This window comes from Pseudomaricurvus sp. ABR4_320, from assembly GCF_056159445.1.
On the sequence record NZ_JBSWVF010000014.1, the window covers coordinates 57672 to 115342 of the forward strand.

Genomic DNA, 57671 nt, shown 5'->3' on the forward strand with positions numbered 1-57671 from the left:
ATCGACAAAAGCGGGCATGGCTGAACTTCCTATGTCTTAGGTTGAGTGGGCAATTGTTACACCAATCCCCAAGGTGTTACTTGATGATAATAAAGGTGACATGCAGGAGGCTCAAGTGGTTGTTTTGGACGGGTATACGGCATTCACTGCAATGAAAATACGACGGTCGCCGACTGATAGCCTGTTCCTTGAGGGGTGAACAGTGATTAATATGATGACATATCAAATTGGCAATCTGAGGCGTTTGTGACGCAAATTGGCTGTAAAAATTAACGGGTCAGTTTTTTTATTCTCGTGTATTTAGGGGGGGGTAATAGACGGGGACAGAAAAAACAAAAGGCTTCGGATGACAGAATTTTTCGCGCAGCACCTCATGCTCTAGGATTGGCGAGTAAATTGAGCTAACGTTCTTTCGCATCAACGCGGAGCAGGGAGGCAAAAAAACAACAGAGAGAATTTTATAAAAAAAGAAATCAGTTCAGTTGCTTAAACAGTGCTACGTCGCCATCTAACATGACCATTGGAGGGTTCATTATGACGTTTCATTTTTCAACTGCAGTTCGTCGTTTTTTCTTTTTACTGGCCGCATTCCTCACCCCGTTAGTGTTACTTCCACTTATCTCTCACGCAGCAATTGACGATATCGACAGTAGCTTTACGGCAAACGGAGAAAGTTGTGAAGATATTGTATGGACGTGGGAAATATTAGATCAATACCCCAATATTGGTGATGCCTGTCAGGAGGTGGAAACGCGCAATGGCAGCACCTATGTGAAGTTTACCGGAAAGATTCGTTCGGTAAATACGTCAGGATCGCAAGCCAGAATATTGTTTGCAGGCAGTGACCATTCTGTAAATGTTGATATCCCAGAAAATACCAATGTTAGTATTGATGGGCGCTCCCGTCGCTTTCGCGATCTGTCCGCCGGTGACGAAATAACCGTTTATCTGCCGGCGAGTCGTTTTGCTCTTCATCTCTATGAGCCAGATTCTGAAGATTTTAGTGAGGCTAATATTCTTCCTGAAACCTTGGCTATGTTGCCAGATACGGCAAGTAAAAACGGTTGGTATATCATCGCTGGTGTCCTGCTTTTGATTGCGGGCCCAATCGTTTCTGTGGTCAGTCGTCGTCTAGAAGCCCGTCGTCGAGCATCATGCTAAACCGACATTTCGCCAGAGGGCTGTCGGTGAGCCTGGTAGGGTTACTGATATTGGCGGCTCACAGTTGGGGCCAATATCAGAACTCGACCCTGAGTCAGCAGTTGGTGGCGAACTTCGAGCGGCTGGACAGTCGGCGACAAGAGACTGTTTTACGTGAGGATTTAGCGCCCAAAGTAGCTGATGTCGTCTATTCGATCGAGAGTCCGAATCAGGCTGACTGGTCCCAGGTTCGCATTGATCATTATAAGCAATTGACGGAACCTGAAACTCAAGGCGTTGCCGGGGGAGATGAGACTCTTACGGCAAAAGGCGTTCTGACCATTGATCATTCTGGTACAAAAATCCCCATTTTTATGGGAGCGGATGAGCCTCAAATCACTCTGGGTGCAGGCCTGGTGACAGGGACAGCGTTGCCAGAGGAGAGGGGCAATACGGTTTTAGCCGCTCATCGTGACGGATACTTTCGGGCATTGAAGGACGTAACCGTCGGCGATGAAGTGAAGATTCAAATGCAAAATCGGCTGTTCCGATATCGGATTACTGAAACTTTCATTGTTGAGCCTGATCATGTGGATGTCTTGGCGCCGACGGAGGAAGCGACGCTCACGCTAGTCACTTGTTACCCGTTTTATTTTGCTGGGCACGCTCCTCAACGTTTTATCGTTCGAGCAGAGTTGGTGTCCTCTTGAGGCTGGTTTTTAGAGCGTGAGATTGCAAACAATGTGGGAATTTCTAATTTTCTGACACCCTATCTTCCACGGTATCAATGGGTAAAAATTTCACTGTGGCAGAATAAATATCGCCTTTTATCTGCGAGGTTACTGTCCAACCGAGTCGATCGGCGATGCGTCCTATGATGATGGTTCCATAGCCGAACCCTTGATTGTCGGCCTCTGTGTCAATGCTGTTGACCACGTCAATCTGATTTTCGCGCAAGGTGACACAAGGCGTTCCCATACCATGGTCAATGGCATTGCGAACCAAATTGAACAGTAATACGTGCAGCATAACGCCTGGGGCATTTACCTCCGTATCGGCTTCAACCATCAGCGTGATATCCCGTGTTTTACGAAGGTTGCCTTCTTTAACCCGTGTAAGGATGTCCTCAACCTGACGGCGCAGCGACTGTGTTTGAAACCGTTGTTCTTCTATCGTGTTTTTACCGAGCAACAGAAACAGCTCGGTCAGCAAGGTCATATCGTCGCAGGCAGCATCGAGTCTCAGCGTTGCGCGTTGGGCGGGCCCGGCTTCGAACTCCATTTTTTTTAACAAATCTATCGATCCGCGCATGACCGTCAAAGGTGTTCGAATTTCGTGGGAGGCGAAACGGCTAAACTCCTGCTCCCGTTGAAAATAAGAGCGAATTTCCTGTTTACTGTGCAGCAAGGCGGCTTCAATTTGTCGTAACTCTTCGTAGGGTGCGTCCACAGAAAAATCCGGAGCAGTTGGTTTCATTTGTCGAATTTTTACCAGTACTTGTTTAAAAGGGTGGGCGATGCGACCGACTAAAAACAAAACTGACAGAGCTGTCGCGGCACACGTTAACAAAGCCATAAGAAAGCTGGTCCAGTGCAACTTACTTTCGTATTGATCGAGATAATCATCGGCATCGTCTTTAAAAACCAGATAAAACAAGCCGGTGCCACTGGGGTGTCGGACGACGCGAAAGTGTTTGTCTTCTGCGCCTAGATGGTGTTCAAAAAAGCCTGGAGTCTGGTATTCCTGTAACCATGCTGGCGGGTTTTTCTCGCTCCAATAGCTGTCAAATTCGTAGGGATTGGGAAGCCGGACGGTGTCGGGATTCTTGCGATACTGTCGGTAATATTGATTGACTTCAGCGTCCAGCCAGTGACGCAAACTGATGATTTCCATTTGATCTTCTGCCCGGGAAACGAACAGAACCAACAGCATTCCGGCACAAAACCCCAACAGTAATGCACCCTTGAGTAAGGTGGAGCGAAACTCCTTTTGTTCACTCGCAGACAAGTTGTAACCCTCGACCGTGAATGGTTTTTACACAGTCTTCCACACCGGCTTTTGCCAGTGTGCTGCGAATGGCGTAAAGATGACTGCGCAATGCGTCACTGGGGGGGAGTTCGTCACCCCATACAGTCTCGAGAATCTCTTCTCGGGTAACGATGCCAGGTGATCGTTGCATCAGTAAGGTCAGTATGCGTAGTTGAAGGCCTGTCAGTTTGACGTTGGCGCCTGCGACACTCAGCGCTTCACGTTCAATATCCAGGCTTAAGGGGCCGACGGTTAACGTTTGATTTTCACCGCGCAGCCCACGTTTCGTCAGCGCTTTAAGGCGAAGTAGCAGCTCCTCCATCGCGAAGGGTTTTACCAGGTAGTCGTCGCCACCCACCCCGTAGGCGCGGGCTTTATCATCCAAAGCATCGCGGGCGGTCAGAAACAATATTGGTGTATTGCAATGCAATTCTGTGCGAATTTTTTCTACGGCGTCGATGCCGTCCATCACGGGCATCATGATATCCATCACCAGAGCATCGAAGTGGGTTTCCTGAACACGGGCGATGGCTTCGCGTCCGTTGTAGGCAAAATCTACCTGGATGCCTTCCAATTCTAAAAAGTCGGCGACGGTTTCCATCACCTTAACGCTGTCTTCTACGATAAGTACTTTCACTGCAATCTCATGTTCTCTTTGTCAACCTCACTTCACGTTTGCTTCACAGGGGCCTCGGTAATCTAGCCCCATTGTGAATTAACGAGTCCAACGAGGTCCCTATGCAACTACAAAAAACACTGCTTTGTACAGCCCTGGCAGCCACCTTAAGTGCCTGCGGCGGCTCCGGAGGTGGTTCAGACCGCTCCGCCGAGTCGGATAATTCTGGCTCTGGAAGCAGTGGTGATCTGGTTACGGGGTCTGCCTCTGATTTACCCGATACGTTAATCGGGAAGATTTCCCAGGTCGATGAGGCCTCTATCCAGGTCAGTGGCTACAGCCTGGGGCTGTCGGCGGCCCGAGTGTTCTATCAGGGTGAAGCGATTGCAAGCTCCGCGTTGGTCGAAGGCATGCCGGTCATCATAACGAAGGAAGATGATCAAACTCTGAACATCGCGATCGACCCGGACATCGCCGGCGAGGTAACGGCACTGACTGAGAATACCATCAGCCTTGGGGAGGTCACTCTGTCGCAGTCCGGTCTGAATAGTGCTGTTGGCGTTGGCGACTATGTGTTTCTCGTGTTGGAAGACGCTGCCGACGGCAGTGATCGGGTTGCTGTTGCCGCGAAAGCAGAGGCCGGCAGCAACCCCTTATGGATGGAAATTGAAGGGTATGTCGCCAATTTGGATACCAGTGTATCCACTTTTACGGTGAATGGGATTTCGGTCGATTACAGTGGTGCGGTGCTGGAAGACGGTACCTTCTATGAGGGCCAATACGTCGAAGTTTTTGGAAGTCTGGCGAATGGGATTTTCGATGCGACCGAGGTTGATATTGAGTCGATACCGGGCGCTGGGGAAACAGAAATTTCCGGCACCATTTCCTGGGTCAATGAGGCGGGCAGTGTCTTCGAACTGAACGGTCTCTACCTCTATCAAATTGCTGACTCGACACGCTTTGAAGATGGCACTGAGGCTGATATCGCGACGGGCCGTTCCGTGGAAGTATCGCTTGTCGACAGTATTGTGACGCACATTGAATTTGAGGCGCAGGCTGATGACGCTGGTTCCTCGATCAATGCTGACGGTGTTTCGCCGCAATTTGCATTGGCGGGAACCATGACCGCTTCAGGATCTGTGTTGAATTTTAATGGCTTCGACTTTCTGTTGGATGCCCAAACACGTTACGAAGACGGCCTTTCAATCAACACGTTAAACGGCGTTGCCATTGAAATTGAAGGGGTTCAACGGGACAGCAGTTACATCGTTCGAGAAGTCGAATTGATGGAACTCGATAACGCGTTGGATTTGGAAGGCGAAGTCATCACGGGCAGCCTTTGGGGCTACGGTGCCTCGGATGGCAGCCTCAATGGGATGAATGGTCAATGGGTCGATGTCGACTGTCAATTTGATGGAACGCAGATCAGCCTTTGTCGCCTTGACGATTGATCGCATTTTTTTCACGGCCGCTCTAAAACGGGGAGGGTAGGCCTTTTACCAAAATCATCCCCGATCAAATAGAGGAAACGAATGATGGAATTTTCAAATGTGAATCGTAAACGTCTGTGTACTGGTGGTTTACTGGCCGCTCTGTTGATCACAATGGAATTGGCTGCCGCGGGTGACGTTAATGCCGAGTATGTTGGGCCGAGTGACAACCGCATGTATACGTCAGTTGCCGATGTGCTGCAGGATCCCTCGGATGACGTGCCCATTGCGTTGGAGGGTAAACTGGTAAAACGAGTGACCAATGACACTTATCTGTTCAGCGACTCTACCGGAGAAATCCACGTGGAAATTGATACCGATGATATGCCTCGTGAGACCATCGATCAGCATACGCTGGTAAAAATTATTGGTGAGGTGGATACTCAGTTGATGGGAGCACCGGAGATCGAAGTTGATCGAGTTTCTATCGTGACGTCACAACCGCTAACCAGCGCTCACTAAAGAAGCGGTATTGAGTGGTTGAAAAACACCTTAAAAAAAGGGAAGACGGTTAACGCTGTCTTCCCTTTTTGCGTGTGCGAAATTAGCTTTCCAAAAGCTCGCGCACATATTGCGCCAGCGCGTCATCCTGACCGTTTTCGAAGAAGCAGGCCTGGAAGCGAGGTCCGCCAACCGCGGTTTTCACCAGGCTCTGATCGAGAGCCTTCAAGCCTTCAAGATAGTCTTTCGCTAAGCTCGCTTTCACGGTGTTGAGGATGCCAGCGTTCTCCATCTGTGATGCCTGGCGCTCTTTCGGATATCCCTGCCCGCGAACACCCGTGAAGGCTTTTTCAAAGATGTAACGAATGTTTAGCTCTGCGCCCCAGCCGTAGCCTTTTGCAAAGGGGAGGGAAAGGGCGTTGCCGTCGTTGACCTGAGCGAACAGATAGGCGTCGGAAGGCTCGATACAGTAGCCACAGGTAACGCCTGGGTGAGCATTCAAGGACATCATTGCGCCTTGTCCTGTGCCGCAGCCAGCCACGATAAAGTCGACCGCTTTGCTGTTGATCAGCAAGCCTGCCATGATGCCCAAGTGGATGTAGGTCAAACGGTGATCATTATCGCCGTCCATACCGACGTTAAAAACGCTGTGGCCCATTTCGCCAGCCACTTCTTCCAGCTGTTGTAGCACAATGGGGTTCTTTCCCGCTTGGCTAAATTCGTTCATCAAGGCGATTTTCATGGGGTTCTCCTGTGTAGTCGGATGGGTGCGCAGCGTGTTCTGGCGAAAGTGATCCCGAACAACGAGTCGATCACGATACAGCCGTAGTGCTGCGCACAAATTCTAACGCTATGGTACTCCGCGTGTCGGCGGGCTGTCCACCGGTGGCAGTCTTGTGGTTCAAATACGGGCCAAATGGCTCAGTCAAGCTGTACACAGCTTACCGATAAAAGGGGGCATACGTTGAGCAAGGGGGAATTGATCAGCGCGTTTAACATGAACTGCTTGCCGGACAAAGCCCTAGTGCTTGGTCAAAATAATATACTGGGGTATAGTATATTTTGCTGTTACAGACAGTAGAACTCCGTGCATCTCGTTTAAGAAGCTCGCTATGAATACGCCACGCCACAGCCACAATTATCAGCAGCCATCTACCAAGAATGTCCGTCGTGTGCGGCTTGTCTTTGTCGTCACACTGATTACGATGGTTATCGAAATCGCTGTCGGCACCTGGGCTGGCTCCATGGCGCTGTTGGCGGATGGTTGGCATATGGGGACTCACGCAGCAGCATTCGCCCTGGCAATGTTTACTTACTACTACGCCAGTCAGCACGCGACCGATAAGACATTCAGTTTTGGTACCGGCAAAGTCCAGTACCTGGGGGGATTTGCCAGTGCCGTCGCGTTGTTGGTGGTTGCCCTGTTAATGGCGGTGGAGTCGATGGGGCGTTTGTTTCACCCTGAAACCATTCGCTTTAACGAGGCGATACTGGTTGCCGTTATCGGTCTTGCCGTCAACGTTTTTTCTGTCTTTATTCTTCACGACGATCATCATCATCACCACGACCACGACCACGACCACGACCACGACCACGACCACGACCACGCAGACCACAATTTAAAGGCGGCGTATTTTCATGTTTTGGCAGACGCATTGACCTCCATCCTCGCGATTGCCGCCCTGATACTGGGGCGCTATCTCGGCTGGATATGGCTGGATGCGGTGATGGGAATGGTTGGCGCTGCGATTATTACACATTGGGCTGTACAGTTAATTAAGGAGAGCAGTCGGGTGTTGCTGGACCGCTCTTCATTGGACTCCGATGCCATTACGCGTGAGCTTGAGGAGCGGCTAGGGGTCGATGTTTACGATTTACATGTATGGACAGTGGCGCAAAACCATCAGGCTGCCATTGTAGCGGTGGTAACGGACTCGCCGTTCGATGAGCAAGCGCTGCGATTGCTGCTCGACAGCCGAATTCCAAATCTCTCCCATCTCACGGTTGAAGTGATGGCAGGCGAGTCTTACGTCCTTGAGACATAATTTGCCGATCGCTTGTGTTGAATTTTCAAGCTTTGGCAGTTTATCCACGCTTGTCATAATAGTGTCACCCTGTCTCCTTTAAGGTAGCGACCATTTAGATCCATCAGCGCGGGTTGGAATGGTAAAACTGCTGTCATCAATTATTGCGTTACTCTCGCGATTTTTTGGACTTTTGCGACGCAACCCCAGCTGTCCTCTGCCGCTGAACCGGCCCGTAACCATCGACATCGACAATCTGCATCTTCGAGGCGAAGTCGATTCCCGGTATCTGTCTTTTTCTATTGATATTTCTGTCTTGGTTGGTGGTTTTTGGTGGGAGGGGTCCATGGACGTTAGGCGAGGTCTCGGTGCCTTGCGAATTCCTCCTCTCAACCTTGATGCGCCAAAGCTGGAAAACCTGGTCCGTTCACTGGGGCCAGCCTATTTGCGTATTGGTGGATCCGAAGCCGACAAAATTCATTATTTCGAAGCGCCATTAGGCGAAAAAGACCCGCTGCTGCTTACCCGAGAACAGTGGGATCGACTGCACGATTTTTTACGGCGTTGCGACCTCAAGCTGATGTTCACCTGCAAATATGGACTGTTTAAACGCCATGAGCATGGTCGCTGGCAGGGGGATGAACTGATCGCTCTGTTGGAATATTCTCGTGCTCAGGGCTATGACATCGATGTGTTTGAGCTCGGCAATGAACTTAATGCCTATTGGGCGTTTCACGGATTGCGTTCACAACCGCGGGCGGTCAATCTGGCGCGGGATTATGATCGTTTTAGCGCGTTGGTACACAGTTACTTCCCTAAAGCCCGTATTTGTGGCCCCGGCAGTGCGTTTTGGCCCAGGTTAGGCGAAACCCTGCGACCGATCAGCAACATTACGCCGAAATTTCTCAGCTCATTAAAAACGCGCCTTGATATTGTCGACTGGCATTATTATCCCTTTCAAAGTGAGCGCAGTCCGGTGCGAACGAGGTCTGCGCATCTTCACCATTTGCTAGCGCCAAAATCGTTTGAGGACTACCGGAAATTTTGTCAGCAGCTCAATCGTCTTAGAGCTAAGTATCAGCCTCAGGCGGTACTCTGGACTGGAGAAACAGGATCGGCACAATGTGGAGGCCAACCGGATTTGTCAGACCGGTGGGCATCGAGCTTTTGGTGGGCAGATCAATTGGGTCAGGGTGCTGTCAGCGGCCAGAAAGTGGTGGTACGGCAATCGCTGATAGGTGGTGATTATGGAATGATCGCCCGTCTTACCTTAAAGCCGAGGCCCGATTTTTGGGTGAGTTGGCTATGGTCACAGGTCATGGGGACCAAGGTGTATGGCGCAGTGTCTGATCATCCTTCAATCAGAGCGTATTTGCATTCGGGGCGCTCTGGCGGCTTTGTGTTGTTACTGATTAACCTGAATGATGAAATTGTGCCTATCAATTTACGCTGTCTCATTCCGTCCCACTTGTTGAGGGGCTATGAGATGTCTGCCAAAAAGCTCACCAGTCGTCGGGTGCGCATCAACGGAGAGAAAGCCCGCTTTAAAGGTGGCAAGGTAACCCTCGACAGCTTTCCTGAAAAGGTATTTGACGGCGTCATCCCACCTTACAGCATCGGCTTTTGGCGCTTAGAGCAACAAAAATTACTGCCCGTACCAAGCGGTGAATAACCCGTCTGACGCGACGGAGAGGGTGATTTAAGTGCCAAGTTTCTGTCGATCAACCTTTCAATGACGTTTTCTCACACTGATCGTCTACACTGATCAGAGTAGTGCACTTTCCGGAAAAGGATTTGCAGATGTCACTGTTTGGTAATCTGTCCATCAGCACCAAGATACTTTTAATACCAGGGATTTCGGTTATAGGATTTCTGGTGTTTTTTTTTGTCGTGTCGGCAACCGGTGCCCGTAATACCGATTTGCTTGAGCGCGTTCAGCAAAAATATTTTCCGCTGTTGGAGCTGGCCAACACCAACAGTGTTTTGTTAGATCGCATGGAGGAGGCTCTGTCGCGTGCTGTCAGTACGGGTGAGCTGGAGGACGTTGATCTGGCCGAGCAGTTGGCTGCAAACATTCGTGAAAATCTCGAGCAGCAGCGAGAGCTAGGCCCAGAACAGTCCTCACAATTGTTAACCAGCGAGGCGGATTTACGCCGCTATACCGAGCTTTCTTTTGCGCTGACACGCAATATGATTTCCGGCGATATTGATTTCGATCAGATATTGGTTACTGCGGAAAAAAAGAAGCAGGCACTGGAGAGCTTGTCTAACTCGCTAAAGTCATTGAAGTCCAGCAGTCACGAAGACCTGACCCAGCAAATTACGCAAGCGAAAACGGCTCAAACCCGGTTGATTACTACCGGGGTTTTGGTGGGGCTGTGTACATTGGGATTGCTGATTGTTATCTCTTTGTTGGTCAGTGGTGCAATCAGCCGCCATGTTCGTCAAATTTCAGGGTCGTTACAGGCCATGGCGGAAGGTGATGGTGATCTCAGCAGGCGTCTTCCGGAAGGTGATAAGGACGAGCTCGGTGAGTTGGCTAAATGGTTTAATCTCTTTGTGGACAAGCTGCATGGCACCATCCGTGAAGTGGTTAATGTCATTGAGCCGCTGAATCGTGTCACTCAAAACCTTGGCGACGTTTCTTCTGAAACGGCGTCGATTGCCTCGGGACAGCGCCAATCCTCGGACACTGCCCTGGCGAAAATGCAAGATATGCTGGCGCGGGCGGAAGAAGTGTCTGCCAGTGCCCAGGCGGCGGCCGATGCGGCTACAAAAGCCGATCATTCTGCACAGCAGGGAAATGACATCGTTCAGGGAACGGTTACCGCGATCGATGAGTTGGCTGGAGAGGTTGAGCGTGCCGCAGAGGTTATAACGGGGTTGGAATCGGATACGGAAAATGTTGCCGGTATTCTCGACGTTATCAGAGGGGTCGCTGAACAAACCAACCTCCTGGCTTTGAATGCTGCGATTGAAGCGGCCAGAGCGGGAGAGCAGGGTAGAGGCTTTGCGGTGGTAGCCGATGAAGTCCGTACTTTGGCATCGAGAACCCAGGAATCTACGCGGGAAATTCAACGAATGATCGAGCAGCTGCAGAGTGCTGCTCAGTCTGCGGTTAGCGTCATGACCCAGGGCAAAGAAAAGGCGAAAAGCAGCAACGAAAAAGCGTTGGCAACCGGCGCTGCATTGGAGGCGATTACCGGCAGTGTGGCATCGATAACATCCATGAATCAAACCATCGAAAATGCGATTGGCCAACAGTTGTCGGCGGCATCAGATATTGAATCCAGCGTGCAGGAAATGAGTAGTGCCTGCCAAAGTGCACAAACGAGTGCTGAGAAGGTGACAAGCATATCTGTGTCTTTGAAACAACTTGCGAATCAGCTTACTTGCGCTGCATCACATTTCAAACTTTAGGTGGCATCTATTTCCAAGACGATGGCAGTTAAGGCCGCTATAGTTACGGTTATCAGAGAGTCCTTTTAAATACAGTGCAAATGTCTTTCGTGTTCTATCCGTTTTCATGCCAGGCCGGCGTTAGGAGCCATTGGGTTGCAAGATTACTTGTCGCTCTGGCTGTCCTCTGTGTATCAGTTTCGTTCGTTCATGCTGAGGAAGATGACCGACTCCCGTTCACCAGTGTTGCGGATTATGAGGAATATCGTAGTCCCTACATGTTTGTGGCCCTGCACGCATCAAGTCCAAAAAAAGACGCCTATTATTTTACTTCTGGTAAGGAAGATTTCAAACTTGAGATCCTGATCACAGGAGACCGGGTATCTTATCGCCGTTTAAGAATGTTGTTTCTTGAAGGTTTATCCATCAATAACGATTCAGCGACTTTTCTGTCGATGAAAAAAGACCTAGAGACCTTTTTTTCGACGTTTGACGGTTCCATTTATCCTGGAGACAGAATCATTCTGGAACACCAAGTCGATCAGAATAGTCGGTTGTTGCTAAACAACACCAGGAAGCTTGTCTTTCAAAAGGAGAATTTTGCACCTTTCTTGTTGAGTGCGCTGATTGGCGATGTTCCGCTGACGACGCCTTTTAAGGCGGCCTTGTTAGATTTTTCCGAAACGAAGAAAGCGCGCAAAGCCTGGAATCGCTTTGCGGGCGTCGATAGTGTACGTCCGGTGGTCGCAAGCGTGCCGACTCCGAAATCCAATACCACAAAACCTGAACCCAAAACGCAAACACCGGTCGATGTGCCACCAGAGCATGCTCTCGTCGATCAGAATGCTGGCGATGAGGTAACATCCGCTGCGGTTAATAAACCCCCACAGAAGACTCCGTTGAAGCCTGACGCTGCAGTGGCAAACAAAACTGATGCCACTGATGAGTTAAGTACCGATACGATAACGCCTCCGCGGCAGGCAACAGCTACTGAATCGAAGCCTGATAATTCCGTCAATACGTCTCAATCCATAGAGGATGGCGACAGTCGTGTACCTACCGATGCGGCCGTGGCTGAAGTCGTAAAACCTGAGCAGAATCGCGATGTGGCCGCGACGACTGCTCAGCAAGACTCAACGTTATCTGACAAAAGCGAGGAAACCCCCGTTGTTGCCTCTGAGGTGACCTCTGAAACTCAAAATGCTGAGACGGAATTTGACGCCATTGATGTCTTAGCGTTTTCTGAAACCGCTTTGGAAGCTCGTAATGCGTATTTTAATCAGCTTGAAAAGTCGATTAATAAGTACAAAACGGTGCCATTTCAGGCGTACCAAAAACGTTGGGAGGATCATCTGAGTTTGTCGGTGTCTGTCAGCCGGGATGGACGGTTACTCGATGTTCATTTTATCAAGGAGTCGAAGTACAAGCTCTTTAATAAGCAAGCCCAGACTGCCGTAGAGAAAGCGGCGCCATTTCCGCCATTTCCTCGTGAGCTTCCTGGAAAATCCCAAACGTTTCGTATTCAGCTCGATTATCGATTGGCCCGATAAGTTTCTAACAAATAACGTGTCTTTGTTGATTTCACCGAAAAAATCATGCGGTGAATATTGGCTTCTGTCCGCGCAAGCAGGGCCATCTATCTTTAATTTTATTCCTATTTCTCTTCGATCATTTATTGCTGATGTTACGTCAGCGCCCTGTCAAAGGCTTTCCTTGAATAAAAGATCACAATTTTCTGCGAACACAATATATTCAACTATAATTTTTTTAGAATTTATCATTCTCTGAAAAAAGCTAACGAGAGCATGCTGGCATGAAGAAAATATTACTTCCGCTCATGGTGTCTGGGGGCGTTGTGTTTGCTGCGGGGCAAACCTACGCCGCCGATATTTCTATTAATGGATTTGCCTCAATTGTCGGTGGTATGACCCTAAATGAAGGGGATGCTTACGATGGACCAGCCACCTATGTCGCTGATATCACCGGCGAGGGCACCTACGACGAAGATCTCAGTTTCAAACCGGATTCCATCTATGGTCTGCAGGTGCGTTCTGATTTGGGCGATGGTTTGTCGGTCGTTGGAATGGTGACTGGTGTCGGTGGCGAAGATTTCCAAGCGGAAATCAGCTGGGCGTACATCTCTTATGATCTGAACGACAATTGGAATGCGAAGCTGGGGCGGCAGAGAATTCCTCTGTTTTACTACTCCGACTTTTTGGATGTCGGCTATGCCTACCATTGGATCCGTGTGCCTCATCTTTCTCAAGCCGCCGGTGGTGATACCCTCGACGGAATCAATCTGACCTGGCAGACATCTCTGGGAGATTGGGAGTCTCAACTCCAGGTCTATGGTGGCAGTGGTGATGAGTATCTCGGCGAGGCGGGTTCCGATACGCACTTTCGCGACATTCTCGGTGTTGCTTATCAAGTGTCGAACGACTGGTTAACGCTGCGGGCAAGTTACGCCGGTCTCGACTTCTATTTTGATGATCCTGCGGCGAGCTCATTTTCAGACGAAAATGGCAACCTGACCTCAAAAGACGATCCGAATCATTACACATTTTTGGGATTCGCTGCCAACGCCAGTTTCGATGACTGGTTTGTCATGGGGGAAATAGTCTATGCAGAATCCGATGACGTCATTGGCTATGGTTTCGACGTGCTCGGCTTTTCGGAGGAAACCAGCTGGTATGTATCCACCGGTTATCGAATTGGCGATTTCACGCCTCACATCACCTATACCTCGGCGTTTACTGATCGCGAAACTCAAAGTGTGCCCAATGGCATGGAATCTGGTTACGAGGCGGTCACTCTAGGTTTGCGTTGGGATTTTCACCCAAGCGCCGCTTTTAAAGTTGAGTATTTAACCCAGACCGATGAAAGCGACAGTGAATATACCGATGGCCCGTTAATTTATTATGGTGGTGCCGGACACGGGGATTCCTATGATGTCGATGTCGTCTCCTTTGGCGTTGATGTCGTATTCTGAGTGGAGCAGGAGAAAGCCATGAAAAAACTGATTCGAAAAACAGTTCTGCTCGGTTCGGTAATGATCGCAACGGGTGTTTACAGTCTCGCGAGTCACGCCGATGGTGTGGTGGTTGTGCATCCCAGTAACAGTGCGGCGCTGGATAAAAAACAGATAAGTCGTATTTATCTCGGTAAGGCGAAATCTTTTTCAACGGGTAGTGATGTGAAAGCGTTCGATCTCACTGAGGATTCTCCTTTGTATGAGGAGTTCGTCGATAAGGTGGTCGGCAAAAGCCCTCGGCAGGCAAAGTCGTATTGGGCTCAGCAAATTTTTACCGGTAAAGGCACGCCGCCAGAAAGATTGGATTCAGAACAAGCGGTCAAGGATGCGGTTGCCGCTGATAAGGATGCAATCGGGTATATTGATTCCTCTATGGTCGATAGTAGCGTAAAAGTCGTTCATCGATTCTAGCTATTATGCCGCTGGTGACTTTTTTCGCCAGCGGCTTTTCTCAGAATGTTCTTTTCTGTTTTATTCCCTTTCTGCTTACGTTCTTGCTGCTGACTCGAAATTGTTGCTCAAATACGTTACGTTAACATCGCCATTTTGTGTTGAGCGGACGATCTTCCTGTAAACACCGAAAATAACGTCAACGAATCCTGGAGCTAACCTATGATCGAGGGGCAGTGTTTGTGTGGCTCAGTTCGCTATCAGTATGCTGGCGAGATCGGTCCAATTGTGTGCTGTCACTGTCAACAATGTCGCCAAGCCCAGGGTTCGGCGTTTGCAGCGATTGCGTCCGTCAATCGACCGGAATTTGTCTGGACGACGGATACGAGTGCGATCCATGAATACGAGTCCAGCCCAGGCAAGTGGCGAGGGTTCTGTAGTCATTGTGGAAGTCCACTCTACAGTCGATTGGATAAACTGCCGGAATTGTTACGACTCCGCCTGGGAAGTGTCACAACTCCATTATCCAAAACCATTTCCCACCATATCTTTGCGGCTTCAAAAGCAACTTGGTACACGATCGACGATCATCGGCCGAAATATCGAGCGCTCGAGACGGGTGACAAATTATAACGGCCATCGACACTGACGACGGTTTTTCGCATAATAGTGCTGATCATCCTGGCTGATATCGATAATACTCCAGGCGCAAACACCCGCTAGAGCGGTTATCCAAAGGAGTTTCCAATTGTCTTCCGCACCACGAATATTGCTGACTCGACAGTGGCCAGAAAGCGTTGAGCAGGTTTTGCAAAAGTCTTTCGATGTTACATTAAACACGTCGGATAAGCCGATGTCCTCGGCGGAGCTGAATCGAGCATTTGATCACTACGACATTATTTGTCCGACGGTTTCCGACAAAATCGATGCCGAGATTATTGGAAATGAAATGCGCAGAACCCGACTTTTGGTCAATTTTGGTGTGGGGGTTGATCACATCGATGTGGACCACTGTGCGAACGTGGGTATCTCTGTGACGAACACGCCGGGTGTCTTAACCGATGCCACGGCTGATTTGGCGTTGACACTCATATTAATGGCTGCGCGACGTGCTGGCGAGGGCGAAAGAGAAGTGCGCAGTCAGCGCTGGACTGGATGGCGGCCTACACACCTGTTGGGTGCTTCTCTGGCAGATAAAACGCTAGGGTTGGTGGGTTTCGGTCGAATCGGGCTCGAGATCGCGCGACGGGCGCATCACGGCTTTCGTATGAACATTCGTTATTTTTCTCGCAGTGCCATTGAGCCCGAGCTTGCCGAAGAGTTGCGGGCGGAGCGGGTTGAACATCTGGATGATTTGCTCGCGTGCGCGGATGTTATTTCACTGAATGTACCCGGCGGTCCTGCAACTCATCACATGGTTGGTGCCAATGAGTTGGCGAAAGTAAAACCTGGAGCCATTCTCGTCAATACCGCCAGGGGTACAGTGATCGATCACGATGCATTGGCCAATAGCCTTATCAACGGGCCTCTTTTTGCGGCTGGCTTGGATGTTTTTCCCGAGGAGCCAAAGGTTCCTCAAGCCTTGCTGGCGTTGGAGAACGTCGTGCTGCTGCCTCATCTTGGCAGTGCCACCAAAGAGACTCGTGAAGCCATGGGGATGCGTGCCGTCGCAAACATTCAGGCCTTTACAGAGGGCAGCAAGCTGCCAGATGCCCTGTAGGGCATCGCTGCCAGACTCTCAGCATCATGAGATTTATCGGTTCTCGTCGTTAAAACACGTCTATTCCAGGCGCTTTGCCCAAAGAGCGCCTTGCCGTCCCACTTTAACCATAAAGCCGCCCAAGGACGCTTTGAGCAGTTGAATATGATCGCCTATGTGGGGAGGTCGAAAGCTGGAGCGCGTTTCTGTCGTGCGCCATACGGCTCCATCCTCCAGGGTAATAAGCCAATAGCCGGGTCCGATTTCCTGGATGCTCGAAACCACTACAGTTAACGACGTTCTTTCCTGATGGTTTGCTGATTGTTGCCGTTGCTCGTAAAGACTAAAGCCAAACGCGGGTTTTTCAATGGCTTCGATGTTGGAGGATTCTGGGGGAGACGTGGGTGCTTCCGCAATATCACGTGTTGTCTTGGTGGTGCTTTGGGTGTGGACCACCGGGTTTGTATCCGCTGCAAGTTCTTCAAAGCATCGCAGTCGTTTTTGATTGTTTTCGATCTCTGCGCATGCCTGTAATTGAGTCGATATGGCTTCCGTCCCATTTGCGGCAACGGCGAAGAGAGGGGCGCTTACAGCGCACATCTTCAGAAACGAGTGTGCTTTCATCTTATCGTCTCCTGTTCATTTTTGAGGTGCCAAGAGGGAGGCGGTTTTTGATGTTTTTTCTGCTGCGGCACTGGCGGCTTCCTGGAGAATATAACCACGCACGGCTTCCGCTTGTTCAGTGGTGAGGTAGGGAGCAAAACTGATCATACCCTGATCCGTTTTCGCGCCGTCGATAACCACTGCTTGCCAGGCGGCTGCGCTTGTGGTGATCGGGGAGCGTTTTAAATCCGGCGTATTGGGGCCTGTGTGACAGATCGAGCAAAACTCGAAATACTGGGACTGTCCTTCAGCAAGTTGCTGTTCGTTAAAGGTCTCTTCGGTTGTTACGTAGGGCGATAAATGGGTTTCTGCCAATGGCGGTAGAGCCGCATTACCATCCAGCTTAAACGCCAGCATAATGCCATTGGGGGCGGGTCGCCGCATAAAATCCGATTGCGTCGCCATGCCCATGGAGCCGCCGTAGCCGCCGAGTACGGCCACATACTGCTCACCATTAACCCGGTAAGTTACCGGGCCCGCCATGATTCCGCGGTGGGATTGAAACTTCCAGAGTTCCCTGCCGGTATCAGCGTTGTAGGCGCGAAAGTAGCCATAGGGCCCACCCTGAAAAACCAAGTTGCCTGCTGTTGCCAGTGTGCCGCCATTCCACGGCCAGGGTTGCTCGACTTTCCATGCGGGTTTTTGCGCAACCGGATCCCAGGCGATCAGCATGCCCCGATTCATTTTTACGAGTGACTGGCGTCGTTCTGCGGGCGTGTCTCCCGGCACAGAGCCGGGCGGCGGGGCGATAAAGTTTACCCCGGTATTCCAGCGGCCAATGTGACGATCATAGTTAGCATCATCGCCATAGGCGAGGGGAACCATCATGGCGGGGATGTACACCAGCTGTTTGTCGGGATGGTAGCTCATGGGAAACCAGGCGTGGGCGCCGATCCCGGATGGATAGATTAGGTAGGGTTTATCGGCATAGCGCGCTTCTGGCTTTTCTATTGGTCGACCTGTGGTTAGATCGATTCGTTCAGCCCAGTTTTGGGGGGCGTAGGCCTCGGCAGAAATCAGTGTTCCATCTGCGCGATCGATGACGTAGAAAAATCCATTTTTCGGTGCCTGCATTGCGACTTTTCGTTGTTGGCCGGCAATGGTTAGCTCGGCGAGGGTTATCTGCTGCGTCGCGGTAAAATCCCAGGTTTCTCCGGGGTTAACTTGGTAGTGCCAGCGGTAGTGACCGGTGTCCGGATCGAGTGAAAGGATCGATGACAAAAACAGATTATCACCTTTGCCATCGGAGCGAGCGCGATGATTCCAGGGGGAACCATTGCCGACACCAACCAGGAGTTGATCAAAATCCGGGTCGTAGACGATGGAGTCCCAAACCGTGCCGCCGCCGCCCATTTCCCACCAGTTGCCGTGCCAGGTCGCGCCTGCAAATTTGGCAAAGGCCTCATCGGAGGCGGCGCCATCGGGTCCATCTGCGGGGTTACCAGGGACGGTATAGAAACGCCAGACCAATTCTCCGTTCTCTGTGTCATAGGCGGAAAGATAGCCGCGCACGCCCATTTCAGCGCCACTGTTGCCGATTACGACTTTATCCTTAAAGACACGTGGCGCACCGGTAATCGTGTAAGGTTTCTGCTGGTCGATGGTCAGCGTCGACCAGACTTCTTTTCCTGTTGCGGCATCGAGAGCAATCAATCGGCCATCTAAAGTACCGACAAACACCTTGCCTTTCCAAACGGCGACACCGCGATTGACCACGTCGCAACAGGCGTGGGCGGCTTTTGCGCCGATCACCTGGGGATCGTAGCGCCATAGTAAAGCTCCCGTGACCGCGTTTATCGCCATGACTTTTGACCAAGCCGTACTGATATACATGATGCCGTCGACAACGATAGGCGTCGCCTCTTGGCCTCGATTGGTATCGAGTTCTACAGACCAAGCCAACCCCAGTTGCTCGATATTACCCGCGTTGATTTCCGTCAGTTTACTGAAGCGCTGTTCACTGTAGGTCCTGCCATAACTCAGCCAATTATCATCGTCCCCATCCGCTGCAAGCAGTCGTTGATTATCGATTTGACCGGCAGTTTTTGCGGGCGGTGATGGGGTCGACAGAGGCTTGGCGTTTGCATCTAATGTCGAAAATACCAGCGCTGCGGCGAATACGTTAGCCAGTACGCGTAACATCATCATCTCCGAAACCGTTTATTCTTGTTGTTGGCCGCTCCCGAGAGCGGCGAGGTCTATGGTTAAAATCGAAACGAGACGCCCGCGTAGTAACGGCGACCAATCAAGTCATAGAAAAAGGAATTGATTGGTGTGGTGCCGACGTTGGTCGCCAGCCCACTGGTGTCTTGATTGTATTCCGTCAGTGGAGGCTCTTCGTCCAAAAGATTGTCTACACCCAACCTGACCACGGCGGAGTCCCCAAAGGCCCAACTGAGATTAAGGTTAAACAGATCGTAGGAAGGAACGCCTTTGAAGGGCGTGCTGTTGTCAGAAGGGTAGGTAATGGATTTAGCCGAGGGCAGATGTTGCCACTGCAGCGATACCGCAGCCGGGCCAAAGGAATAGCCAAAGGTGCTCAGCATCTTCCATTCGAAAGCGCCAGGGTTTAGCCCGTTTTCGCCAACTCCGTTGCTGCCCGAGGGGCCCAGTGTGCCGGCGTATTCAACCAGAGATGCTGTCGGTAAGGCCGCTGATTTAAGAGTAATTAGATAGTTGACCAGAGCGTTGTAGCTAAAGGTTCCAGGGCCCACATCAAAGGCCCAATCAAACTGAAGATCTATGCCTTCCGTTTTAAAGCGGCCACTGTTGAGGTAGGTTACCTGGACATTACCCAGTGCGCCGTCTCCCGCAACACGACCGATTTGTTGACAGGCTTCCGCATTGGCAGCGGCTGTGGGATCTGTAAGAATCGCGGCGTTGTACGACGGATCGAAACACTGAAGTTGGACGCTGTCGAGGGTTTGAGGACCGATAGCGTCTTCAACTTCAATGCTGTAATAGTCGATGGTCGCGCGCATACGTGCAAAAATGCCATCGTCAAACGGTGAGTCGATCACCATGCCAATCGTCCAGGTCTCTGCCTCTTCGTTATCGACCTCGGGATTGCCAATCAGCGTTGGGAACGCAAAGGCCGCGCCTTGAGCCGCATAAAACGCCGGATCAGAGTAGAATACATCGGATGTGCCAGCAAGCTGACGATCCATTAATATTTCGCAAACGGCCTGTACATTTGCAGCGTTGGCATTGGCGCCAGGATTGGCGGAATAGGAGAGTGCGTTGGTGAGTCGGCAAACGTCTCCGCCACCTGCGGCGGTGAAGCTCTGTGCCGGTGCGAGATAGAGCTCTGCAATGTTTGGTGTCCGAATTGCCTTGTTAAAACCGCCGCGAACTCGCAGTTTTTCGTTAATACCCCAATCCAACATCGCTTTCCAGGTAAAGGTCTCTCCGGTCGTGCTGTAATCTGAATGTCTCGCGCCAATGTTCAGATCAAAATTATCGATAAGCGGCAGGTCACTGATCAGCGGAATTAACAGTTCTGCATAGACTTCGTCGACTTTAATGTCGCCGCCAGAGTCTCCACTGGGATAGATGCCAATAGCCTGATCCATAAATGACGAGCCCTGAGAGGTGAGCGTGTCATTGAGGAATTCATAGGTGTTTTCTCTGTGGGTCGCACCAATGGCTGCCCGCACTTCCCCTGGGCCCCACTCGAAGAGCTTGCCTTGAGCATTAAACTCATAAACCTCCTGTTGCATCGTCGAGCGTGTTTTTAAATCCGCTCTGATGGCATCGAGGCAGTCTTGAGAAACATTGCCTTTATTAAACGGGTCGAATCCGCTGGTGCAGGTTGCACTGGCAGCACCAAAGCCACCAAACAGTGGATTCCCTTGCTGGGAGAATCCGGCCCCCCAATCGGGCGCCGCCAGAATGGTGCGAAAGCGCTCTAAGGATGCCGTTCCTGTGACCGTTGACGACGTCGAGGATTCTCCTCGAGAGGCATAGAGCTCCCAAGTCCAATCAATATCTTCAAAAGCGCCTTCCAGTCCAAAGATCATATTGTAGGTGCTGACTTCGGTGCTGGCTTCGCGATTGGATTGATTCAAGTAGTAGGTCAATTGCCAATCACAGGACGCGCCAGATCCGGCTGCACCGGGGGGCGCTGTCGGGTCGCAATGCAAGGTATCGACATATAAATTCTGAAACGTATCGGCATCGATACCAGCGGGAATTTCTCGGCTGGCCAGGACATCGGCTAATTCATCGGGTACTGTGCGACCATCGGCCGGGATCAGCGCTGACCACCCGTTTACAGACGGTGACGGCTGTTGCACGGTTTGGGTTTTGACACTGGTATAATCTGCGCGAAAGAAAGCACCCAGACTTTCATTGATGTCGTAATTGCCATTGAGATAAAAGTTGTCTCTTTCCAGTGGAAGAATGACCAACTCTTCTGTCCAGTTTTGCTTTAAAGCTCCATCGACAGTCTGCACCCACTTGGTCCCGGAGGTGTCGCCATTAAAGCGATAGGCGCCACCAGGCACGCTTTGAAAAAAACCAGTAAACGCGGTGCCGTCTTCGTTAAAGTACAGCCTGCTGCCCGCAGGAACAGCACCCGGCGTAAAAATGGCGTCCATAGATGCCTGGGTTGGATTTACGTTGCCGTAGGGTTGGTAGGCTGAAAAATCGGGGAAAAATTCTGTTCCGGCGAAACGAGGATCCTCCCAGGCATCGACAAACCAGGGGCGGTCAATACGGCTTGCGGCGCTGCGATCGGTACGGGCGATGCCAATGGTGATGTTGCCGCGATCATCGTCAAAATTCGTCCCCATAAGTGCGCTTAACGAATATTCTTCGCCGTCACCGTGCTCAGTCGTTCCCGACTGTCCGTCGATCTGCAATCCTTCAAAATCGTCTTTTAAAATGAAATTGACGACGCCGCCAACGGCGTCTGCGCCATAGGTGGCGGACGCACCACCGGTGATCACTTCCACACGTTCTATCGCTGCAGCCGGTATGGTGTTGATGTCGACAACGCCCAGGGCATTGGCAGGCGTTGCACGGCGCCCGTTAATGAGGACCAGGTTGCGATTGGTGCCGAGGTTACGCAATGAAATGGTAGCCGCACCCGGTGTACTGGTCGCAGTGACTTGAGTATCGCCGCCGAGAGAGGGGGTTTGGACCGGGGTAAATCCCGGCAATTTGTTGAGATTGGATTCCATCGCTGCGGTCGATGATTTTTCAAAGAGTTCCTTATCAACTGTTACTATTGGACTCTCTGCATCATAGTCCCGCCTTTGAATGCGAGTTCCCGTGACGACCACTTCTTCAAGTACTTCATCAGTATCTTGATTTGATTGAGCCTGGGCACTAGATAGTGGCCAGCACAGGTAAAGTGCGCTGGCACAGGTTAGGGCGACGCGGTTTAACAGCAGATTATGGGTTAGAAACATCGATAAACCTCCATATTTTTTATTGTTATTTTTTGCAGGGCAACAAGAAGAATCCGCTTCCTGAAAACCAAAACTCTATGGGTTCTATGGCAATGGTGACGCTGATTATCGTGTTAGCGACCACTGCTCGACATCGATTGGATCAGTTTACCTATCTTTCTACATTTATCAATCGAGATTTTTCGTGGCGCCATTTTTATCTATTGGGTTTCGCTTGAGTGCTAAAAAATTCGCAATTATTCCATTTTTAATAAAAGCGAATTAAAAAAATCCCGCTGCACAAATGTTCCTTGAGCAGCGGTTCAGCTTTCTAAAAACGCACGCTTAATCCAGCGTAATACCGGCGCCCGACAAGGTCATAAAAATAGGCGTTGAGAGGGCTACCACCGACGCTATTTGCCAGTCCACTGGTGGCGGTGTTGTATTCTGTCAATGGGGGTTCTTCGTCCATCAAGTTGTCGATGCCCAGGCGCAAAAATACGCTTTCGCCAAAACCCCAATTCATCGATAGATTAAACAAATCGTAAGAAGGCGCGCCTTTGAATGTGGTTTCAGGATCTTGCGGATAAGTGATGGATTTTACTGAAGGTAAATGCTGCCACTGCAAGGAGATGCCACCGGAGCCAAACAAATAGCTAAAGGTGTTTAGCATTTTCCATTCGAAGGCGCCAGGATTGAGCCCATTTTCTGCGATAGCATTACTGCCCGATGGGCCTAAGGTTCCCGCATAGTCTACCAGTGGTGCCGTGGGCAGGGCGGCGGATTTTAAGGCGATTAAATAGTTGACCAGCGAGTTAAATTGAAAGGTGCCGGGACCAACGTCAAACGACCAGTCAAGCTGCAAGTCAACCCCTTCGGTTTCAAAGCGGCCGCTGTTGAGATAGGTGACTTCGACATTTCCCAGTGCGCCATCACCGGCGGTTCGCCCAATTTGCTGACAGGCATCCTGAGCAGCTGCTGCGGAAGGGTTGTTTGCGATCAGTGGATTATAAGAAGGATCAAAACATTGCAATTGCACGGTATCGAGGGTTTGTGGACCAATGGCATTGTCGACTTCGATACGATAGTAGTCGATGGTTGCCCTAAGTTGACTTAACCATCCGGTTTCTATCGGAGAGTCGATGACGAAACCTAGGGTCCAGGTTTCGGCTTCTTCTTCCTGAACATCGGGATTCCCGATAAGTGTTGGAAAGGCGAATGCCGGTCCTTGTGCTAAGTAGTAATCTTCGTCGGAATAAAACACATCCGATGACCCCGCCAGCTGGCGGTCCATCAGTATCTCGCAGACGGCTCTGACGTTCGCGGCGTTCGCATTGACTGAAGGATTGGCTGAATAATCGAGAGCGTTCGTGACCCGACAGACATCGCCACCGCCGGCAGCCGTAAAGCTCTGCGCGGGGGCCAGATAGAGCTCTGCGATGTTGGGCGTTCGAATGGCTTTGTTGTATCCGCCTCTTACACGTAAATGCGAGTCGACCTGCCAGTCGAGCATCGCTTTCCAGGTAAAGGTCTCACCGGTGGTGTTGTAGTCTGAGTAGCGACCACCTAGGTTGAGATCCAAGTCGTCAATAAGGGGCAGTTCTGATGCTACCGGTATTAAGAGTTCTGCGTAGAACTCTTCGACACGGATATCACCGCTGGAGTCGCCGCTCGGATAGATTCCGATAGCCTGATCCTGAAAGGACGAACCTTGAGAGGTCAGAGTATCATTGATAAACGTGTAGTCGTTGATTCTTTTCGATGCGCCGATGGCTGCTCTGACGTCTCCGGCAGGCAGAGGAAACAGGCCGCCTTGAGCGTTGATTTCCCATACTTCCTGGGTCATGGTGGCCCGGGTTTTTAAGTTGGCAGCGATCGCATCGAGGCAATCCTGTGAGACGTTGTCTTTGTTAAATGGATCCATGCCGCTGGTACAGCTGGCACTGGCGGCACCAAATCCACCGAACAGCGGGTTTCCTTGTTGAGTGAATCCCGCGCCCCAATCGGGGGCTGCGATCAGTGCGCGGAATCGCTCTAGTGATGCGGTACCTGTGACCAAGGAGGATGTTGACGACTCTCCGCGTGATCCGTATAGCTCCCAAGTCCAATCCGTAGCGGCGATTTCGCCTTCCACGCCATATACCATGTTATAGGTATTCACCTCGGTATCCGCCTGTCTATTCGCCTGGTTAAGGTAGTAAGTAAGCTGCCAATCACAGGTGGCTCCAGAACCTGCAGCTCCCGGTGTGGAGTTGGGGTCACAATTGAGTTCGTCGACGTAGAAATCTTGAAATTCTGCCGCATTGATGTCGGCGGGAATCTCTCGGCTGTCCAGTATGGTTTGTAGCTCTGTGGGAAGATTACGGCCGTCAGCAGGTACTAAAGCCGCCCAACCATTCACTGAGGGGGAAGGTTGCTGCATGGTGGTGGTTTTTACACTGGTATAGTCGGCTCGCATAAAGGCTGATAGAGAATCCGTAATTTCGTAATTGCCATTGAGGTAAAAATTGTCGCGTTCGAGGGGCAGTACTGCGAGCTCTTCGATGAAATTTTGCTTAAGAGCACCATCGACCGTTTGTACCCACTTGGGACCGCTGAGGTCGCCGTTAAAGCGATAGGCGCCATCGTTGATACTCCTGCGAAATCCTGTAAACGCCGTGCCATCGGTATTGAAATAAATGCGGGTTCCAGCTGCAACTTGCCCATTCGTGAAAATGGAATCCATGGCGTCTTGAGTCGGATTGACGGGCCCATAGGGCTGAAATGCAGAAAAATCCGGGAAAAATTCCGTCGCAGCGAAGCGAGGATCTTCCCATGCGTCGACAAACCAGTCACGGTCAATACTGTCGGCACGATTGCGATCGGTTCGAGCAATACCAATGGTGATATTCCCGCGATCATTGTCGAAATTGGTGCCCATAAGCGCACTTAAGGATACCTCTTTGCCGCCTCCGTGTTCGGTAACACCCTGACGAAGGTCGACCTGCATACCTTCAAAATCGTCTTTGAGTATAAAATTGACCACGCCTCCTACCGCGTCAGCGCCATAGGTTGCTGATGCGCCACCGGTAATGATTTCTACCCGCTCGATCGCGGCGGCGGGAATGGTATTGATATCGACGACGCCTAACGCATTTGCCGGTGTCGCGCGACGTCCGTCGATAAGCACCAGATTTCGATTGGTGCCGAGATTGCGTAATGAAACGGTTGCGGCTCCCGGGGTGCTGGTTGCGGTTACTTGTGTGTCACTGCCCAGTGATGGTGTTTGTACCGGTGTAAACCCAGGCAATTTGTTGAGACTGTTTTCTATGGCTGCGGTGGAGGAATTGTCGAGAAAATCTCTATCAGCGGTGACGATGGGACTTTCTGCCTGATAGTCGCGCCGCTGTATACGAGAGCCGGTTACGACAACTTCCTCTATAACAGTATCATCATTCTGGGGTGTCGTTTGACCGATGGCCGTGGGTGTATGGAGAATTTCAAACAGAAAAATACCGGTAGATAGGCAAGCCGGAAGGGTCTTGGATGACATGGAATACCTCTCATTTATTATTGTATGTTTTCGCTCGATCATCGGTTGTTACTACTGTGTCATTTGCAAGGAATCCACGGAGTAACTAACCGGCTGTAAATACATTCCTATAGGCTCGATGCAGCATCCCTGCTACACAATGTTCAGCGATTACTGGACAGTGTTGCTGGTTGAGTTGCTGAAGAAAAGCGAGCGTCTTTCGTAAAAGAGTCTATCGTATTCAGTTTGATTTCTGACGTGAGGACTGAGGTTTTAAGGAATCTGGCATTTCTTTCCAGAGTTGTGCATAGGGGTCATCGTCGTCATTATCACCCGGCAAGCTTTCTCTCACGGTTGTACGGCGCATGTCTCTGGCTTCATTGGCGGTGTCGAATTCACCGCCTTTGTGCATGGAGCAAAGGTTATCCCATATTACGAGGTCACCGGGCTGGTATTTAATATTAAAAATGTATTGAGGTTGAGTGGCGAACTCAATGAGCTCCCGGATGAGGGCTCGTCCTTCCTCTTGGGGAAGGCCGATAATGTCTTTTGTATGCGCAGCAACAAACAGGGCTTTTCTACCGGAACCCTTATGCACATGAACGATAGGGTGGACGGCCTTTAACCCGGCGTTAATTTTTTCATCGCTGATATCGGCACCACCGACTTTGCGGGACCACCACAGAGAGTTTTCTGCTTGAAGATTTTCGATACGTTTTTTCATGGAATTCGGTAGATCTTCATAGGCGCTGCGGGTATCGGCGAACCAGGTTTCGCCACCTTGGGATGGACAGCGGTGAGCCAGCAACAGCGAATAGGCATTTCGTCTTTGCATATAAGAACCGTCGGTATGCCAAAGTCGATTGCCTTTGGCGTAGGTATCCGCCGCTGGATCGCGATTAATGTTCCCGTCCAAATCGAGATTGCCTGCGTCAAACAATTCCGGAAATGCTAACCGCGTTCTCATGCCCGGGCGCCTTGGTGCCAGTTCCAAGTGTCCGAAATATCGACTGAACTCTATGTGAGATTTATCGGTCAGACCGGTATTTCGAAAGACGCCTATGCCCCAGGTATTCATGGCTTTTAGAATGTCCTGTCGGTCTTGATCTGAGAGAGGGGCGGCGATATTGATGCCAGAAATTTCAGCGCCAAAGCGCGGCAGTATCGGTACGACGTTTAACATGATGGATGGCCTCAGTTGTCATTATTATGGTGAGATAAAAATAACTCTACCATGGTAGGTAAATGGTTAGAACCTAAAATTCAGCTCTTTTTTAATATCAATTGATCGCATTGACCAGAGCTTCTACCTTCACGTATGGTTCATTCACTGTCTATCGGTTTGAGAGTCTCTATATGGTAAAAAAAAACGTCTCAACAGAAAAAAGCTCTGCAGCAAAAAAATCACCTTCACAAAAAAACGTTACTGAAAAAGCGGTAAATTTTCGCCGTGACAACACGCCAAGCGGCGGTGAATTTGAACAATGGTGGATTAATTATAAGGATTTTTACCCCTTGGGCAGCCGTCTTGATGTCGAATTTCGAATGTCTCGGTTGCTTGTTCTGGCCAGCCGCAGCTGGGTGAATCGTATCGATAATATTCTGCGCAAAGAAACCGGTCAGACTCGTGCGCGTTGGCAGGCAATGTTTGCCCTGAGCTTTGCTGAACAACCGGCCACCATGAGTGACCTGGCAAAACGACTGCGCGTTCAATGGCCAACCTTGGTTCGCGTTATCGACGGAATGGTGGAAGAAGGTTTGGTGCATCGTCGGGACAATCCTCAGGATGGCCGCTCTAAACTGGTACATCTCACATCTAAAGGCGACAAAGTCATGGCAAAAATTCAACCTATTCTGGATAAGGAGCGGGCGGCTATGTTGGCCGAATTATCCGAAGAGGAACTCCGTGTGTGCTCCTCTGTATTACAGAAAATATTTGATCGTCTTAAAGACGATTCCTAAGCCGTTCAACGCTTAAATACCCGAATCTCTCCACGGTCAGCGTCGATGTCGACGCGGTCTCCAGTTTCAATGATCGCAAAGGGATCGGCATCCAGGTCGGTTATTGTCGGCACATGGGTGACCACGGCACCCAGCGCGGCTTTGGTGGTCATTTCTGTAAAGATCATTGCGGCGGGTGCTTTTCCGGCCAGCCTTGCGGTATGAAACATCGCCGACCAGCCGGAGGAACCTTTCGCGCCTCTAAAGACCAGTATCCTGTCGGTAAAACACTGGCCAACCAATTCGTGGCGAGTTTCAATGATGGTGCCGGCCATGGGGTTTATGCCTCCCCACCCGGAAATGGTGTCGCGTGTCACCAGTGCCAGTCCCGTTGCCTGGCCTTTTACAATGCCTCTACCGTGAAAGACCATCACTTGTTGCGATCTGGCCAGCGTCATAAAAGCTCTCCTTGCCATTGTCCTGTAATAGCCGCTTGAATGCAGTCAGACGTACGGCCGTACCAAGCTTCAACCCCCATAAAGGCAGGCAGGTAATGGGTTTGTTTTGCACTGTCTAACGCAACGGTACGTGTACCCGGTGGAATGATTTGGCTGATCGATGAACAGGTATCGGTCATGATGATGCCTCCGGCCATGCGAACCATCGTGATGTATCCCAACTCGTCCGCTTTTTGCTTGACGGCTCTTGATGTAAATATCCAGAGTGCTGTCGACTCTTTCACTCTACGGCCTTCCAGCATTCTGGCAATATCTTTGAGCTGCTCCAGCGCGGCGTGGGGGCAGCCAAGCATGACGAAATCCACATCAGTGCAATGCCCTTTACGGTTCAGGTTGTCGTAAGTGTCGCGTCGTTCGGCCGCGCCATAGTGAATAACCTGTAGTGGTTTGCGCCCGCCAAAGGCGGCGTGTTGTGTCGGTGCCTCTGGCGTGATACCAATCATATGGTACATTTCAACGCCGCCGGACGAGGCGGCTGCAGCACCAAAGTGTTTGTGATCGATCAGTTGGGGCCGATTGATGTCACCCTGGATAACGGGAATTCTTTCTTGAACCTGCCCACCGACAAAGTAACCTAACAATCCCCAATCAAATAACGAATGTGTGGGATGTTCGACGTGAATCAAGATGTCGCCCTGGCGCTGGTCCTCCCGGTGAAACCCCCAATCGGGAATACGATGCACAATCATGGCAGCACTGGTGGATTCCCGACCTTCAGTATTGGTGCGTCCTCCGAGTACGGAATTGCAAAAAACCACTGCGGAACTTTCCATCCAGGCACAGTGTTCGCCAAATTCAGGGCGGTTGCCGGCGAGATAGGGGGTACAGGTTTTTAGTGGTCGAATGTTGTGGGATGTGTAGGCATTTTCATCGGACTGAAAATTGTTGAAAGCGTCTGCTGCAAAGCCTTGCTCCCGCCAGAGCACGGGATCCATGCCGCCCTGAAGGTGGCAGGCGTTTCCTGTCATTGGTGGGATATCGAACACTGTGTCGGCGTCGAGATCAAACCGACAGAAAACGGCGCGATAGTCTCCGCCATCTGCGTGAAATTGTTGTTTCAGCCAGGGAGAAGAGGAGCCGGGTACGCCGGCCACGTTTTCACAGGGGACAAAGCGGTCTGCATCCAGGGCCTCAGCGTAGCGGATCAACAAGTCCATGGCCGCTTCTGCTGCTGCGCCGTGTTTGCCTGAGGCCATGTCTTGTTCTTCAGCTGTTAGCTTCAACATAATCCTCTCCGTTCGCTAAACGCGGCTTGCGAATCACGGCGCCGATGGTGAGGGCGGCTAGCGCCAACAGGGCAGGGCAGATGGCGAGCAACGCGTAAATTCGCTCGACGTCGGCTTCACTGGCTAAAAATAAGCCGCCTAAGATGGGACCGGCAATACCGCCAAATTTGGCGATCGACGTTGCCCAGCCAGCGCCGTTTGCACGGATGGCACTGGGATAATAGATGCCGGCAATGGAATGAATACCAAAGTGAGCGCCGGATACCAGGGTTGAGGCAATCAGGGAGAACAACAGGAACGCCATCGGTTGTAGTGGCGCCAGCCCGGTGTATAGCAATAACGGCACCGCCAGAATGGGAAAAAATGCGACGGCAAAGGGTCCGTATCGATCCGTAAAGCGCATTAATGCCAGACCTGCGATGGCGCCTGCGACACTGGCGATGGAGGAAGTCCAGGCTGCGGTCTGGCGATCGATGCTTACTTCTTCGAGTACAATAGGGCCCCAGTTCGCCATGAGATAGATAGACAGTGTGCTGGCTATATAGCCTATCCATAACAGGGGGGTGATTAACGCGAGCCGCCCCTGAAACAATTGATTTGCAGTAAAATTTTTCTCGATGACCGGTTCGTCTCCCAGAATAAACACCGGAGGGCGTGGCAATGCAACACTCGGGTCCAGGTGAAACAGCGTTTTTTCCACGAGTTCCGGCTGTCGTTTCTTGGCGACCAAAAACCGAATTGATTCCGGCAGAGTGAATAACAATAATATCGCGCACAGTAAGGTGCCCACGCCGCCAAACAGGAATACAGCTTGCCAGCCAAAACCCGGCGCCAGTACATTCGTTAGTGGGCCAGCGACGCCGGCTCCTAGTGCATAACCCATCATTATCAGAGTAACGACTGTGGATCGCAGGCGCTTGGGTGCGTATTCGATGTTTAACGCCCATGCCAGAGGTAACATACCGCCGATGGCGAATCCGTCCAGAAATCTCAGTGTTAGCAACTGCAGGTAGGATTGTGCGAGTGCGGTAGCTGCGGTGAGGATGCCGAACCCAAAGGCCGAGACAATAATGGTTTTACGACGCCCGATGAGATCGCCCAGGTAGGCGAAAAAGAAGCCGCCGAGCATCATGCCAAAGATACCCGCTGAAAAAACATTACCCAGTTGCGGATTCGTTAAACTCAGGTCTTCGACCATGTAGGGTGCGGTAAATGAAATCATCATCATGTCGAGGCCGTCAAAAAACGTGATCAGCCAGGAAATAATAATTAGCCGCACGCCAAAGCGGTTTATTTTTCGGTTTTCCAGAAACTCAGCGACATCAAACTGTCGATTGGTGGTGGGTTCCATCTGTCTCGTCCTTGCAGGTTGTTATTGTTTTGGAGACTCATCTTCCAAATTGTGCCGAATGCGATCTCTCAGTTGCTGGTAGTCGACGTCGCGCACATTGCCGCCGTTGGCGAGGTCAAGGGTATGGGCCGCAGCGGCGCCCATGGCAATACAGGTTCCCATTACTCGCACACTCGACAAGGCGGTAGAATCCGCGTCGATGCAACGTCCGATTGCCAGCAGATTGTCGGCACCGGCGACGATCAGCGACCGTAAAGGGACGGTATGGATATGATCTGGACCAAATACTTCCCACACATAACCCTCGCGGTTGTGATGTTGCTCGAGAGGCCAGGCGCAGCGAGCGATGGCATCGTCAAACCAGCGAGCTGAACGCACATCTTCGGTAGTGAGGTGATAGTCGCCAACGATCCAGCGGGTTTGTCGTATACCCGGCAGTCCGTAGGCGCGAATGCGCGCCTTGCCGAAGGCGTCGGGAAATTCATTGCGCAAAAAGTGCAAGGTGCGGTCTGCCTGCTCTTTGCCATCGATTTGCTTGGCGGCGGCGTCGAACGGATCCAGCGGTGTTTCGATGTGGGTCATATTGACCATGGCGACGTTACGCCCGGGAAAGCTGGCGGTAAAACCATCCCGTCGCATCATGCCGTAGTGTTGACCGCGATCATAAATTCGTTTGGCCATGGCATCCCAATCGGGCATGGCGTCCCCATTGAAATCTTCAATAATCAACATCTGCGATCCGTAGATCTGTCCATTGCCATGAACTCTGCAATCGCAGCCAGCCTGCCAGGTGAGGGCTGCATCTCCTGTTGCGTCGATAAACCCATCTGCTGAAATCCGTAAATCGCCATAGCGAGTTGCGATTTCCAGTGATGATATTCGCCGACCGTCGCGATTGACCTGGCGAATGATGGCGCCGGACAGGGGTGTGACACCGCTTTTAATAAGGGTTTTTTCCATCCAGCGACCCAGGGCAACTTCGTTGTACATCACGACGTTCATAACTCCGCCGGGTTTGATGTGGGCATCGCCCGCGGCGCTGAGTTCGGAGATCAGCTCATCGGCGATACCGTGCACCAGTTGGCGGCCGTTAGGGTTGGCAGAATACAGCCCGCAAAACATGCCGATGATCGAGTTGACAGCCTGTCCGCCTAAGCTCGGCAGTCCATCGACAAGGACGACGCGGCGGCCGGCGCGAGCGGCTTCTATAGCTGCACTCATTCCGGAAGCGCCAGAACCAACGATGCAAATATCAAAGTGTTGGTGCGTTATCGTGCTGGCGTGACGTCGGGATACTACGCGTGTTTCTGGATCGAACGGGCGGTCGAGTGCCATAGATGCGTCCTGTGCAGTGGCCCGTACTACACAAGAGAGGAGCCGGGCTTTCGTTATTGGTTTTTGTGCTGCCAGGAAATACTAACGCCGAAAAACGTTAGAATGCTATCGTTATTTTGTGTTTTTAGCGACGTTTTTGGAACCCTGTGTTTCAAAATTATCGAGTCGCTCAATCATCTGGCTCATCACTCGTTGGGTGATTTCGATGTCCTGCAGGGAAATGTCCCGAAAGAGCGTCAGGCGGAGCCCATCGGTTAATTGCTTTATTTCATCCACCACCGCGTGGCCTGCAACGGTTAAATGATTGTTGATTTGGCGTTTGTCATTCGCATCGGGAACGCGTTCAATCAAGCCTTCTGTTTCCAATGTGTCGATCATTCTCACCAGGGTCGGCGCTTCAATGGACAGAAGCTTTGCCAGCTGACGCTGACTGATTTCACCTCCGGCAAATGCAATGACAAATAATGCCTCCCAGCGGGCCTGACTTTGGCCGATGGTGCGCAATTCCCCATTGGCCACTTTTCGCCACTTGCGACCCGCCAGAACCACGGCGCGGGTGAGCTGAAAGTAAATTTCATCGATCGAGCCGGGGGCATAATACTGTTGCTGATAGGGTAGGGCGTAGGCGGAGTCAAAACGGCCATCTTTCTCCGCGTGTGGCGATTCGGGTGCAGAGCCTGGGGCATTTTTCTCGAAATTCGGCATGGGGGCGTTTCTCTTCAACACTCATAATAGGTGTCGGATGGGCGGGATAGTGTTAGCATCCTATCATTTTCCGCAATGACCCGCTGCGTCTGGTAACCTTTTTTAACCCGATTCATTGAGCCATGAGGTTATTTGCTCTCTTATCATGGCGATGCGTTTCGGTCTGGGCCTGATTCGGTATTCGACAAGGTATATGGATTCTGCGACCGGTGTCGTGAGCGAGTGCTTTATTCAGTGTTGATCGGAAAGTGCATTGACGGCGTGTTGAGGGAGGACAGTAAACACCAAGCCGAAACTTACCGGCTCCAGTATCAGGTTAAATTATCCGGGACAAAGGCGAATCGTCTGTTTATTGCTCATCCAATTCCAGCACGGAAATATCCTGCTCGATGGCATTGGAAATGTGCGCGTGCATGGCGGCTTTAGCTCTCATCGGGTCGCGCAGGCGCAGTGCATTGAGAATCTTGCGGTGTTCCTCAACGTAAGGGTGCACGCCCAGGTCGCGAACGCGTTGATGGAAGGTGGAGCTGAGCACCGAATCGTTACGCAGTTGCCACAGCCATTTTACGTAGGCGCCAATGGCGCTGTTATCGGTAGCGGCGGCGATCGTGCAGTGGAACCGTTGATCGGCGTCTTCCTGCTCTTTTTCGGAGGCTGAAGAATCTTCCATAACGCGCACGGCGCCATCGAGTATACGCAATTGTTCTTTGGTGATCCTCGCGGCGGCGAGGCAGACAGCTTCCGATTCGATCAGGAGGCGCGCTTCAAGAACTTCGAAGGGGCCAGGTACGTCGTCCAAAGTGGTATGACCAATATCGCCACCGATGGGTAATGCGTAGATGCCGGACCCCGTTCTAATTTCAACCAGACCTGCAATCTCCAGCGCGATCATGGCTTCTCGAATGGTGGGGCGGCTGACTTCAAAGCGTGTTGCAAGATCCCGTTCAGACGGCAGGCGTTCGCCGGCGCGAATATTTCCAGCTCGAATTTGATGTTCCAATTGGGTGGCGACTTCAATGTAGAGTCTGCGAACTTTGACGGCTTCAACTTTCATGGGGGCCTGGGGACATGTCGTGTTTGTTAGGCGTTCAGAATACAATTGGTGGTAAATTAGTCAAGCCAATTGCCCGTGAGCCGGGGGCTTCTAACTGTCCCGAGATTGACTTCCTCGATGCTCCAAATATACTGACCCCCAGTATACTTCTCGAGTTGTTCTCTATGCCCCATACCATTAAAGATCGTGACAAGCTGCTTGCCCGGGTTAGACGCATTCGCGGTCAGGCCGACGGTTTGGAAAAGCTGCTGCTGCAAGAGGGCGAGTGCATCAAAGTGTTGCAGCAGATTGCGGCGGTGCGAGGGGCTGTCAATGGACTCATGGGGGTTGTATTGGAAGGGCATATAAGAGAACATCTTGGCGCACACGATGTCTCACCAGAGGAGCGCGAAGCCGACCTCGATGAGGTGATTAACGTATTGCGCTCCTATCTTAAATAACTGATGTTTCCCACAACCGGCCAATGATGTATTTCTCACTGCAATTCACCGCCTTAAAACGGACTGCGTGTCTGTTGGTACTGGTGTCGTTGGTGCAGTTCTTCTTTGCCGCGTTTGAGTCTGCCGCTGGTGCAGATGTCATCGATCAAGATTCCCACCACACATCCCCCCATGTCGAGAGTGTCGATTTTCCACTGGCATCAATCACCGGGGACTCTGAAGACCATTCAGATGATGCCTGCGATCACTGTTGTCTCTGTCATGGGCACTGTCATCATTCGGCCATAACCGAAGATTTTTCTCTGACACTGGCGCGACCCAGTATCCCTGGGACACCGTCCGCTGTTAACCAACCTTCCTACCGATCCTATCGTATCGACCGTCCACCCATCGCCTGATCCGCCGTCAAATCGCTTGGGAGGTGTTTTATTCTCCAGGGGCATTATGAAACGGTCGGGCTGACGTTCTAAGACGCAGTGCCTCCGTGATGTCTTTGACGCTTTTGCGCCTCCTGATTCTCATTGTTTGATTCAGGATTCATATCATGTTCATGGTTTTTCGAAGGCAGGCGGTCCGCTGGGGTATCGCCAAAGTGTCTTCTGTCGTGTTGGTGGCCTTGCTGTGCAGTTCGCCCACCAAGGCTCAAAACAGTTTAACGCTGCAACAGGCTACCCAACGGGTGCTGGAGCAGAATCCCGACCTGCAGGTTTTTCAGTGGCGTTTACAGGCGCTCTCCGCGCAAAAGCGTTCTGCAGATCTGCGCCCCGCCTATCAGCTTGGCATGGAGGTGGAGAACCTCGCAGGAGGAGGGGATTATCAGGATTTCGACAGTGCTGAAGTCACCTTATCTTTGTCTTCCCTTGTCGAGCTGGGGGGTAAACGCAATGCCCGCGTCAGCGTTGCTGAATCTCGCTATGGGCGCGCTCAAATTCAGCGGCAGGCTCAGGCACTGGATCTGTTAGCTGGGGTGACCCAGCGATTTATTGCCGTTCTCTCGCTGCAGGAAAAGCTCAGGGTTGCTAAAGATGCGACCACGCTTGCCGCCGACACCTTGACATTAATCCAAGCCCGCGTGGATCGGGGCGCGTCGCCAAGGGCGGAAGCGCTCAGGGCGAATGTGGCGTTAATGACCGCCCAGCAACGACAGGCACAGCTGCAAAGTCGTCTGCGAGTCGGTTATGTGCAGTTGGCCAGCTTATGGATGGACACAGCGCCAGATTTTGATGTTTTGAATGGGGATCTGTTCGCTCTGCCACCGACTGACCCATTCGATGCGCTTCTTGCGCGGGTTGACGCCTCGCCCGCCATGGGTCTGCTGACCAGCGAAGCGCGTGTGCGCGATGCTGAGGTGGCGCTGGCTCGCAGCCAGGCCTACAGCGATATTCAGTGGAGCCTTGGTGTGCGTTACTTTGAAGACTCTGGCGACGGAGCTTTCACCGTGGGATTGTCTGCACCACTGGCATCGGCCCGGCGCAATCGCGGCAATCTGGATGCGGCCCTGGCAGAGCGGAATGCCGTTGACGTCGAACGCCAAGCAAAGACGGCTAACATCAGAGCTCGCCTCTTTGAGGCTTGGGAACTGCGTCAACAACAATCGGCTGCTGCCGAGGAGACTCAGACACGCATTTTGCCGATGTTGCGGGATGCACTTAGGGAAACGCAAAAAGCGTACGAACGGGGCAGCTACGGTTACCTGGAATGGGTGGCCGCTCAAGAAGCCTTACTCAACGCCCGTTTGGCGGGGATCGATCAAGCCGCATCGGCATTGCTGAACCAGGCATTGATTGAGCAGCTCACGGCTGAACCTCTCACTGCCGAATCTCATAGATCAAACCCGCACACCCAAGACGCCGAGCTGACTCGTTAGTCTGCTGTCGCATCGATTTTTTAGGAATACGAATTATGAGTACTGTTTACCCAAGACTTTTTTCCCGGTTGCGATTGCCTCTGATGATCATGGCGCTGGGTGTCGGCGCTGCCGGTAATCTTTTCGCCGCTGTCGAGCATGATGAACACGAGGATCATGATCATCACGACGAACAAGAGGCGCATTCAAACCATCACGAACACGGCGATCATGATGACGAGGAAGGAACGCACGTCAGCATCAGCCCGGAGATGGCTGAACAATCCGGCATTACACTGTCGACCGTTGAGTCCGGTACGATTGAGAGGCACATCCGTGTGTTTGGTCGATTGGTGTCGCCGCCTTCTCAGCAGGCGGCTGTCGCGGCCAGATTCCCAGGGCTCATTAAAGAGGTGCGCCACCGAATCGGCGACCGGGTTGCGAAAGGTGACCGGTTAGCGACCATCGAATCCAACGAGAGCCTGCAAGATTACACGGTGCTTGCACCGATTTCCGGCGTTATTCAAGCTCAGTCCGGAAATGTGGGAGAGATGACCGGCCCGCAGCCGTTATTCCGCCTGGTGGATGATCGCAACTTTTGGGCTGAACTGAAAATATTTCCAAGCCAGCGTTTTGAAGTGGCGCCGGGTCAGTCGGTACACATTGTCCACAATCGTCATGAACATGACAGTCAACTGCAGACGGTCGCTCCCGCGGGAGAGGGGCAACCCTATGTGATCGCCCGTGTTGAGTTGGTCAACCGTGATGGCGACATGGCGCCAGGGGATTTGGTGAGCGCCGAAATCGACGCCGAAATTCTAGCGGTGAACCTTGTGGTCGACAATCGTGCCCTACAGGATCTGGACGGCACGACGGTGGTGTTCGTAAAGGAGGGCGATCAGTTTGAAGCTCGGCCTGTTGTGTTGGGGCGAACGGATGGGCGACATACGGAAATTACCGCGGGTGTTAACGCCGGTGAGCAATACGTTGTGTCTCAGAGTTACCTGATCAAAGCCGACATCGAAAAATCCGGCGCAGCCCACGAGCACTGAGGAGAGAAACGTGATTGATTCAATATTGCGCCTCTCTATCGAGCGGCGTTGGCTCATCCTGTGTCTGGTGTTTTTCATTGTGGCTCTCGGACTGTGGAGCTATCAGCGCCTGCCTATTGATGCCGTGCCAGACATTACCAACATTCAAGTTCAGATTAATACTGAGGCAGCGGGATATTCACCTCTGGAAGTGGAGCAGCGCATCACCTTTCCGGTAGAAACAGCGCTCTATGGCTTGCCGGAGTTGGATTACACGCGCTCGCTGTCGCGCTATGGGTTATCCCAGGTCACGGTGGTCTTTCAGGAAGGGACAGACATTTACCATGCCCGCAATCTGATCGACGAGCGACTCTCCGTTATTAAAAGTGCTTTACCTGCGGGGCTGGAGCCGCAAATGGGGCCAGTCGCAACCGGACTGGGTGAGATTTTTACCTACACCGTACAAGCCGAACCAGATGCCGTTCAGGATGATGGACAGCCGTACACAGCGACCGCACTGCGAGAAATTCAGGACTGGATCATCAAGCCTCAGTTGGCACAGGTCAAAGGTGTGGTGGAGATCAATACCATTGGCGGGTTTGATAAACAGTATCACGTATTACCGGATCCTCAGCGGTTGTTAGAGCTGCAGCTCACCATGGCCGATATCGTGAAGGCGCTGCAAACCAACAATAACAATCGGGGCGCTGGGTTTATCGAGCGAGAAGGGCAGCAATTGCTGGTGCGTTCTCCTGGGCAGCTTGAAACCATTGATGACATTGAAAACCTGGTGGTCGCTCGCCATGGCAGTGAGCCGGTATTGGTGAGAGATGTTGCCGAGGTCGCGATCGGCAAAGAATTGCGGACCGGCGCTGCCACCCGCGATGGGCGGGAAACCGTCATGGGCACGGCGATGATGTTGGTGGGCGAAAACTCTCGCACCGTCGCCCGACAAGTGGCCTCTAAACTTGAGCAGATTCAAAGCTCTCTACCGAAGGGCGTGGTTGTCGAGTCTGTGTATGATCGCACCAGCCTGGTCGATAAAACCATCCACACCGTGCAGAAAAATCTGTTAGAAGGGGCTCTGCTGGTCATTGTCGTGCTGTTTTTAATGTTGGGTAATTTACGTGCCGCATTGATCACCGCCGCTGTGATTCCTTTCGCCATGTTAATGACGATTACCGGTATGGTGAAAACCGGTGTATCTGCCAATCTGATGAGTCTCGGCGCGTTGGATTTTGGTTTGATCGTCGATGGAGCGGTCATTATTGTGGAAAACTGTATCCGTCGGCTTGCCGTCACCCAAAAAACGGAAGGCCGATTGCTGCCGCTTACAGAGCGTTTAACCTTGGTGTATCAAGCGACGGCTGAAGTCATTCGACCGAGTCTGTTTGGTGTGGCCATTATCACTTTTGTGTATCTCCCCATCTTTGCGCTGACGGGCGTGGAAGGCAAAATGTTTCACCCCATGGCGGCGACCGTGGTTATGGCCCTGCTCTCTGCCATGGTGCTGTCTTTGACGTTGGTGCCCGCTGCCGTGGCGATATTCCTATCGGGCGAAGTTCGGGAAGAGGAGGGTAAGATCGTTCACGTGGCTGGCTCGATGTTGCAGCCACTTTTGATCTTAGCGTTAAGATTCCGCCTTTGGGTTATCGGCTGCGCGACCTTATTGGTTGTGGCTTGCGCATGGCTGGCAACAAGCCTGGGCTCGGAATTCATCCCTCAATTGGATGAGAGGGATATTGCTCTCCATGCGCTACGCATTCCCGGTACCGGGCTGGAGCAATCGGTCAAAATGCAGGAACAGCTTGAGGCGCGACTTATGTCGTTTCCCGAAGTCGATAAAGTCTTTGCAAAAATCGGCACACCGGAAGTGGCAACGGATCCCATGCCGCCTAATGTTGCCGATAACTTTGTCATTCTAAAGCCTAAGTCTGAGTGGCCGGATCCCGAACGCAGTAAAGAAGATTTGGTGGCTGCCATAGAGGCATCGTTACAAGAATTGCCCGGGAACAATTACGAATTTACCCAGCCCATTCAAATGCGTTTCAATGAATTGATCTCTGGGGTTCGCGCCGATCTTGGTATCAAGGTATTTGGCGACGATCTCGACCAGTTGGTTAAAAGCGCCCAGGAGATACTGGCCGTCCTACAAGGGGTTCCTGGTGTTGCAGATGCGCGCATGGAGCAAGTGACAGGCTTACCCATGCTGTCGATTTTGCCAAAGCGATTGGCGTTGGCGCGCTATGGTTTAACCATCGATGACGTTCAGGATCTGTTAGCGACCGGTATTGGCGGCACAGAGGCTGGGTTAATTTACGATGGCGATAGGCGCTTTGATCTGGTGGTGCGCTTACCTGAGGAGATTCGCAAGGACGTCGACAGTTTGCGCTTTCTGCCGGTGTCTTTGCCGGATGGCGGTTATGTGCCCCTCAGCGAAATTGCCGATATCCAACTCAAACCAGAACCCGCTCAAATCAGCCGCGAAAACGGTAAACGTCGCATTGTGGTGACCGCTAACGTTCGCGATCGGGATCTCGGTAGTTTTGTGGCCGATGTACAGGCGCGTGTCGCCCGTGATGTGTCATTACCGGCTGGCTATTGGGTGACTTACAGTGGCACCTTTGAGCAATTGCAGGCGGCAAGCCAGCGCCTGGCGATTATTGTGCCCGCGACATTGCTGATCATCGTCGGTCTTTTGGTGTTGGCGTTCGGCTCGTTTAAAGATGCGCTGATCATCTTTACCGGGGTGCCCTTGGCGTTAACCGGCGGTGTGCTCGCACTCTGGTTGCGCGATCTGCCGCTTTCTATCTCGGCGGGGGTGGGGTTTATCGCCCTGTCGGGTGTCGCGGTACTCAATGGACTGGTTATGATCACCTTTATCAAAGATCTCTGGCGTGATACCGCGGATCTAAATCAAGCGGTAATCCGTGGCGCCATGACACGTCTGAGACCGGTGCTGATGACGGCTCTGGTGGCGAGTCTGGGTTTCGTGCCAATGGCGTTGAATACCGGTACTGGTGCCGAGGTACAGCGACCTTTAGCGACCGTAGTGATCGGCGGTATCCTATCGTCAACTCTGCTTACCTTGGTGGTTTTGCCGGCGCTTTATCACTGGGTGCATGGGCGCAAAACCCGCCCGATATTAGAATAACAATTCGTGTTGTTAGATTAACAATGCATCGTAATTCGTGATACTTGGTATCACGAATTACGGCTTTTTCTATCTGGGTTTACCTGCTTATTATGTCTCAACGACGGGGGATTACCTCTGGAGTGATCGCACTCAATAAAAATAATGATAAGGAGATTCGGGTGAAAAAATCGCCGTTCATGGCACTCAGTGCAACGCTTACTTCGCTTCTGGCACAGCCATCTATCGCTGCTGATTCGTCTACGACCTTGAGTTTGGAGGAGGTCGCTGTAACGGCTCAGCGCAGAGAACAAAGCCTTCAAGATGTGGGTTTGGCCGTTACCGCATTAACCGGAGACAATCTATTCGAAGCCGGTGTTACCAATCCTCAGGATATGAGCCTTTTGATTCCGGCACTGGAAGTTGGTGGCGGCGGTGGCGCCAATACCACGTTTTTTGTTCGTGGGGTTGGTAATTTTACCGTCAATGGTTACAGCGATCCGGCGACGGCGTTTAACTATGACGATGTCTATATCGCTCGGCCAACGTCAGCACAGAATATGTTTTTTGATGTTGAACGTATTGAGCTGTTAAAAGGTCCTCAGGGGACGCTTTATGGTCGTAATGCGACGGCGGGTGCTGTGAACTTGCTCCCCGTTAAACCTCGCCTAGGGGAAACAGAGGTGGCCTTGTCTGCGAGCCTCGGAAACTATAAAAAGCGCAATCTTCAGGGAGCACTCAACCTTCCCATTGGTGATTCAACCGCTGTCCGCCTCTCTGGACAATCCGCCGAACATGACGCCTACTTAAGTGACGGCACATCCGATGAAGAGCTGCGCGCGCTACGAGTGCAATGGTTAACGGAAGTGAACGATCAGTTTCAGTTTAGAATCAGCGCAGACTACTCCGAAACACGAGGGCAGGGTATTGGCGCAAACTACGATGGACGATTCATCCTTAACACTCAAACGGGAGATTACGATTACCAGAGTGCTGATCTTGGACAGGATGTTGGTATGTTTGATGAATCGTCCCAATCCTATCGACAAGATCTTTTCTTCGGTCTGTCGGGTCGAACAGCTGACCCGTTAGAAAACGAAATCTATATGGATAATGACTATCAAGGTATTCAAGGTGAATTTACCTATACGAGCGATCTGGGAACCTGGACATTAATCCCCGCATATCGCAAATCGACACTGGATAACCTCTTTGCATCGCCGGCATTCTACGGATTTATTCAAGAGCAGGATGAACAAACGAGCCTTGAAGTGCGGCTCGCAACAGAGCGTTTGGCTAACGTTGATGTGATCGTTGGTGGGCATTATTTTGATGAGACTGTTGACGGGAATTATACGTTCAGTCAGCAGGCATTGGCGTCCTATCAGGATTTTGAAACCCAGACCGAATCCTATGCGTTGTTCGTGGATTCAACGGCGCATCTTTCAGAAGGTTTCCGTGTGATCGGCGGATTGCGGTATACCGTTGACGACAAGTCAATGGCTGGCCAGGCAGATGTGTATTTCGTTCAGTGCGGAAATTTTACGCAATATTGTCCCAGCTGTCCTAATGCCAGTTTACTGCCATTGACGGATTCGCCCAATGAGCTGGTATCGCCAGCTTTTTCGTTACCAACAGTACCTGGCTCGACGGGCGCGACGCAGGTCGGTGATTCTGCTGCGCTGCTTGTTTGGGCGCCCACCCCAAATAACGCTTCGACAAACAGCGAGGAGGTGACCTGGCGAGTCGGAATTGAATATGACCTGAGTGCTGACGCCTTGTTCTATGGAAGTTATGCCACGGGTTATCGATCGGGTGGCTTTTCTCTCGCCTATGGTTACGAGACGTTTGAACCTGAATATCTGAACGCCTACACGTTGGGTATAAAAAGCGCACTGTTTGATCGTCGCTGGCAATTAAATGTCGAGGCGTTTTATTGGGACTACAAGGATCAACAAATTTCCCACAATGGCGTTGACGGCAGGGGTAACCAGGGCTTATTCGTTGAAAACACTGGTGAGTCAGTCAATCAAGGGGTAGAGATAGAAACCGCATTTGTGTTGACAGAAACATTAAAAGTTCATGGCACGGTTCAGTATCTTGATGCAGAGTACACCTCTTTTTCCTACACAGAACCCGCCGGGGCGACGCCGCCTCTCACCGGTTGTGCGTCTGTTCTGAGTGGCGCCGTCTATCAAATCGACTGTTCTGGAATGGACGCTTATCAGGCACCAGAATGGGTGTTTAACCTGGGGGTGGAAAAAGTAATTCCAGTTGGAAATCTAGAATTGGTTGCCCGCGTGGATACCCAGTACAAAGATGAGCGCATCATCGGCTTTGAATACCTCGACTATCAAACGGCGCCATCCTTCTGGCGCACCAATGCAAGCATCGCGATGGCTGATACCCAGGGCAATTGGACGCTAACGGCTTGGGTTAACAATCTTGAAGACGATTTGCAGCCGAACACTGCACCGGTGAATACGGGATTGGCTATTGGCGATTTAGTGTATGAAGCGCCCAGAACCTATGGTATGCGATTGGATATGGCGTTTTAAACGGCTTGAGTATCCTGCATCGCCAATAGGGCGTCAATGTTCAAACGACGTTGGGCAGAGTATCATTGGATCTCATTTTGGAAACCGTACTAGACGATGACATTTCATTTTCGGTGCGATTGTCCAATAGAAATTTGGTCAAATCAGTCGTAGATTTAGTGAATGAAAAACGTAGAAAAAGTATCGTTAAATGGCTCAGAGCTTAGATTATCGCAACTCGTTCAGGGCTATTGGCGCTTAATGGATTGGGGGATCAATGAGCAAGAATGTCTGCGTTATGTAAAACAACATTTAGAGTTGGGAATATCAACGGTAGATCACGCAAATATCTATGGCGCCTTTGAATGTGAAGCAATGTTTGGTCGTGCCCTAAAACTCGACCCGTCCCTGAGGGAACAGCTTCAGATCATCTCTAAGTGTGGCATTGTGTTGCCTGAGGCTGGGCGGGTCGGGTATTACGACCTGAGCAAAGCAAAAATAATCCGTTCCGTAGAGGCGTCTCTGCAGCGATTACAGATTGAGCAATTAGACCTGCTGTTGTTGCATCGCCCTGATTATCTCCTGCAGGCAAACGAGGTGGCAGCAGCCTTCGATCAATTGCACGCCGATGGCAAGGTTGCGAACTTCGGGGTATCAAATTTTGAAGCTTATCAGCTCGATTTACTCCATTCATCGGTCAATGTGCCATTGGTGACGAATCAGATCGAACTGAATCCCGTGAATCTGGAGAACATAAAAAGCGGTTTATTGGAAAGGATGCAGCAACTCGGAATCAAGCCAATGGCATGGTCCTGTCTGGCTGGAGGCCAGCTATTCAGTGGCGTCAGTGAGCAGCACCAGAGACTTCGTCAGTGCCTGGAAGAGGTTGCCGGTGAAATTGGAGCCGGTACCATCGATCAAGTCATCTATGCGTGGATTCTTAAACTGCCATCAAATCCAATCCTTATACTGGGTACCAAAGCCATCGAGCGCGTAATAACGGCAATCTCTGCGTTGGAATTTGATCTGACCCATGAGCAGTGGTATCGCATATTTGTTGCGTCACAAGGGTATCGAGTTCCCTAAATGGCGTTAAGGTGAATCTTGTCGGGCCTCTTTATTGAGGCCTGTTTTCTCTTTAAATGCAAAATGCAATCTTCTAAAGCGTTCTGTTCGGCCTCTTCATCAAACCCAGAAATTTAAACCAGCACTGAACGGCGATGCGGTGAACAATCGTGTTGTTTCGTTGGTAGGTTTCGTAAAATAATATTCACGTTTTTAAGGATTGGCGATTTGGTTCTACCAAATTTGCCGGTTGCCCAATGTACAGTAAGTTCTTCATTGTCAAAACTGGTCTAATCATCTCGTCGTAAGAAATTCCCGCGAAATTTCTGTGGGGCAGTCATTTTTTAGCCACCGTAAACCTACGCGTAGACGGTAGGTTCTCTTTGACCTCCTGCTTCAGCCTGAACTGCTCCAACCGATGTTGATCTTGCTTAGCGAGGTCCACGATAAACAGTGGCCTTACCAAAATGCTGGGTGTTCGACATTTCCCTCGTGTGAGGGACTCAATCAGTGGGGCTGCTATTGACAATGGAGGCCGAATTCCCGATTATTGGTCAGGCCAATTTAGAGGCTTGCTTACAAGTACCATGCTTGACGTCTACAGGCAGGGTCAAACACCAAGAAGAGGAAATTACCCTTGCGGCGACTGTGTGATTCCATCCTGGATCAAATCAATCCGGAATTTATTCAGCCCTCGTACGACCGGAGCGCCTTGGCGACCGGTATGGTTCATCTCGGCGTGGGCGCTTTTCATCGAGCCCACCAAGCACTGTACCAGCATCGCTTGATGAATTTGGGGGGCGGGTATGAGTGGGCGATTACTGGCGTTAGTCTTCGCTCTGCGACAGCCAGTCGGCAGCTGAATCCTCAAGACGGGCTCTATTGTGTGACGGAAAGGAGCAGTGGCCGTGTCTCACGCCGCGATCTGGTCGGATCCATACGGCAGGTTTTGAATGCTATCGAACATCAGGAGCAGATCTTTGAGGTGTTGGTGGCGGAAACGACGCGGGTCATCAGCCTGACGGTCACCGAGAAGGGCTATTACTACGCGTTCAGTTCCAGAAGTCTGGATCTGCATCATCCGGATGTTCAAGACGATCTCTCTGGTTTCCCCGCACAGCAAAAGACCCTGCCAGGAATACTGGTGGCGATGCTAGCGGCTCGTCGTAAGAGCCATGGGCACGGGGTCAGCTTGTTGAGTTGTGACAACCTGCCGGCAAATGGCGAAATATTGCGACAGGTGGTTTTGGAATATGCGCAACACGTTGACGGAGATCTCGCTGAGTGGATCGAAAAATCAACCAGTTTTCCCTGCAGTATGGTGGATCGTATCGTGCCCGCAACGGCCACCGAGGACCTGCACCAGCTCGCAGAGGCGTTGCAGGCTGAGGATCAGGCGGGAATATTTACAGAGACTTTCAGCCAATGGGTAGTTGAAGATGACTTCGTAAGAGGCCGTCCCGCCTGGGAAACCGTCGGTGTTCTCATGGTGCCGGATGTGCACCCCTATGAGCAGGCCAAGCTTCGTTTGCTGAATGGCAGCCATTCTCTGATGGCTTACATTGGGCAGTTGTGCGGCTATACCTATGTTCATGAAGCGATTAACGATTCCGTTATCGCCGCTCTAGTGACGCGCTTTATGAAGGAGGTCGAGCCGGGATTGTCCGTTCCCGATGATTTCGATCTCGACGGTTATGAGGCCGAGCTGCGTGAGCGGTTTTCAAATTCATCTCTCTGTCATGAGTTGGCGCAAATTGCTCAGGACGGCTCGTTAAAAATTCCTCAGCGCTGGTTGGCGAGTGTATCGCTCAGCGATTGTAAAAAGGTTCAATGCCATGCTCTGGCGCTGGCGGGGTGGATTCGTTACCTGAAGCCCGACGCCAACAATGGCCGAGAATTTGATCTTAAAGACCCGAATGGGGAGGCATTTCGCCAATCGATTATCGATAACGCTTCGCCTGTTTTTGCCGTACTGGATCAACTGGGTTTTGGCGAGCTGGCCGAAAAGCGACCCGATTTTATTGAGCAGACAACGCAGTTTCTCGAGCAATTTCAACACGAGAAAATCACAGAGATACTTGCCAGGGAACTGTCACTCGCTTGATGGAGAAACGCGCATGTCAAATACGGTAGATGTGCTGAGTGCTGGGGAGGTGATGGTTGAGTTTCATCGTCACAAACAGTCCTGGCAGCAGTCTTTTGGTGGAGATACCTATAACACCGCTGTCTATCTGTCGCGTGCTGGGTTGCGCAGCGGGTATATGACGTGTATCGGTGACGACCGCTTCTCTGTTGAAATGGTGTCGATTTGCGAGCGTGAAAATATCGTCACTGATTGGATTTTCTTCAGACCTCGTTCTGCCATTGGCTTTTATTACATTTATACCGACGTGCACGGTAGGTCTTCTTTCAAATATTGGCGCAGTAAAAGTCCCGCACGCCAGCTATTTGTGCAGCCATCAGCGCTGCCGCCATGCCGATGTTTTTATTTCTCGGGCATTACGCTGGCGGTTATCTATGCCAACGGCTTCGATAATTTTTTGACGTTTTTGGCGAACATGAAGCGTCAGTGTATTACTGTGTTTTTTGACCCCAATCTTCGCGCAAAACTTTGGCAATCACTGGCCGATGCCCGCCACAGTATTTTAAGAGTATTGCCCTACTGTGATGTTATTTTCACCAATGCCGAAGACGACCTATGTCTATGGGGGTTATCAAAACCGACAGAGAGCTGGCAATTCTATACGCGCTTTTCGACGATGTCAGAATTGGTCATACGTGACCGGAATTTTAGCAGCCATGGCTTTCGGCAGTCTTCAAGGAGCGGCGTCGATGATCACTATCGTCCACTTAATGCCCAAGGTATCACAGACTCAACCGGAAGCACCGATGCCTTTAATGCCGCGGACATCTCGGCAAAATTGAAAGGGCGTGCTTTGGATGTCTGCGTCGCTGAGGCGCAGGCATTGGCAAGCCAAGTCGCACAGACGCCTGGTGCCATTGTTCCGCCATCGAAACACTAAGAGGATTATCTCAATGCAGGAAACTTGGCGCTGGTTCGGACCAGACGATGTGATTTCTTTGAAAAAAATTCGCCAGACCGGCGCTTCCGGTATTGTGACGGCGCTGCACGATATTCCCACAGGGGAAGTGTGGCCACTGGCGCGTATACAAGCCTGTAAGGCCGATATCGAAGGTCACGGTATGTCCTGGTCTGTGGTCGAAAGTGTGCCGCTGCACAACGACATTAAAACCCGAACCGGGGATTACAAGCGGTATATTCGCAACTACCAGGATACCTTGCGGCATCTCGGTGAGGCGGGCGTCAACGTGGTTTGCTACAACTTCATGCCCGTGGTTGACTGGACGCGGACTTCATTGACCTACACCTTGCCGGATGCTTCTGAAGCTCTGCGCTTTGAAATGGCAGAATTTGTCGCTTATGACCTGTTTGTTCTGCAGCGGCGGGGTGCCGAAGACAGTTATACTAAGGAACAACAGCAAACGGCTCAAAAGATGTTTGATGCTATGTCGTCAGAAGACATTGAGCGTCTTGAGCACAATATTATTGCCGGGTTACCTGGCGGCGAGGGGTCTTATTCCCGCGATGCGATTCGCGAAACCATCGAAGACTTCAACCAAATTGGCACCGAAGCCTATCGGGAAAATCTCTTTGCGTTTTTGAGGGATATCGTACCCATTGCCGAAGCGGCGGGTATCCGTCTGTGCATACACCCGGATGATCCTCCGTTTTCGCTGTTTGGGTTGCCTCGGGTCGTTTCCACCGCCGATGATGCCCGCGCTATTTTGGCGGCAGTTCCAAGCCCTGCAAACGGATTGACTCTGTGTGCCGGATCCTACGGCGCGAGGGGGGATAATGATTTGGTCGCGATGGTAAAAGCGTTTGGGCCTGCGATCTTTTTTGTTCATCTGCGCAATGTTAAACGTGAAGACGATGGCTCATTTTATGAGTCGGGTCACCTGGATGGCGATAACGATATGATCGGTTTGATCTCTGTTCTGTTGGATGAAGAGCAGCGTCGTGGCGGTGCAGATGCGATTCCCATGCGCCCGGACCATGGTCACACCCTTGAAGATGAAATCGGCCAGCCGGGACTAAAACCCGGATACTCCTACGGGGGCCGTATGAAGTCTCTGGCTGAATTGCGAGGAGCGATTCATGTGCTGGAGCGTTTGCGGCATTAATCCGTCATGTCATTGATATAGCCTGCTGAAATTTTGGAGTCCATTTCTCTGAAAAGTACGCCTACGTTTTGCTCGAATTGCCTTCTGGCATCCCATTCGACTATGTTTATAGCGTTGTTCGCTGTCGGATGGGACCATGCTGGAGAGAAACAAAACACCGTACCTGTTGGCACTGGTTTTCACGCTGTTGATGATGCCAGTTGTCGTTTGCGCAGAGATGATCAGTCCGTTTACCAGTGATGGCTGCAGTGCCTTTCCCGACGGGAATTTCGACGACAATACCAAGTGGGCCGAGTGCTGTATTCGCCATGACTTTGCCTACTGGCAAGGTGGGACACTAAAACAACGGCTGGCTGCAGATGAAGATCTTCGTGCTTGTGTTTCTGAGCTGGGGGAGGGGCCACTGTCGCAGTTAATGTTTCTGGGTGTTCGCGTTGGCGGTTCTCCGATCTTTCCGACCTTTTATCGCTGGGGCTATGGTTGGCCGTATTTGCGTGGCTATCAGCCGATTTCAGCGGCGGAGCGCGATAAGGTCCGCCAGCGGTTGTTGGAAATGCGAACAATCCTGGATGACTTTCTCGACGGCCTCGAACCTTCACCGTGATCTCTAGAAAGCCCTTGTTTGAGTGACGTTTACCGTGTTTATCTCATCCTAGAAATAACAGTAACTTTTCTCAGGAGTGCTGGGTTATAGTCAGTGCTCTTCGCTTTTCTTTGGCTGCCACAGTAAAGGTTTTTGGTTATGGATAAGGATTCGATTGACGCCTTTCATCAGTATCTCGAAGCCGCTGATGTTCCCGAAAACCTCTTTAGTCCCGAGTTGATCGAGTTTCTCGATATTCTCAAACCGCTTATTCGCGAGCCCTCGGTGGTCGGTAACGAAGAGTCCTTTTTTCGGGTGCTTAGGCGAGAGCTGGAAGAGCTGGACATCACAGTCGGCTATTTTGATGGTGTTTTGGTCGCTCAGGGGACTCGACCGGATGATCTGTACTTATCAGCCCACATCGATCGCCACGGCTTACTGTGTACAGGACCAAACGAGTTTCAGTATGCGGCTTTTATCGCTGCCAATCAGGGCGAAAACATGGTGGACTCCATGTCTGCCCACATGCTGGAGCAGATCGACGATCGATTTTCCGGACAGAGAGTGCAGGCGCACTTACCCTACACAGGAACCTATCTGGGGCAGGGGTGCATCACCCGCTCCTATGTCTGTCCGCGCCGCAAAAATTTGATTTTTGAAGTGGAAGGTTTGGATTATCTGCAACCGGGCACACCGGTTTCGTTTCTCGATCGACTCAAAGTGGAAGACGGGCTGGTGTCTTGTCAATTGGATAACGTTGTCAGCGCCGCGCTGATCATCTATCTGTTCCGTCGGGGCTTTCAGGGGACGGGTTTGTTCACCGCGCAAGAGGAGTCGGGACGCAGCTGGCGCTACGCACTGTCTTGGTTCCAGCGGGAGGAAATTACGACTCAGCGGTTAATCGTCTTGGATACCAGTCCTTATGCCACGCGCGAAGACGCGGATGCTCAGTTGATCACGCTACGGAAAAAAGACGCCAATGGTCAATTTTCCGAGGCCATGACACATGAATTAGCCGCACGTTGTGAAAAATTGGGATTATCTTACGGCTATAAAGATGCGTATATCGAAGAGCAGAACAAAACCCGTGAGCGACCTTTTCCGCTGGGGCGAACGGAATTAGGACGCATAGCGTCAGCGACAGAAGGTAGGATCAACGGCAGCACACTACAGATACCGACGACGGAATATCATACCGCGAGCGAAACGGCATCATTGGCGGCCATTGTGGCGATGCTGGAGTTACTATCAACCTATTTGTAGGCAAGTTAATTCCGCCTATTTATTGGATAGCTACTCGATAAACGGTAAACGAAGCTGGAAGTGCGCAGGAAGGCGAGGGCTGACTGGGAAAGTAGAAGAAAAAAATCGATAGAAACAAAGAGAAAAGTGGTAAGTACCGCCTCAAGTGATGGGGCTATGCCATCACTACTGCAGAGGCGGCCGCAGCAGGTTATTCCAAAATGGTGGCCCTTAAACCTGCCGCGCCACGGACATCAGGCGTTGCACTCTAACATCCGCTCGGAGTTGGCCGGGAAGAATCCCGACTCCAGGCGGGTGTGGGCCGAATCAGGACTCTTGAACTCTGCGATCACCCTGTAAGTTGGTGTCGGTTCCGAGTTCGTTAAATTCTTTGCGTTTCCGCAATTTTGACAGTTTACGTTTCAGTCTCGCCTTAGATGACGCTTCCGGCGCGTCGCTGGATTTGCTGTGATGTGTGTGATCGTTCATAGCTTCTCCTGCAAGTGAAAGCGTAATGGTAACAAAAAGATCCAAGCTGATCAAAATCTGTCCTTTCTGGTTATAAGTCTGTCTGGTTTGAGGCAATCGATCTATTCTGATTGTCACTGAGAGTGATTCCCAGGGGCTCGTAGCAAAGTACTGAAATGATTCTAACGTCGTCCAAGAGGCGTCAAATACGTGGCAACTCTGGTGTCGCGATTCATCATTCGCCTTTACTCTGACGTGAATCAGTGTCGAATCGCATCGAGCACTGACATTCTTATGTGTTGATCAATAGCTGGGAGGTTGTCATGCTGCCGATCAAGTTGGCGCGAATGCTGGGCATTGGCCTGCTGTTACAGGCGGGGCAGAGTTTCGCATTGAACTGTTATGAGACGTCTTCCTGGCGCGAGTCTATGGGCGATGCCTATTTTGAGCGCGGGCCAAGCGTGCAGCTCGATGAAAGTCAAAGCAACTGGGTCGCATCTCTGTTAGCGGCGACCGAAGGGGATTGGACCGGTCATTTGACGGAAAAAACCTGCGCTGGCTCGGATCGCGATCCAACGGTGAATACCCGAGCTTTTGAAACAGATGTGAACATTGAACGCAATGGGTTGGGGGAACTCAAACTCACGTTGCGTAAGCCGGAGTTAATGCGCGGTTTGATCACCGGAGACCATCTGTTTTTGTTCACCGATCAGGCGGTGTTTTTGTACCAACAGATCGACAACGGTTTTGAAGTTGGCGAGAAGTACCGCACCAACAATCGATTCTACGAAAAACGCATCCAATTGCTTCTCAAGGGCGATCACCTGTTCATCGACATCCATTACTACCTAAATGGCGTGTTTAACGGCACGGTCACTGTGTCACTACGAAAGGATTGATCACCCGGCTTTTACACAATTGCGACCAGCCTTTTTCGCGGCATACAGAGCCTTGTCGGCTCGCCCGATCAGGTGGGTTGCTGGATAAGAACCTCGGTATTCGGCAACCCCGAACGACATGGTCACCTTACCCAGGCTACTGCCACTTTTGGGATCTTTAATCGTGTGCGACGCCAGTTTTTCCTGAAGGTTGCCGGCGACGGTCATCCCGCCTGCGAGCGGTGTCTCCGGCAGCAGTATCGCGAACTCTTCGCCCCCGTACCGGGCAACAAAATCACCGCCTTTAACGGTTTTTCGTAGCTGGTTCGCCACATATTTAAGAACTTTGTCACCCAAGAGATGGCCGTGATTGTCGTTGAACTGTTTGAAATGGTCGATATCGGCCAAAATCAGGCAAAAAGGCTGGCGATTCGCTCTAGCCAGCTCTATCAGCGCATTTAACTCAATATCCAACGCATTGCGGTTAAAGATTCCTGTCAGATCGTCGGTTCTGGCTTCCCGACGAGCATTATCGATGTCTTTTTGTAACTGCTCCAGTTCGTTGCACATGGCTTCCATCGACGAACATGCTTGGGCCTGCTCCTGCTGCAGTTCGTCGTTCAAATGACGCATTTTGTCGACTTGTTCTTTCAGGTTAGCCGTGGGTTCGTTTTCCAGAAACAGCTCGAACTCATGCAGGGCTTCCCGGTGTTGTTGTGCCGCGGTTTGTACCAGCAGAGTCTGTTGCAGGTGGACAATTAATTCGGTGATGGAATCCCGCAGTGGGGAAAGTTGTTCGTCGTCCTGGTTATAGAGATCTTTGCAAATTTCCCACAGTTGTTCGATGGTGAGTTTGCCGTCTTCGCTGAGTAGAGGTGCGAGATTCGATTGCACCAACCTTTCTCGATTTTCGGCAAAGTCGTAAGCCAGTCGCAGGTGGAAGGGCGACGGTGGAATATAGTGCTTGGATAAAAAGCCTACAGCTTGTTTAAAAAGGTCAGTCGCCGCGGGAAACGACGCTGCTCGATATAAATCTTCCACCGTGGTGTACCTGTAACACAGAGCTTTTCATCGCGATGGTGAGACACTGCCGTCGCGTTCGGTGATGCCTGAGCATTGACGTTATGATTTCGACCGGCATCTTGGTCAGTTAATCGCATCCAGCGAGATATCGATAAGCGTTGCTTTACGCGCTTGCCGCCTGAGCGAAGGACTCATACGCGTTATGGCGTTAAATTCATCTCGTTAAGCAGGTCGCGCTGACTGCTGCCAGGCACGGGGTTCATGCTCGATTTCCATGATGAGTATCAATTAGGATAGTTGGTTAACATCAAATTTGCTGGAACTTGACCTCACATTGTCTCTCTAACCCGAAATAACCCGGTAAAAGGCTAGAATCATGAACATTAAGTTTCTTGTCGGTCTCGTCACTGGATTTGCTGTGGCGTTGGTCGTTGCGGTCAGTGCCAATCAAAAACCGCCAACCATTGAATCCTGCGCCTCATTATTGCCCGATGGCCAGAATTTTCAGGTGCTTATTGAAGGAAATATCGATACCGCGGACGATCATCGAGTTTTCGAAGGGCATTTCGAACTGTCTGATGAGCAGCATGGACAAAGTCCTGATGAGCAGTTGGCGGCAGAACCCTTTGTTGCCTGCGTCTCAGCGCTTTTGAAATAAATATAAGAAGAAAGATGAAGGCAGAGCTGCCCGAGTAACTAGCTCTCCAATGCCTGACGCTTGGCGACTTCAGATTCAACATAATCCAACCATTGACGCGCATGGCGGCGACTGTCATCAAAATTTACCGCTTGGCGGAAAGCCTCTCGCGCTTCGTCAAAATGCTGTTGGTTAAATCGGACCATTCCGAGCAGCAGACGTGCGTTGCCGGGATCTTTGACGGAGTCTTTTGCCAAGGCATTATTCAACGCGGATTCCGCCGCGACCCACTCCAGGCGATTGATGTGGATATAGGCAATGCTTACCCATAGGTCACCTTTCTCGGAGAGGTTGGCTGCTTGATGGTAGGCGGCAACCGCCTTGTCGTTGTCCTTGGCGCTTTGCCAGCTTCGACCTAATAGCTGCCAATGATCAAAGTTCGCTTCCAGCTCTGAATGCTCTATCGCATTTTGTAATAACTGGGCGGCTTTTTGAGGCGCATCAAGATTTAGATACAAATAGGCCAAGTTAATCAGGTGCTGGGGTTGGTCGAGTCGCTGCTGTTCATACATGGGTTCAAGAATGGCGAGCTGTTTGCGCGGTTCCTCCATGCGGGAATAGACTGCAGCCAGTTGCAGCAGATAACTGTCGCGAGGGTAGAGTTCGACCAGCAGAACCAGATTGTCCCGCATGGCAGGAAGGTCTTCCTGGGTGAACAGCAGCGCATTTTTCAGAGCCAGCCAAGGTTCTCGTGGCTGTTTTCCGGTTGCTGTCGCCATCGCAATGACGCCATTGATTTCACCCAAGGCTTCGGTGGGACGATCCAGTTGGTAGAGCACTTGAGCTTTGAGTACATGCATTTCAGGTGTTGTTGTCTCAGCGATGTCCATCAACGTGTTGATGCGTTCAAAGCTCTCGGGATAACGCTCTTCCATCAGGTAGAGTTGTGCCAAGGTAAGTAAAACGCTCTCTTGCAACGCGGGTGACAGCCGAGGCTCGGTCAGTACCTGCTCAAATGCTGCGATGGCGTTCGTTGCCTGTTCCTGGGCGACATAGATATAGCCTTGCATATTGAGAACTTGCACTCGTTCGAAATCGCGCAGTTTGGCGGTCTCTATAAAGCGTGTCGTAGCTTGTTGGGCAGCGGCAAATTCATCTTCTTCATAGAGTTTCTGGATCTCAGACAATTTGTTGATCACAAACTCACGAATGACCATGCTGCCTTGCCCTGCCGCGAATGTTTGAACGGACAGTATCAACAATGACAGACAGGCGAGTTGGCAATATGACCGTAGAGAACGATATTTCATGACCGTTTTCCTGCTATTTCTCCAGGGTAAATACGAAGCGGTTTTTTACGCCGTGAACTTCTACCGCCTCGCCGTTAATCACTCGCGGGCGGTATTTAAATTTCTCTGCTGCACGAATGGATGGGCGTTCGAACACCGAGTAATCGCAACCGTTTTCCAGAACCTCAACATCTTTGGTGGATCCATTGGTGGTGACCGTATAGGTCACCGTGCATTCCCCTTCTAGTCGTTTGATGGATGCCTGCTGAGGGTAGGATGGGGCCACTTTAATGATTGGAAGGTATTCGCCCTCGTCGGTGCCGATGGCGAGACCATTGATCGATGTATCTAAATCGGTGGCGGGTGCCGCCAGTGCCATGGTGGAGCCACTGGAATCCTGATTGGCGTCTGCCGTGTTTTCCGGAGGCGCCGGTGGCGGTGGCTCATCGGCGGGTCGATCTGGCTTTCGTTCATTGCGCTGGGGTGTCTCTTCCCGGTTCAGCCTCACAAAATCCAGCAAATGGATGCGTTCGGACTCATCCAGACGAGCCTCCGACGATTGAATCAGTGCGTGCATCCCCCAGGTGAGTGCAAGTGCCAAAACGCCGCCTGCAGCGAGAGCCAGAGGGAGTCTCAGCAGGTAGTATTTATCCTGTAGTGGAATCGCGTTCATCATTCCCTCGCTGCAAGTGCAATTTGAAAAACGCCAGCCTGACGCGACGCATCCATCACCTGTACCAGCATCTCATTCCGAGAATCCCGATCCGCCTGAATAACAACTGTGCCTTTGGGGTTTTCAGCGTGAAGGCGCTCGATGTTTGCCCGTACGGAGCGCGCATCGACCATGCGTCGGTTGATCCAGATGTTGTTGTCCGCATCGATGGCAATCAGAATATTGGCTTTCTCTTGCACCACGGCAGTGGTCGCCTGTGGGCTGTCGACTTCAATGCCGGACTCTTTCACAAAGGTTGCCGTAACAATGAAAAAAATCAGCATAATGAAGACCACATCAAGCATGGGGGTGATGTCGACCGCCGCTTCAGATTCCGCACTGTGATGAGTTAAAAAGCGTCGCATGTGTAATACCTCCAAATCGGTTAATACAGTGTGAGCACGCGGCTGATTTTGTCCGTTTCACTGCCAACTTTTTGCGTTACCAGGCTGAGCAACAGCAGTCCGGTAATCGCGACGAGCATGCCTGCCATGGTCGATACCGTTGCTTTGGATACTCCAGAAGCGGTTACGCGAGGGCTGTTGGCTCCGGTAATCGCGACAGCATCAAAGACTTCCAGCATTCCCAGTACTGTGCCGAGCAACCCCAAAAGGGGACAGAGGGCAATCAGAACTTTCACCAACGAGAGATGGGTATTGAGATTCTGTAACAGGCGCGAGCGGAGCTGCGTTAAACGGTAGGGCCGTAACCAAGCGCGAGTGACTGGCTGCTGCCACAATTCTTGAGCGGTAGAAATCTGCTGAGGGTAGACAAAGAACAGAAAGTAAAAGCGTTCCAGCAGTAAACCGCCGATCAGCATGGCGACGACGATGATCAACAGTAAAATATTGCCACCGAGATCCAACATGTCACCAAACCAGGGAAAGAGACTGTCGAGTAATCGAATCATAGTCTCACCTCACGGTGCGCTGCGAGCGCGGTCAGCGACCAGCGCGACAGCTTCCTGTTCCAGAACGTCACGGATGTGTTGCGCCCGGGAACTGACCAAGGTATGAAGCAGTAAAACTGGAATCGCAACACACAGACCCAGTACGGTTGTGACCAGTGCCTGAGAAATACCACCTGCCATCAGCTTGGGATCCCCTGCGCCAAACAGGGTAATCGCCTGAAAGGTTATGATCATACCGGTGACGGTACCCAGAAGCCCCATCAATGGCGCGATTGCGGCAATAATTTTTAAGAGGGATATCCCTCGATTCACTTTGGGAAGCTCGCGCAGGATGGATTCCCCCAGGCGCAGCTCAATGGCTTCGGGCGTGTGGTTTGCTACGTCTTTGTAGGCCGCCATGACATTACCCAGTGGGTTCTTACCGATCCGATCCATGTGCTTTTTCTGCTGATTGATGCGGGTATCGGTGATAAACAAGGCGATCAGTTTTCCAAACGCCAACAACAGACCGATGATGCCCAGGCCGATGATCGCGTAGCCGATAAAACCGCCCTGAGCAATTCGATCTTTCAGTGCTGGAGCCATTACCAGCAGGCTAAGCAACTGTCCCCGCAGCGGATCGATGGTAAACAGTACCGGTTCCTTGGCATCGGCGATGCTCTCTGCGCCCTGCAGATAGCGGCTGGCGGGCTGACGTCCGTATTCGACAATGCGTCCAGTCTCTGGTACGTATTGCAGATAAGTACCGTTAGCGACCAGATTAAATGTGCCCACACGAATGACATCAGCGGTATATTCGTCACCGTCGCTGGACAGGACCGGCATGGGGGTCGCGATAACCTGAGCCGAGGCTGTCATATCTCGTTGCAATTCAAACCAGAGCTGTTCGATTTCGGAAATCTCCGGCAGCTCGGTCGTGCGCCCCATTTTCGTGGCAAGATCAAGTAGGAATTCCCGACGTTCGGGATAGTGAACATTGGTAATCGAATTTTCAAATCGGCCGGCAGCATCTGAGGCAACTTGCTGCAGTACGCCAAAAAGCTCTTTTAATGAGCCTAGGCGCGTATCCAGCCGTTCTTGCATATCCGCCAGATCAATCTCGTTCTGTTCAAAATCAGCTTCAAGCCTGTCGCTGGTATCTTCTAGTTCGCCCTGGTACTGAATGACATCTTCGAGTTTTTGCTGTTGCTGTCGACGATCGGCGGTAAATTCGGCAATGCGCTGTTGATTCATCTGCTGATCGGCAGCAGTGCCGGCCTGGACCTGTTCCAGCAGAGACTCCATCGACAGCACAGTTTCTTGAGCGTCAGCCACGGAGCACACGGAACATAAAAACACAAGACAGAGTAGTAAACGGGGATATGTCATTATTCTTGTCCTGTGGCTGGAGCGATGGGAATACTTAACAGGTCGGGCGCCATTTCCTGGTGAGCCATTTTCAACCCCTTGTTGATGTTGCGCTGAATATGACTGGACTCTACGGTGACCCAATCTCGGTTTTGTTGGTCCCAGTAGCCGTAGCCATCCTGTCCGAGAGTGCGGTAGAGAAGACCAACCCGGCCGATACGTAGAAAATCCACATCAAAACTCTGTTCACCACGTTGCAACGTGCCCTTATAGGTCTCGAGGGTAGTGCCGTAGTCGTCCTCGACCTCATAAGCTTCGAAGACGCGGCGACTTTTTTCTGCGATGGTGTATTCGGGGCTGGCGAGAATA

Annotated in this window: 50 protein-coding genes (2 of these 50 cut by a window edge); 27 read left to right on the plus strand and 23 right to left on the minus strand. The window is 51.4% G+C overall.

Annotated features, from left to right (window positions below; all coding sequences use genetic code 11):
• A protein-coding gene (locus ACXAFR_RS21415; protein WP_475180765.1) for a TetR/AcrR family transcriptional regulator crosses the window boundary here: on the minus strand, positions 1 to 18 show its 5' end (the start). The gene continues 567 nt to the left of window position 1, outside the view; the window shows 18 of its 585 coding nt (coding positions 1-18); the start codon lies at positions 16 to 18; its stop codon lies off the left edge, out of view.
• A 516-nt stretch (positions 19 to 534) separates the two neighbouring features.
• On the opposite strand from ACXAFR_RS21415, the gene ACXAFR_RS21420 reads away from it, so the two are divergent.
• Together ACXAFR_RS21420 and ACXAFR_RS21425 are read left to right on the plus strand one after the other, a co-directional pair.
• Positions 535 to 1161, plus strand: a complete 627-nt coding sequence (locus ACXAFR_RS21420) for an LPXTG cell wall anchor domain-containing protein (RefSeq protein ID WP_475180768.1) — start codon at positions 535 to 537, stop codon at positions 1159 to 1161.
• Positions 1155 to 1850 (plus strand): class D sortase, encoded by a 696-nt coding sequence (locus ACXAFR_RS21425; RefSeq protein WP_475180770.1) that lies wholly within the window; start codon positions 1155 to 1157, stop codon positions 1848 to 1850. The genes ACXAFR_RS21420 and ACXAFR_RS21425 overlap by 7 nt, the downstream gene beginning before the upstream one ends.
• Positions 1851 to 1893: 43 nt before the next feature.
• Here the strand turns inward: ACXAFR_RS21425 and ACXAFR_RS21430 are convergent, their stop codons facing one another.
• Entirely contained in the window at positions 1894 to 3147 is a 1254-nt protein-coding gene (locus ACXAFR_RS21430; RefSeq protein WP_475180773.1) for a sensor histidine kinase, read from the minus strand.
• On the minus strand, positions 3134 to 3805 hold the full coding sequence (locus tag ACXAFR_RS21435) for a response regulator transcription factor (protein ID WP_475180774.1): 672 nt from the start codon (positions 3803 to 3805) through the stop codon (positions 3134 to 3136). The genes ACXAFR_RS21430 and ACXAFR_RS21435 overlap by 14 nt, the downstream gene beginning before the upstream one ends.
• 101 nt (positions 3806 to 3906) lie before the next feature.
• Between ACXAFR_RS21435 and ACXAFR_RS21440 the strand changes: the two genes are divergently transcribed.
• Together ACXAFR_RS21440 and ACXAFR_RS21445 are read left to right on the plus strand one after the other, a co-directional pair.
• Positions 3907 to 5235, plus strand: coding sequence for a DUF5666 domain-containing protein (locus ACXAFR_RS21440; protein WP_475180776.1), 1329 nt, complete (start codon positions 3907 to 3909; stop codon positions 5233 to 5235).
• 81 nt (positions 5236 to 5316) lie between these two features.
• Positions 5317 to 5736 carry a YgiW/YdeI family stress tolerance OB fold protein gene (locus ACXAFR_RS21445; protein WP_475180778.1) on the plus strand — a complete coding sequence of 140 codons (420 nt, stop codon included), beginning with the start codon at positions 5317 to 5319 and terminating at the stop codon, positions 5734 to 5736.
• A gap of 82 nt (positions 5737 to 5818) precedes the next feature.
• On the opposite strand, the gene ACXAFR_RS21450 is transcribed toward ACXAFR_RS21445, so the two are convergent.
• Positions 5819 to 6457 (minus strand): RpiB/LacA/LacB family sugar-phosphate isomerase, encoded by a 639-nt coding sequence (locus tag ACXAFR_RS21450; protein WP_475180780.1) that lies wholly within the window; start codon positions 6455 to 6457, stop codon positions 5819 to 5821.
• Positions 6458 to 6827: 370 nt separating this feature from the next.
• Between ACXAFR_RS21450 and dmeF the strand changes: the two genes are divergently transcribed.
• The 8 genes from dmeF to ACXAFR_RS21490 all read left to right on the plus strand — a co-directional run bounded on the left by dmeF (position 6828) and on the right by ACXAFR_RS21490 (position 16279).
• Entirely contained in the window at positions 6828 to 7760 is a 933-nt protein-coding gene (gene dmeF, locus ACXAFR_RS21455; RefSeq protein WP_475180782.1) for a CDF family Co(II)/Ni(II) efflux transporter DmeF, read from the plus strand.
• A 118-nt stretch (positions 7761 to 7878) separates the two neighbouring features.
• Complete coding sequence (locus ACXAFR_RS21460) at positions 7879 to 9411, plus strand: glycosyl hydrolase family 79 N-terminal domain-containing protein (protein WP_475180784.1); 1533 nt, start codon at positions 7879 to 7881, stop codon at positions 9409 to 9411.
• A 128-nt stretch (positions 9412 to 9539) separates the two neighbouring features.
• Positions 9540 to 11159 (plus strand): methyl-accepting chemotaxis protein, encoded by a 1620-nt coding sequence (locus ACXAFR_RS21465; RefSeq protein ID WP_475180786.1) that lies wholly within the window; start codon positions 9540 to 9542, stop codon positions 11157 to 11159.
• 80 nt (positions 11160 to 11239) lie between these two features.
• Positions 11240 to 12688 (plus strand): TonB family protein, encoded by a 1449-nt coding sequence (locus ACXAFR_RS21470; RefSeq protein ID WP_475180788.1) that lies wholly within the window; start codon positions 11240 to 11242, stop codon positions 12686 to 12688.
• A 263-nt stretch (positions 12689 to 12951) separates the two neighbouring features.
• Positions 12952 to 14127, plus strand: a complete 1176-nt coding sequence (locus ACXAFR_RS21475) for a porin family protein (protein WP_475180789.1) — start codon at positions 12952 to 12954, stop codon at positions 14125 to 14127.
• Positions 14128 to 14145: 18 nt separating this feature from the next.
• Positions 14146 to 14580: a type 2 periplasmic-binding domain-containing protein gene (locus tag ACXAFR_RS21480; protein ID WP_475180791.1), complete on the plus strand. Its 435-nt coding sequence runs from the start codon at positions 14146 to 14148 to the stop codon at positions 14578 to 14580.
• Between the two features lie 201 nt (positions 14581 to 14781).
• On the plus strand, positions 14782 to 15192 hold the full coding sequence (locus tag ACXAFR_RS21485; RefSeq protein ID WP_475180794.1) for a GFA family protein: 411 nt from the start codon (positions 14782 to 14784) through the stop codon (positions 15190 to 15192).
• 115 nt (positions 15193 to 15307) lie between these two features.
• Entirely contained in the window at positions 15308 to 16279 is a 972-nt protein-coding gene (locus ACXAFR_RS21490) for a 2-hydroxyacid dehydrogenase (RefSeq protein WP_475180797.1), read from the plus strand.
• Positions 16280 to 16339: 60 nt separating this feature from the next.
• On the opposite strand, the gene ACXAFR_RS21495 is transcribed toward ACXAFR_RS21490, so the two are convergent.
• The 5 genes from ACXAFR_RS21495 to ACXAFR_RS21515 all read right to left on the minus strand — a co-directional run bounded on the left by ACXAFR_RS21495 (position 16340) and on the right by ACXAFR_RS21515 (position 27008).
• Complete coding sequence (locus ACXAFR_RS21495) at positions 16340 to 16882, minus strand: hypothetical protein (protein WP_475180799.1); 543 nt, start codon at positions 16880 to 16882, stop codon at positions 16340 to 16342.
• A gap of 15 nt (positions 16883 to 16897) precedes the next feature.
• The gene (locus tag ACXAFR_RS21500; protein WP_475180803.1) at positions 16898 to 19069 is read right to left on the minus strand and encodes a PQQ-dependent dehydrogenase, methanol/ethanol family; all 2172 of its coding nucleotides are present in this window, start codon (positions 19067 to 19069) and stop codon (positions 16898 to 16900) included.
• Positions 19070 to 19125: 56 nt separating this feature from the next.
• The gene (locus ACXAFR_RS21505) at positions 19126 to 22335 is read right to left on the minus strand and encodes a TonB-dependent receptor domain-containing protein (protein ID WP_475180805.1); all 3210 of its coding nucleotides are present in this window, start codon (positions 22333 to 22335) and stop codon (positions 19126 to 19128) included.
• 310 nt (positions 22336 to 22645) lie between these two features.
• Positions 22646 to 25846, minus strand: coding sequence for a TonB-dependent receptor domain-containing protein (locus ACXAFR_RS21510; protein ID WP_475180808.1), 3201 nt, complete (start codon positions 25844 to 25846; stop codon positions 22646 to 22648).
• A 220-nt stretch (positions 25847 to 26066) separates the two neighbouring features.
• Complete coding sequence (locus tag ACXAFR_RS21515; protein WP_475180810.1) at positions 26067 to 27008, minus strand: TauD/TfdA dioxygenase family protein; 942 nt, start codon at positions 27006 to 27008, stop codon at positions 26067 to 26069.
• 173 nt (positions 27009 to 27181) lie between these two features.
• Between ACXAFR_RS21515 and ACXAFR_RS21520 the strand changes: the two genes are divergently transcribed.
• Positions 27182 to 27787 (plus strand): MarR family winged helix-turn-helix transcriptional regulator, encoded by a 606-nt coding sequence (locus ACXAFR_RS21520; RefSeq protein ID WP_475180812.1) that lies wholly within the window; start codon positions 27182 to 27184, stop codon positions 27785 to 27787.
• Positions 27788 to 27792: 5 nt separating this feature from the next.
• Here ACXAFR_RS21520 and ACXAFR_RS21525 read toward each other — a convergent pair whose 3' ends face one another.
• The 6 genes from ACXAFR_RS21525 to ACXAFR_RS21550 all read right to left on the minus strand — a co-directional run bounded on the left by ACXAFR_RS21525 (position 27793) and on the right by ACXAFR_RS21550 (position 33955).
• Positions 27793 to 28224: an aconitase X swivel domain-containing protein gene (locus ACXAFR_RS21525; protein ID WP_475180815.1), complete on the minus strand. Its 432-nt coding sequence runs from the start codon at positions 28222 to 28224 to the stop codon at positions 27793 to 27795.
• Positions 28221 to 29510, minus strand: a complete 1290-nt coding sequence (locus ACXAFR_RS21530; protein WP_475180820.1) for an aconitase X — start codon at positions 29508 to 29510, stop codon at positions 28221 to 28223. The genes ACXAFR_RS21525 and ACXAFR_RS21530 overlap by 4 nt, the downstream gene beginning before the upstream one ends.
• Complete coding sequence (locus ACXAFR_RS21535) at positions 29491 to 30861, minus strand: MFS transporter (protein WP_475180821.1); 1371 nt, start codon at positions 30859 to 30861, stop codon at positions 29491 to 29493. The genes ACXAFR_RS21530 and ACXAFR_RS21535 overlap by 20 nt, the downstream gene beginning before the upstream one ends.
• A 21-nt stretch (positions 30862 to 30882) precedes the next feature.
• On the minus strand, positions 30883 to 32196 hold the full coding sequence (locus tag ACXAFR_RS21540; protein WP_475180824.1) for an FAD-dependent oxidoreductase: 1314 nt from the start codon (positions 32194 to 32196) through the stop codon (positions 30883 to 30885).
• A 111-nt stretch (positions 32197 to 32307) separates the two neighbouring features.
• Positions 32308 to 32901, minus strand: coding sequence for a MarR family winged helix-turn-helix transcriptional regulator (locus ACXAFR_RS21545; protein WP_475180825.1), 594 nt, complete (start codon positions 32899 to 32901; stop codon positions 32308 to 32310).
• 349 nt (positions 32902 to 33250) lie between these two features.
• Positions 33251 to 33955, minus strand: a complete 705-nt coding sequence (locus ACXAFR_RS21550) for a FadR/GntR family transcriptional regulator (RefSeq protein WP_475180826.1) — start codon at positions 33953 to 33955, stop codon at positions 33251 to 33253.
• 14 nt (positions 33956 to 33969) lie between these two features.
• Between ACXAFR_RS21550 and ACXAFR_RS21555 the strand changes: the two genes are divergently transcribed.
• The 12 genes from ACXAFR_RS21555 (at position 33970) to ACXAFR_RS21610 (ending at position 50059) form a co-directional block, all read left to right on the plus strand.
• A complete protein-coding gene (locus ACXAFR_RS21555) occupies positions 33970 to 34395 on the plus strand; it encodes a metal/formaldehyde-sensitive transcriptional repressor (protein WP_475180829.1) in 426 nt (141 codons plus the stop codon).
• A gap of 23 nt (positions 34396 to 34418) precedes the next feature.
• Complete coding sequence (locus ACXAFR_RS21560; RefSeq protein WP_475180830.1) at positions 34419 to 34793, plus strand: hypothetical protein; 375 nt, start codon at positions 34419 to 34421, stop codon at positions 34791 to 34793.
• Between the two features lie 146 nt (positions 34794 to 34939).
• On the plus strand, positions 34940 to 36262 hold the full coding sequence (locus tag ACXAFR_RS21565; RefSeq protein ID WP_475180833.1) for a TolC family protein: 1323 nt from the start codon (positions 34940 to 34942) through the stop codon (positions 36260 to 36262).
• A 35-nt stretch (positions 36263 to 36297) separates the two neighbouring features.
• Positions 36298 to 37293, plus strand: coding sequence for an efflux RND transporter periplasmic adaptor subunit (locus tag ACXAFR_RS21570; protein WP_475180836.1), 996 nt, complete (start codon positions 36298 to 36300; stop codon positions 37291 to 37293).
• 10 nt (positions 37294 to 37303) lie between these two features.
• Positions 37304 to 40426 carry an efflux RND transporter permease subunit gene (locus ACXAFR_RS21575; RefSeq protein WP_475180838.1) on the plus strand — a complete coding sequence of 1041 codons (3123 nt, stop codon included), beginning with the start codon at positions 37304 to 37306 and terminating at the stop codon, positions 40424 to 40426.
• Positions 40427 to 40587: 161 nt separating this feature from the next.
• Positions 40588 to 42963 (plus strand): TonB-dependent receptor, encoded by a 2376-nt coding sequence (locus ACXAFR_RS21580; protein WP_475180840.1) that lies wholly within the window; start codon positions 40588 to 40590, stop codon positions 42961 to 42963.
• A gap of 162 nt (positions 42964 to 43125) precedes the next feature.
• Complete coding sequence (locus ACXAFR_RS21585) at positions 43126 to 44028, plus strand: aldo/keto reductase (protein ID WP_475180842.1); 903 nt, start codon at positions 43126 to 43128, stop codon at positions 44026 to 44028.
• A gap of 616 nt (positions 44029 to 44644) precedes the next feature.
• Positions 44645 to 46111 carry a mannitol dehydrogenase family protein gene (locus ACXAFR_RS21590; RefSeq protein WP_475180843.1) on the plus strand — a complete coding sequence of 489 codons (1467 nt, stop codon included), beginning with the start codon at positions 44645 to 44647 and terminating at the stop codon, positions 46109 to 46111.
• Positions 46112 to 46124: 13 nt separating this feature from the next.
• Positions 46125 to 47030: a sugar kinase gene (locus ACXAFR_RS21595; RefSeq protein ID WP_475180846.1), complete on the plus strand. Its 906-nt coding sequence runs from the start codon at positions 46125 to 46127 to the stop codon at positions 47028 to 47030.
• Positions 47031 to 47043: 13 nt separating this feature from the next.
• Positions 47044 to 48213, plus strand: coding sequence for a mannonate dehydratase (gene uxuA, locus ACXAFR_RS21600; RefSeq protein WP_475180848.1), 1170 nt, complete (start codon positions 47044 to 47046; stop codon positions 48211 to 48213).
• Between the two features lie 136 nt (positions 48214 to 48349).
• The gene (locus ACXAFR_RS21605; protein ID WP_475180851.1) at positions 48350 to 48817 is read left to right on the plus strand and encodes an FAD-binding oxidoreductase; all 468 of its coding nucleotides are present in this window, start codon (positions 48350 to 48352) and stop codon (positions 48815 to 48817) included.
• 138 nt (positions 48818 to 48955) lie between these two features.
• Positions 48956 to 50059, plus strand: a complete 1104-nt coding sequence (locus ACXAFR_RS21610; protein ID WP_475180853.1) for a peptidase M42 — start codon at positions 48956 to 48958, stop codon at positions 50057 to 50059.
• 306 nt (positions 50060 to 50365) lie between these two features.
• Here the strand turns inward: ACXAFR_RS21610 and ACXAFR_RS21615 are convergent, their stop codons facing one another.
• Entirely contained in the window at positions 50366 to 50527 is a 162-nt protein-coding gene (locus tag ACXAFR_RS21615) for a hypothetical protein (RefSeq protein WP_475180854.1), read from the minus strand.
• A 302-nt stretch (positions 50528 to 50829) separates the two neighbouring features.
• Between ACXAFR_RS21615 and ACXAFR_RS21620 the strand changes: the two genes are divergently transcribed.
• Positions 50830 to 51405 carry a hypothetical protein gene (locus ACXAFR_RS21620; protein ID WP_475180857.1) on the plus strand — a complete coding sequence of 192 codons (576 nt, stop codon included), beginning with the start codon at positions 50830 to 50832 and terminating at the stop codon, positions 51403 to 51405.
• Here ACXAFR_RS21620 and ACXAFR_RS21625 read toward each other — a convergent pair whose 3' ends face one another.
• Positions 51406 to 52425: a GGDEF domain-containing protein gene (locus ACXAFR_RS21625; protein WP_475180859.1), complete on the minus strand. Its 1020-nt coding sequence runs from the start codon at positions 52423 to 52425 to the stop codon at positions 51406 to 51408. It lies immediately after the preceding gene.
• Positions 52426 to 52783: 358 nt separating this feature from the next.
• On the opposite strand from ACXAFR_RS21625, the gene ACXAFR_RS21630 reads away from it, so the two are divergent.
• The gene (locus ACXAFR_RS21630; protein ID WP_475180861.1) at positions 52784 to 53065 is read left to right on the plus strand and encodes a hypothetical protein; all 282 of its coding nucleotides are present in this window, start codon (positions 52784 to 52786) and stop codon (positions 53063 to 53065) included.
• Positions 53066 to 53103: 38 nt separating this feature from the next.
• On the opposite strand, the gene ACXAFR_RS21635 is transcribed toward ACXAFR_RS21630, so the two are convergent.
• The 6 genes in view from ACXAFR_RS21635 to ACXAFR_RS21660 are tightly spaced (at most 20 nt apart) and all read right to left on the minus strand, a layout consistent with a single transcriptional unit that may run on beyond the window.
• Positions 53104 to 54354 carry a tetratricopeptide repeat protein gene (locus ACXAFR_RS21635; RefSeq protein WP_475180863.1) on the minus strand — a complete coding sequence of 417 codons (1251 nt, stop codon included), beginning with the start codon at positions 54352 to 54354 and terminating at the stop codon, positions 53104 to 53106.
• 13 nt (positions 54355 to 54367) lie between these two features.
• Positions 54368 to 55009: an energy transducer TonB gene (locus ACXAFR_RS21640; protein WP_475180866.1), complete on the minus strand. Its 642-nt coding sequence runs from the start codon at positions 55007 to 55009 to the stop codon at positions 54368 to 54370.
• Positions 55006 to 55410 carry an ExbD/TolR family protein gene (locus ACXAFR_RS21645; RefSeq protein ID WP_475180867.1) on the minus strand — a complete coding sequence of 135 codons (405 nt, stop codon included), beginning with the start codon at positions 55408 to 55410 and terminating at the stop codon, positions 55006 to 55008. Before ACXAFR_RS21645 ends, ACXAFR_RS21640 begins: the two co-directional genes overlap by 4 nt.
• Before the next feature lie 20 nt (positions 55411 to 55430).
• On the minus strand, positions 55431 to 55955 hold the full coding sequence (locus ACXAFR_RS21650; protein ID WP_475180871.1) for a MotA/TolQ/ExbB proton channel family protein: 525 nt from the start codon (positions 55953 to 55955) through the stop codon (positions 55431 to 55433).
• Positions 55956 to 55964: 9 nt separating this feature from the next.
• Positions 55965 to 57323, minus strand: a complete 1359-nt coding sequence (locus tag ACXAFR_RS21655) for a MotA/TolQ/ExbB proton channel family protein (RefSeq protein ID WP_475180873.1) — start codon at positions 57321 to 57323, stop codon at positions 55965 to 55967.
• On the minus strand, positions 57323 to 57671 hold the final stretch of the coding sequence (locus ACXAFR_RS21660) for a DUF3450 domain-containing protein (protein ID WP_475180875.1). It continues 416 nt past the right edge of the window; the window shows 349 of its 765 coding nt (coding positions 417-765); its start codon lies beyond the right edge, outside the window; it ends in the stop codon at positions 57323 to 57325. The genes ACXAFR_RS21655 and ACXAFR_RS21660 overlap by 1 nt, the downstream gene beginning before the upstream one ends.

Excerpts from the sequence above, each read along its gene's own strand:
- ACXAFR_RS21420 (WP_475180768.1), top strand. The coding sequence starts at position 535 with ATGACGTTTCATTTTTCAACTGCAGTTCGTCGTTTTTTCTTTTTACTG.
- ACXAFR_RS21425 (WP_475180770.1), top strand. The coding sequence starts at position 1,155 with ATGCTAAACCGACATTTCGCCAGAGGGCTGTCGGTGAGCCTGGTAGGG.
- ACXAFR_RS21440 (WP_475180776.1), top strand. The coding sequence starts at position 3,907 with ATGCAACTACAAAAAACACTGCTTTGTACAGCCCTGGCAGCCACCTTA.
- ACXAFR_RS21445 (WP_475180778.1), top strand. The coding sequence starts at position 5,317 with ATGATGGAATTTTCAAATGTGAATCGTAAACGTCTGTGTACTGGTGGT.
- ACXAFR_RS21450 (WP_475180780.1), bottom strand. The coding sequence starts at position 6,457 with ATGAAAATCGCCTTGATGAACGAATTTAGCCAAGCGGGAAAGAACCCC.
- dmeF (WP_475180782.1), top strand. The coding sequence starts at position 6,828 with ATGAATACGCCACGCCACAGCCACAATTATCAGCAGCCATCTACCAAG.
- ACXAFR_RS21460 (WP_475180784.1), top strand. The coding sequence starts at position 7,879 with ATGGTAAAACTGCTGTCATCAATTATTGCGTTACTCTCGCGATTTTTT.
- ACXAFR_RS21465 (WP_475180786.1), top strand. The coding sequence starts at position 9,540 with ATGTCACTGTTTGGTAATCTGTCCATCAGCACCAAGATACTTTTAATA.
- ACXAFR_RS21470 (WP_475180788.1), top strand. The coding sequence starts at position 11,240 with ATGTCTTTCGTGTTCTATCCGTTTTCATGCCAGGCCGGCGTTAGGAGC.
- ACXAFR_RS21475 (WP_475180789.1), top strand. The coding sequence starts at position 12,952 with ATGAAGAAAATATTACTTCCGCTCATGGTGTCTGGGGGCGTTGTGTTT.
- ACXAFR_RS21480 (WP_475180791.1), top strand. The coding sequence starts at position 14,146 with ATGAAAAAACTGATTCGAAAAACAGTTCTGCTCGGTTCGGTAATGATC.
- ACXAFR_RS21485 (WP_475180794.1), top strand. The coding sequence starts at position 14,782 with ATGATCGAGGGGCAGTGTTTGTGTGGCTCAGTTCGCTATCAGTATGCT.
- ACXAFR_RS21495 (WP_475180799.1), bottom strand. The coding sequence starts at position 16,882 with ATGAAAGCACACTCGTTTCTGAAGATGTGCGCTGTAAGCGCCCCTCTC.
- ACXAFR_RS21500 (WP_475180803.1), bottom strand. The coding sequence starts at position 19,069 with ATGATGATGTTACGCGTACTGGCTAACGTATTCGCCGCAGCGCTGGTA.
- ACXAFR_RS21505 (WP_475180805.1), bottom strand. The coding sequence starts at position 22,335 with ATGTTTCTAACCCATAATCTGCTGTTAAACCGCGTCGCCCTAACCTGT.
- ACXAFR_RS21510 (WP_475180808.1), bottom strand. The coding sequence starts at position 25,846 with ATGTCATCCAAGACCCTTCCGGCTTGCCTATCTACCGGTATTTTTCTG.
- ACXAFR_RS21515 (WP_475180810.1), bottom strand. The coding sequence starts at position 27,008 with ATGTTAAACGTCGTACCGATACTGCCGCGCTTTGGCGCTGAAATTTCT.
- ACXAFR_RS21520 (WP_475180812.1), top strand. The coding sequence starts at position 27,182 with ATGGTAAAAAAAAACGTCTCAACAGAAAAAAGCTCTGCAGCAAAAAAA.
- ACXAFR_RS21525 (WP_475180815.1), bottom strand. The coding sequence starts at position 28,224 with ATGACGCTGGCCAGATCGCAACAAGTGATGGTCTTTCACGGTAGAGGC.
- ACXAFR_RS21530 (WP_475180820.1), bottom strand. The coding sequence starts at position 29,510 with ATGTTGAAGCTAACAGCTGAAGAACAAGACATGGCCTCAGGCAAACAC.
- ACXAFR_RS21535 (WP_475180821.1), bottom strand. The coding sequence starts at position 30,861 with ATGGAACCCACCACCAATCGACAGTTTGATGTCGCTGAGTTTCTGGAA.
- ACXAFR_RS21540 (WP_475180824.1), bottom strand. The coding sequence starts at position 32,196 with ATGGCACTCGACCGCCCGTTCGATCCAGAAACACGCGTAGTATCCCGA.
- ACXAFR_RS21545 (WP_475180825.1), bottom strand. The coding sequence starts at position 32,901 with ATGCCGAATTTCGAGAAAAATGCCCCAGGCTCTGCACCCGAATCGCCA.
- ACXAFR_RS21550 (WP_475180826.1), bottom strand. The coding sequence starts at position 33,955 with ATGAAAGTTGAAGCCGTCAAAGTTCGCAGACTCTACATTGAAGTCGCC.
- ACXAFR_RS21555 (WP_475180829.1), top strand. The coding sequence starts at position 33,970 with ATGTCGTGTTTGTTAGGCGTTCAGAATACAATTGGTGGTAAATTAGTC.
- ACXAFR_RS21560 (WP_475180830.1), top strand. The coding sequence starts at position 34,419 with ATGATGTATTTCTCACTGCAATTCACCGCCTTAAAACGGACTGCGTGT.
- ACXAFR_RS21565 (WP_475180833.1), top strand. The coding sequence starts at position 34,940 with ATGTTCATGGTTTTTCGAAGGCAGGCGGTCCGCTGGGGTATCGCCAAA.
- ACXAFR_RS21570 (WP_475180836.1), top strand. The coding sequence starts at position 36,298 with ATGAGTACTGTTTACCCAAGACTTTTTTCCCGGTTGCGATTGCCTCTG.
- ACXAFR_RS21585 (WP_475180842.1), top strand. The coding sequence starts at position 43,126 with ATGAAAAACGTAGAAAAAGTATCGTTAAATGGCTCAGAGCTTAGATTA.
- ACXAFR_RS21595 (WP_475180846.1), top strand. The coding sequence starts at position 46,125 with ATGTCAAATACGGTAGATGTGCTGAGTGCTGGGGAGGTGATGGTTGAG.
- uxuA (WP_475180848.1), top strand. The coding sequence starts at position 47,044 with ATGCAGGAAACTTGGCGCTGGTTCGGACCAGACGATGTGATTTCTTTG.
- ACXAFR_RS21605 (WP_475180851.1), top strand. The coding sequence starts at position 48,350 with ATGCTGGAGAGAAACAAAACACCGTACCTGTTGGCACTGGTTTTCACG.
- ACXAFR_RS21610 (WP_475180853.1), top strand. The coding sequence starts at position 48,956 with ATGGATAAGGATTCGATTGACGCCTTTCATCAGTATCTCGAAGCCGCT.
- ACXAFR_RS21615 (WP_475180854.1), bottom strand. The coding sequence starts at position 50,527 with ATGAACGATCACACACATCACAGCAAATCCAGCGACGCGCCGGAAGCG.
- ACXAFR_RS21620 (WP_475180857.1), top strand. The coding sequence starts at position 50,830 with ATGCTGCCGATCAAGTTGGCGCGAATGCTGGGCATTGGCCTGCTGTTA.
- ACXAFR_RS21630 (WP_475180861.1), top strand. The coding sequence starts at position 52,784 with ATGAACATTAAGTTTCTTGTCGGTCTCGTCACTGGATTTGCTGTGGCG.
- ACXAFR_RS21635 (WP_475180863.1), bottom strand. The coding sequence starts at position 54,354 with ATGAAATATCGTTCTCTACGGTCATATTGCCAACTCGCCTGTCTGTCA.
- ACXAFR_RS21640 (WP_475180866.1), bottom strand. The coding sequence starts at position 55,009 with ATGATGAACGCGATTCCACTACAGGATAAATACTACCTGCTGAGACTC.
- ACXAFR_RS21645 (WP_475180867.1), bottom strand. The coding sequence starts at position 55,410 with ATGCGACGCTTTTTAACTCATCACAGTGCGGAATCTGAAGCGGCGGTC.
- ACXAFR_RS21650 (WP_475180871.1), bottom strand. The coding sequence starts at position 55,955 with ATGATTCGATTACTCGACAGTCTCTTTCCCTGGTTTGGTGACATGTTG.
- ACXAFR_RS21655 (WP_475180873.1), bottom strand. The coding sequence starts at position 57,323 with ATGACATATCCCCGTTTACTACTCTGTCTTGTGTTTTTATGTTCCGTG.